At 72.0% G+C, this 55,657-nt stretch carries 55 protein-coding genes and 1 tRNA gene (2 of these 56 running past the window's edge); 17 read left to right on the top strand and 39 right to left on the bottom strand.

Annotation, left to right across the window (positions count from 1 at the left end; all coding sequences use genetic code 11):
• Positions 1-495 carry the beginning of a penicillin acylase family protein gene (locus HNR19_RS02440; RefSeq protein ID WP_179666392.1) on the bottom strand. It extends 2,190 nt beyond the left edge of the window, so the window shows 495 of its 2,685 coding nt (coding positions 1-495); it begins with the start codon at positions 493-495; its stop codon lies beyond the left edge, outside the window.
• A gap of 100 nt (positions 496-595) precedes the next feature.
• Here HNR19_RS02440 and HNR19_RS02435 point away from each other — a divergent pair, with 100 nt between their 5' ends.
• The 3 genes from HNR19_RS02435 to HNR19_RS02425 all read left to right on the top strand — a co-directional run bounded on the left by HNR19_RS02435 (position 596) and on the right by HNR19_RS02425 (position 2,205).
• A complete protein-coding gene (locus HNR19_RS02435) occupies positions 596-916 on the top strand; it encodes an FmdB family zinc ribbon protein (protein WP_179666391.1) in 321 nt (106 codons plus the stop codon).
• A gap of 233 nt (positions 917-1,149) precedes the next feature.
• Entirely contained in the window at positions 1,150-1,812 is a 663-nt protein-coding gene (locus HNR19_RS23085) for an SAF domain-containing protein (RefSeq protein WP_179666390.1), read from the top strand.
• Between the two features lie 57 nt (positions 1,813-1,869).
• Positions 1,870-2,205: a large conductance mechanosensitive channel protein MscL gene (locus HNR19_RS02425; protein ID WP_179666389.1), complete on the top strand. Its 336-nt coding sequence runs from the start codon at positions 1,870-1,872 to the stop codon at positions 2,203-2,205.
• A 44-nt stretch (positions 2,206-2,249) separates the two neighbouring features.
• Here the strand turns inward: HNR19_RS02425 and HNR19_RS02420 are convergent, their stop codons facing one another.
• The 3 genes from HNR19_RS02420 to HNR19_RS02410 all read right to left on the bottom strand — a co-directional run bounded on the left by HNR19_RS02420 (position 2,250) and on the right by HNR19_RS02410 (position 3,786).
• Positions 2,250-2,450, bottom strand: coding sequence for a hypothetical protein (locus tag HNR19_RS02420; protein WP_179666388.1), 201 nt, complete (start codon positions 2,448-2,450; stop codon positions 2,250-2,252).
• On the bottom strand, positions 2,447-3,712 hold the full coding sequence (locus HNR19_RS02415) for an LCP family protein (RefSeq protein WP_179666387.1): 1,266 nt from the start codon (positions 3,710-3,712) through the stop codon (positions 2,447-2,449). Before HNR19_RS02415 ends, HNR19_RS02420 begins: the two co-directional genes overlap by 4 nt.
• A gap of 1 nt (position 3,713) precedes the next feature.
• Positions 3,714-3,786, bottom strand: a tRNA-Arg gene (locus tag HNR19_RS02410).
• A gap of 138 nt (positions 3,787-3,924) precedes the next feature.
• Here HNR19_RS02410 and HNR19_RS02405 point away from each other — a divergent pair.
• The gene (locus tag HNR19_RS02405) at positions 3,925-4,416 is read left to right on the top strand and encodes a SigE family RNA polymerase sigma factor (protein WP_179666386.1); all 492 of its coding nucleotides are present in this window, start codon (positions 3,925-3,927) and stop codon (positions 4,414-4,416) included.
• Between the two features lies 1 nt (position 4,417).
• Entirely contained in the window at positions 4,418-5,296 is an 879-nt protein-coding gene (locus tag HNR19_RS02400; protein WP_179666385.1) for a hypothetical protein, read from the top strand.
• Positions 5,297-5,366: 70 nt separating this feature from the next.
• Here the strand turns inward: HNR19_RS02400 and HNR19_RS02395 are convergent, their stop codons facing one another.
• Both HNR19_RS02395 and HNR19_RS02390 read right to left on the bottom strand, forming a co-directional pair.
• Complete coding sequence (locus tag HNR19_RS02395) at positions 5,367-6,161, bottom strand: mechanosensitive ion channel family protein (protein WP_179666384.1); 795 nt, start codon at positions 6,159-6,161, stop codon at positions 5,367-5,369.
• Between the two features lie 105 nt (positions 6,162-6,266).
• Positions 6,267-7,448, bottom strand: a complete 1,182-nt coding sequence (locus HNR19_RS02390) for a saccharopine dehydrogenase family protein (RefSeq protein WP_179666383.1) — start codon at positions 7,446-7,448, stop codon at positions 6,267-6,269.
• Positions 7,449-7,580: 132 nt separating this feature from the next.
• Between HNR19_RS02390 and HNR19_RS02385 the strand changes: the two genes are divergently transcribed.
• From HNR19_RS02385 to HNR19_RS02370, 4 genes are all read left to right on the top strand, one after another.
• Complete coding sequence (locus tag HNR19_RS02385) at positions 7,581-8,123, top strand: sigma-70 family RNA polymerase sigma factor (protein ID WP_179666382.1); 543 nt, start codon at positions 7,581-7,583, stop codon at positions 8,121-8,123.
• On the top strand, positions 8,120-10,225 hold the full coding sequence (locus HNR19_RS02380) for a beta-propeller domain-containing protein (protein ID WP_179666381.1): 2,106 nt from the start codon (positions 8,120-8,122) through the stop codon (positions 10,223-10,225). Before HNR19_RS02385 ends, HNR19_RS02380 begins: the two co-directional genes overlap by 4 nt.
• A 127-nt stretch (positions 10,226-10,352) precedes the next feature.
• Positions 10,353-10,619 carry a DUF2277 domain-containing protein gene (locus tag HNR19_RS02375; protein ID WP_179666380.1) on the top strand — a complete coding sequence of 89 codons (267 nt, stop codon included), beginning with the start codon at positions 10,353-10,355 and terminating at the stop codon, positions 10,617-10,619.
• A 5-nt stretch (positions 10,620-10,624) separates the two neighbouring features.
• A complete protein-coding gene (locus tag HNR19_RS02370; protein ID WP_179666379.1) occupies positions 10,625-11,182 on the top strand; it encodes a protein-L-isoaspartate O-methyltransferase family protein in 558 nt (185 codons plus the stop codon).
• A 6-nt stretch (positions 11,183-11,188) separates the two neighbouring features.
• Here the strand turns inward: HNR19_RS02370 and HNR19_RS02365 are convergent, their stop codons facing one another.
• Both HNR19_RS02365 and HNR19_RS02360 read right to left on the bottom strand, forming a co-directional pair.
• Positions 11,189-11,935, bottom strand: coding sequence for a hypothetical protein (locus tag HNR19_RS02365; protein ID WP_179666378.1), 747 nt, complete (start codon positions 11,933-11,935; stop codon positions 11,189-11,191).
• Positions 11,932-12,441, bottom strand: a complete 510-nt coding sequence (locus HNR19_RS02360) for a SigE family RNA polymerase sigma factor (RefSeq protein WP_179666377.1) — start codon at positions 12,439-12,441, stop codon at positions 11,932-11,934. Before HNR19_RS02360 ends, HNR19_RS02365 begins: the two co-directional genes overlap by 4 nt.
• 164 nt (positions 12,442-12,605) lie before the next feature.
• Here HNR19_RS02360 and HNR19_RS02355 point away from each other — a divergent pair, with 164 nt between their 5' ends.
• A complete protein-coding gene (locus HNR19_RS02355) occupies positions 12,606-13,418 on the top strand; it encodes a Sir2 family NAD-dependent protein deacetylase (protein ID WP_179666376.1) in 813 nt (270 codons plus the stop codon).
• Here the strand turns inward: HNR19_RS02355 and HNR19_RS02350 are convergent.
• Positions 13,415-14,101 carry an iron-dependent transcriptional repressor DtxR gene (locus HNR19_RS02350; protein WP_179666375.1) on the bottom strand — a complete coding sequence of 229 codons (687 nt, stop codon included), beginning with the start codon at positions 14,099-14,101 and terminating at the stop codon, positions 13,415-13,417. The genes HNR19_RS02355 and HNR19_RS02350 overlap by 4 nt on opposite strands.
• A gap of 44 nt (positions 14,102-14,145) precedes the next feature.
• Between HNR19_RS02350 and HNR19_RS02345 the strand changes: the two genes are divergently transcribed.
• Entirely contained in the window at positions 14,146-15,792 is a 1,647-nt protein-coding gene (locus HNR19_RS02345) for a glycoside hydrolase family 13 protein (RefSeq protein WP_179666374.1), read from the top strand.
• A 13-nt stretch (positions 15,793-15,805) separates the two neighbouring features.
• On the opposite strand, the gene HNR19_RS02340 is transcribed toward HNR19_RS02345, so the two are convergent.
• The 10 genes from HNR19_RS02340 to HNR19_RS02295 all read right to left on the bottom strand — a co-directional run bounded on the left by HNR19_RS02340 (position 15,806) and on the right by HNR19_RS02295 (position 27,781).
• Positions 15,806-16,264 (bottom strand): MarR family winged helix-turn-helix transcriptional regulator, encoded by a 459-nt coding sequence (locus tag HNR19_RS02340; RefSeq protein WP_179666373.1) that lies wholly within the window; start codon positions 16,262-16,264, stop codon positions 15,806-15,808.
• A complete protein-coding gene (locus HNR19_RS02335; RefSeq protein WP_246303462.1) occupies positions 16,261-17,856 on the bottom strand; it encodes an MDR family MFS transporter in 1,596 nt (531 codons plus the stop codon). The genes HNR19_RS02340 and HNR19_RS02335 overlap by 4 nt, the downstream gene beginning before the upstream one ends.
• Before the next feature lie 334 nt (positions 17,857-18,190).
• Positions 18,191-19,123 carry a TauD/TfdA dioxygenase family protein gene (locus HNR19_RS02330; RefSeq protein WP_343047015.1) on the bottom strand — a complete coding sequence of 311 codons (933 nt, stop codon included), beginning with the start codon at positions 19,121-19,123 and terminating at the stop codon, positions 18,191-18,193.
• A 41-nt stretch (positions 19,124-19,164) separates the two neighbouring features.
• On the bottom strand, positions 19,165-20,082 hold the full coding sequence (locus HNR19_RS02325; protein ID WP_179666371.1) for an ABC transporter permease: 918 nt from the start codon (positions 20,080-20,082) through the stop codon (positions 19,165-19,167).
• Positions 20,075-21,292: a quaternary amine ABC transporter ATP-binding protein gene (locus HNR19_RS02320; RefSeq protein ID WP_343047014.1), complete on the bottom strand. Its 1,218-nt coding sequence runs from the start codon at positions 21,290-21,292 to the stop codon at positions 20,075-20,077. Before HNR19_RS02320 ends, HNR19_RS02325 begins: the two co-directional genes overlap by 8 nt.
• Positions 21,289-22,284: an ABC transporter substrate-binding protein gene (locus HNR19_RS02315; protein WP_179666370.1), complete on the bottom strand. Its 996-nt coding sequence runs from the start codon at positions 22,282-22,284 to the stop codon at positions 21,289-21,291. Before HNR19_RS02315 ends, HNR19_RS02320 begins: the two co-directional genes overlap by 4 nt.
• A gap of 175 nt (positions 22,285-22,459) precedes the next feature.
• Positions 22,460-23,413, bottom strand: a complete 954-nt coding sequence (locus HNR19_RS02310) for a LysR family transcriptional regulator (RefSeq protein ID WP_179666369.1) — start codon at positions 23,411-23,413, stop codon at positions 22,460-22,462.
• A 41-nt stretch (positions 23,414-23,454) separates the two neighbouring features.
• Positions 23,455-25,455: an ABC transporter ATP-binding protein gene (locus tag HNR19_RS02305; protein WP_179666368.1), complete on the bottom strand. Its 2,001-nt coding sequence runs from the start codon at positions 25,453-25,455 to the stop codon at positions 23,455-23,457.
• Positions 25,452-27,188, bottom strand: a complete 1,737-nt coding sequence (locus HNR19_RS02300) for an ABC transporter ATP-binding protein (protein ID WP_179666367.1) — start codon at positions 27,186-27,188, stop codon at positions 25,452-25,454. Before HNR19_RS02300 ends, HNR19_RS02305 begins: the two co-directional genes overlap by 4 nt.
• Positions 27,188-27,781, bottom strand: a complete 594-nt coding sequence (locus HNR19_RS02295; RefSeq protein ID WP_179666366.1) for a TetR/AcrR family transcriptional regulator — start codon at positions 27,779-27,781, stop codon at positions 27,188-27,190. Before HNR19_RS02295 ends, HNR19_RS02300 begins: the two co-directional genes overlap by 1 nt.
• Before the next feature lie 168 nt (positions 27,782-27,949).
• Between HNR19_RS02295 and HNR19_RS02290 the strand changes: the two genes are divergently transcribed.
• Entirely contained in the window at positions 27,950-28,897 is a 948-nt protein-coding gene (locus tag HNR19_RS02290) for a serine/threonine-protein kinase (protein ID WP_179666365.1), read from the top strand.
• 40 nt (positions 28,898-28,937) lie between these two features.
• Positions 28,938-29,831 carry a GNAT family N-acetyltransferase gene (locus tag HNR19_RS02285; RefSeq protein ID WP_179666364.1) on the top strand — a complete coding sequence of 298 codons (894 nt, stop codon included), beginning with the start codon at positions 28,938-28,940 and terminating at the stop codon, positions 29,829-29,831.
• Here HNR19_RS02285 and HNR19_RS02280 read toward each other — a convergent pair.
• Together HNR19_RS02280 and pdxH are read right to left on the bottom strand one after the other, a co-directional pair.
• Entirely contained in the window at positions 29,824-31,524 is a 1,701-nt protein-coding gene (locus HNR19_RS02280) for a CocE/NonD family hydrolase (protein ID WP_179666363.1), read from the bottom strand. The genes HNR19_RS02285 and HNR19_RS02280 overlap by 8 nt on opposite strands.
• 42 nt (positions 31,525-31,566) lie before the next feature.
• Positions 31,567-32,220, bottom strand: coding sequence for a pyridoxamine 5'-phosphate oxidase (gene pdxH / locus HNR19_RS02275; protein ID WP_179666362.1), 654 nt, complete (start codon positions 32,218-32,220; stop codon positions 31,567-31,569).
• Positions 32,221-32,281: 61 nt separating this feature from the next.
• Between pdxH and HNR19_RS02270 the strand changes: the two genes are divergently transcribed.
• Complete coding sequence (locus HNR19_RS02270) at positions 32,282-33,385, top strand: citrate synthase 2 (protein ID WP_179666361.1); 1,104 nt, start codon at positions 32,282-32,284, stop codon at positions 33,383-33,385.
• Between the two features lie 35 nt (positions 33,386-33,420).
• Here the strand turns inward: HNR19_RS02270 and HNR19_RS02265 are convergent, their stop codons facing one another.
• On the bottom strand, positions 33,421-33,978 hold the full coding sequence (locus HNR19_RS02265; RefSeq protein ID WP_179666360.1) for a VldE C-terminal domain-containing protein: 558 nt from the start codon (positions 33,976-33,978) through the stop codon (positions 33,421-33,423).
• Between the two features lie 38 nt (positions 33,979-34,016).
• Complete coding sequence (locus HNR19_RS02260) at positions 34,017-34,529, bottom strand: GNAT family N-acetyltransferase (protein WP_179666359.1); 513 nt, start codon at positions 34,527-34,529, stop codon at positions 34,017-34,019.
• Positions 34,530-34,641: 112 nt separating this feature from the next.
• Between HNR19_RS02260 and serC the strand changes: the two genes are divergently transcribed.
• Positions 34,642-35,763, top strand: coding sequence for a phosphoserine transaminase (gene serC, locus HNR19_RS02255; RefSeq protein WP_179666358.1), 1,122 nt, complete (start codon positions 34,642-34,644; stop codon positions 35,761-35,763).
• 176 nt (positions 35,764-35,939) lie between these two features.
• Positions 35,940-36,809, top strand: a complete 870-nt coding sequence (locus HNR19_RS02250) for an alpha/beta fold hydrolase (RefSeq protein ID WP_179666357.1) — start codon at positions 35,940-35,942, stop codon at positions 36,807-36,809.
• On the opposite strand, the gene HNR19_RS02245 is transcribed toward HNR19_RS02250, so the two are convergent.
• The 6 genes from HNR19_RS02245 to HNR19_RS02220 all read right to left on the bottom strand — a co-directional run bounded on the left by HNR19_RS02245 (position 36,806) and on the right by HNR19_RS02220 (position 41,684).
• Complete coding sequence (locus HNR19_RS02245; protein WP_218910122.1) at positions 36,806-37,384, bottom strand: hemerythrin domain-containing protein; 579 nt, start codon at positions 37,382-37,384, stop codon at positions 36,806-36,808. The two genes, HNR19_RS02250 and HNR19_RS02245, sit on opposite strands and share 4 nt — an antisense overlap.
• A 177-nt stretch (positions 37,385-37,561) precedes the next feature.
• Entirely contained in the window at positions 37,562-38,572 is a 1,011-nt protein-coding gene (locus tag HNR19_RS02240) for a DNA topoisomerase IB (RefSeq protein ID WP_179666356.1), read from the bottom strand.
• Positions 38,572-39,063: an O-acetyl-ADP-ribose deacetylase gene (locus HNR19_RS02235; protein WP_179666355.1), complete on the bottom strand. Its 492-nt coding sequence runs from the start codon at positions 39,061-39,063 to the stop codon at positions 38,572-38,574. The genes HNR19_RS02240 and HNR19_RS02235 overlap by 1 nt, the downstream gene beginning before the upstream one ends.
• Before the next feature lie 24 nt (positions 39,064-39,087).
• A complete protein-coding gene (locus HNR19_RS02230; RefSeq protein WP_179666354.1) occupies positions 39,088-39,393 on the bottom strand; it encodes a DUF1905 domain-containing protein in 306 nt (101 codons plus the stop codon).
• A 51-nt stretch (positions 39,394-39,444) separates the two neighbouring features.
• Positions 39,445-40,440, bottom strand: a complete 996-nt coding sequence (locus HNR19_RS02225; protein ID WP_179666353.1) for a hypothetical protein — start codon at positions 40,438-40,440, stop codon at positions 39,445-39,447.
• A 5-nt stretch (positions 40,441-40,445) separates the two neighbouring features.
• Complete coding sequence (locus HNR19_RS02220) at positions 40,446-41,684, bottom strand: class I SAM-dependent methyltransferase (RefSeq protein WP_343047013.1); 1,239 nt, start codon at positions 41,682-41,684, stop codon at positions 40,446-40,448.
• A 127-nt stretch (positions 41,685-41,811) separates the two neighbouring features.
• On the opposite strand from HNR19_RS02220, the gene HNR19_RS02215 reads away from it, so the two are divergent.
• The gene (locus HNR19_RS02215) at positions 41,812-42,288 is read left to right on the top strand and encodes an SRPBCC family protein (RefSeq protein WP_179666351.1); all 477 of its coding nucleotides are present in this window, start codon (positions 41,812-41,814) and stop codon (positions 42,286-42,288) included.
• A gap of 14 nt (positions 42,289-42,302) precedes the next feature.
• Here the strand turns inward: HNR19_RS02215 and HNR19_RS02210 are convergent, their stop codons facing one another.
• From HNR19_RS02210 to rpoB, 10 genes are all read right to left on the bottom strand, one after another.
• Entirely contained in the window at positions 42,303-45,119 is a 2,817-nt protein-coding gene (locus HNR19_RS02210; protein ID WP_343047012.1) for an FAD-binding and (Fe-S)-binding domain-containing protein, read from the bottom strand.
• Positions 45,120-45,140: 21 nt separating this feature from the next.
• Entirely contained in the window at positions 45,141-45,959 is an 819-nt protein-coding gene (locus HNR19_RS02205) for a hypothetical protein (protein WP_179666349.1), read from the bottom strand.
• On the bottom strand, positions 45,956-46,504 hold the full coding sequence (locus HNR19_RS02200) for an RNA polymerase sigma factor (protein WP_343047011.1): 549 nt from the start codon (positions 46,502-46,504) through the stop codon (positions 45,956-45,958). Before HNR19_RS02200 ends, HNR19_RS02205 begins: the two co-directional genes overlap by 4 nt.
• 63 nt (positions 46,505-46,567) lie before the next feature.
• Positions 46,568-47,470: an NUDIX hydrolase gene (locus tag HNR19_RS02195; RefSeq protein ID WP_179666348.1), complete on the bottom strand. Its 903-nt coding sequence runs from the start codon at positions 47,468-47,470 to the stop codon at positions 46,568-46,570.
• A gap of 56 nt (positions 47,471-47,526) precedes the next feature.
• Positions 47,527-48,789: a geranylgeranyl reductase family protein gene (locus tag HNR19_RS02190; protein WP_179666347.1), complete on the bottom strand. Its 1,263-nt coding sequence runs from the start codon at positions 48,787-48,789 to the stop codon at positions 47,527-47,529.
• A 73-nt stretch (positions 48,790-48,862) separates the two neighbouring features.
• Entirely contained in the window at positions 48,863-49,243 is a 381-nt protein-coding gene (locus HNR19_RS02185) for a hypothetical protein (protein ID WP_179666346.1), read from the bottom strand.
• Between the two features lie 60 nt (positions 49,244-49,303).
• Complete coding sequence (locus tag HNR19_RS02180) at positions 49,304-50,395, bottom strand: glycerophosphodiester phosphodiesterase family protein (RefSeq protein ID WP_179666345.1); 1,092 nt, start codon at positions 50,393-50,395, stop codon at positions 49,304-49,306.
• Between the two features lie 74 nt (positions 50,396-50,469).
• Positions 50,470-51,441: a glycerophosphodiester phosphodiesterase family protein gene (locus HNR19_RS02175; protein WP_179666344.1), complete on the bottom strand. Its 972-nt coding sequence runs from the start codon at positions 51,439-51,441 to the stop codon at positions 50,470-50,472.
• Positions 51,442-51,511: 70 nt separating this feature from the next.
• On the bottom strand, positions 51,512-55,375 hold the full coding sequence (locus tag HNR19_RS02170; protein ID WP_179666343.1) for a DNA-directed RNA polymerase subunit beta': 3,864 nt from the start codon (positions 55,373-55,375) through the stop codon (positions 51,512-51,514).
• Between the two features lie 36 nt (positions 55,376-55,411).
• Positions 55,412-55,657: the end of a DNA-directed RNA polymerase subunit beta gene (gene rpoB / locus HNR19_RS02165; RefSeq protein ID WP_179666342.1), read on the bottom strand. The gene runs 3,237 nt beyond the window's last position; only the last 246 of its 3,483 coding nucleotides appear in the window; its start codon lies beyond the right edge, outside the window; the stop codon is at positions 55,412-55,414.

The following is a 55,657-nucleotide window of genomic DNA, read 5'->3' as shown; positions in this document are numbered from 1 at the left end:
GGTGCGCGGCTCGAGCAGCGTGAGCTCCCGCTCGGCGATCCGCCGCCACCCGAGGGTGCGCACGACGAGGTCGGTCTCGAGCGCGTCCTCCCCGAACAGCTCGGCCAGCCGGCCGGAGGTGGCGTGGCGGCGCACGTCCATCTCGAAGAAGCGCTCCTGCGCGTGGACGAAGCCCTGGGCGAGCATCAGGTCGTGCATCGTGTCGGCGTAGATCTGCGGGATGCCGTGCTCGTCGCGGATCACCTCGGCCTGCGCGTTCAGGCCGGGCACCTCGATCTCGCCGTCGGTCTCGGGCCAAGAGCGGCGGACGACGACCGCGCCGAACACGACGACCGCGACCAGCACCAGCACCAGCGCGACCGCGCCGTACGTCGTGAACCGGAGCGGTCCGGGCCATCCCCGGAAGGTGCGCCACCAACGGACGGGGGCCGGCGGGCCGGCGGGCCGGGCTGCGCCGACCGGGCGAGCCGGGGCGATGTCGTCTGCGTCGACCATGGTGGGCGCCATTGTGACCGAAGCGGACTCGCGACCTGGCCGGGGGATCGCGTATCCTTGGCAGTCGTAGACCGAGAGTGCTAACCGCCCGGAGTTCCTGATGCCCACCTACCAGTACGCCTGCACCGACTGCGGCCACGCGTTCGAGCAATTCCAGAGCTTCTCCGACGACGCCCTGACCGTCTGCCCGGAGTGCGACGGCCGGCTGCGCAAGCTCTTCAACGCGGTGGGCGTGGTGTTCAAGGGATCCGGGTTCTACCGGACCGACAGCCGGTCGGGTACGTCGACCTCTGGCTCGTCGACCACGACGACCTCGTCCGACTCCTCGAGCTCTTCCGACTCGTCGTCAAGCAGCAGCAGCAGTACGTCGGGCTCGGCCTCTGGGGCGGGGACCTCTGCTGCTGCGGCGGCGTCTGCGTAGCTCTCAGTTCTTGGGGTTCGGCCTCCGCGGCGCTGCGGGCGGTCGGGGCCGGGTGGGTGTTCCCGGCTTGCTCGCTCCGCCGCGCGCGACGCTCTCCGGTACGACGCCGCTGTGGTCCGGGCGTCGGCGCGTCGTCGCGAAATCGCCGGGAACCCCCACCCGGCCCCGACCTCCTGCCCTGCCCTGTGGAGGACGAGCCCGTGGGAGGCGTTCCGGGGCTAGCGTCGCGGGCTATGGATTCTCGGGACTCGGTTGATGAACGGCCGCGCGTGCCGCTGCGGCGGCGCGTGGGTGATCGCTGGGTCGCCCTGCGGCGGGGGCTGCTGCGTCGGCGGCGGCTGATTGCCGCGTTGTGCGTGGCGGGGGCGACCGTCGTCGGGTTGCGGAGTGTGGCGCCGCCTCCTCCGGAGACGGTCGAGGTGCTCGTCGCGTCGCGTGACCTGCCGGCGGGGGCCGTGCTGACGGAAGGGGACCTGCGGGTCACGGAGGTCGGGCCGGACTCCGTGCCTGCGTCTGTGGTCGACGCCCCGGTGGGGGCGACGTTGGCGGCGCCGTTGCGGGAGGGGGAGGCGGTGACGGACGTGCGGCTGGTCGGGCCGCAGCTGGTCGAGGCGGCGCCGGGGACGACGGCGGTGCCGGTGCGGTTCTCCGACGCGGCGCAGGCGGCGCTGCTCGAGGTGGGCGACCGGGTCGACGTGCTCGCGACGGACCCGCAGGAGCGCGTCACGACGACCGTCTCGTACGGCGCGGTCGTGCTGGCGGTTCCGGCCACGGACGACGGGCACGGGGCGCTCGCCGGGCGGGTGGTGGTGCTCGGCATACCAGATGCGGACGTGCAGCAGGTGACGTCGTCCGCCGTGACGTCGTTCGTGACGTACGCGTGGCGGAACCGCTAGGTTCAGTCAGAGTCCCTACCGGGGGTGTAGGGCGTTATCTCGGCTCCAAGGAGAAACATGGAAGGCTTCAAGAACTTCATCCTGCGCGGCAATCTCATCGAGATCGCCGTCGGTCTGATCATGGCGCTTGCGTTCGCCGAGGTCGTGAACGCATTCGTCGCCTGGCTCACCAGCCTGCTCCCGGACGACCTGTACAACGACCTCTTCGGCGAGAGCCTGTTCGGGCTCTTCCTCAACGCGGTCGTCGCCTTCTTGATCATGGCCGCGGTCGTCTACTTCTTCGTGGTCGTTCCCTACACCAAGGCGAAGGAGCGGTTCTTCCCCGACGAGGCGCCTGGCCCGTCGGAGGTCGAGCTCCTCACCCAGATCCGCGACTCGCTCGCGAACCGCTGATCACCGGGGCCACGAGCCCCGCAGCAACAACGGCAGGTGCCGCCTCACCCGTGGTGGGGCGGCACTTGCGATTTCAGCCAGCGGTCGGAGGCCGACTCGTCGCCGCGGTCGCCCTTGTCGGCGTCGCGCTCGTCGCGCGTCGTCTCCGGGAGCACGTCGCCGAAGATCTCGGCCAGCCGCTTGCGCCGCTGCCAGTCGGACTCCTTCTCCGGGTCCTTCTCCGGGCCCGGGCTCTTCTCGGTCACGTGCACAGACCGGCGTACTCGCGGGCGTCGTCGGAGAGACCCTCGTCGCCGCCCTTCTTGCCGCCCTGGGCGCCCTCGTCGGTCGGCGCGTCGGTCCCCTCGGTGCCCTCGGTCGAGTCGGTGGCGTCGGTGCCCTCCGGGTCGTCGGCGGCGCTGATCGACTCCTCCGCGAACTCGGCGGTGAGCGGCTCGTCGTTGACCACGAGCTCCCACAGCCGGTCGACCTCCGGGGTCCACTCGATCCGGTTCGGGTCGGGCGGCCAGGCCTGCCACGGGGTGGTCACGAACTTCACCTCGCCGAGGCCGACGCCGCGGAAGGTGCTGCCGATGTCGGCGATCTGCGACACGTTCTCGAAGTCGGTCTGCAGGGAGCCGGTCAGCGCGTTCATGAAGCCCACGATCCGGTCGGGGCGCGCGAGCATGCCGAGGTCGACCGCCTTGTTGAGCATCGAGGCCATGAAGGCCTGCTGCCGGCGGATGCGCTGGGGGTCGCTGCCGTCGCTGATGTTGGACCGCACCCGGACGTAGCTCAGTGCCTCGTCGCCCCTGATCTCCCGCGTGCCGGGCTCGAGCGTGATGTTGTGCTCGGTGTCGACGATCTCCTCGGGGATGCAGACCTCGACGCCGTCGAGGGCGTCGACCATGTCCTTGAAGCCGCCGAAGTCGACGACGACGTAGTTGTCGATCCGTACCCCGCTGAGCTGCTCGAACTGCCGGATGGTGCACGCGGGGCCGCCGATGGAGAACGCGTCGTTCCAGATCGCGTCCTGCTCGCCGGGGATCTCGCTGCCGTCCTCGGCGAAGCAGGTGGGGCGGTCGACCATCGTGTCGCGCGGAATGCTGATGCCGTAGGCGAACTCCCGGCTTGCCGACAGGTGGATCAGGATCGTGGTGTCGGAGCGCTCGCCGGAGAGGTTCATCCCGTCGATGTTGTTGCCCTCGCCCTCGCGGGTGTCGGAGCCCATCACCAGGATGTTCATCGGCTCCTGCGGGCCTTCGACCTTCTTCTTCTTCGGCCGGTCGTTGCCCAGCTGGTCGGCGACGTCGTCGACCAGGAGGTTGCCGTTCCAGTGGTTGTAGACCAGCACGACCGAGACACCGGTGGCCATCGCCAGCGCGAGCAGGGTCGCGGTGATGACCTTGGCGACCGTGTGGTGCGGCGTGTAGGCGCGGCGCTTGCCGGCGACACCGCGGCGCTGCGAGCGCGCGACGCGGCGCGCGCGCCGGGTCACCGGCTCGCCGGAATCCTGCCGTTCTGTCATGTGCCCCCGGTAGGAGTCGAACCTACGACCTTTCGCTTAGGAGGCGGCTGCTCTATCCACTGAGCTACGGGGGCGGGCGCACATATCTTGACAGGTTGGCGGTCGAGCGCCATTTCGGCGCCGCGCCCGACGAGCGCAACATTTCGAGGGCTCTTCCCCTCTGGAATGGTGTGAACCCACCCACCGCAGCTGCCCTGGAAAGACCGGAGAGCGTGCCGACCACCGAGACGTTCGAGGAGTTCGTCCACGCGACCGGCGACCGGTTGCTGCGCACGGCGGTGCTCCTGTGCGGCGACCGGCACCAGGCGGAGGACCTCGTGCAGAGTGCCTACGCCACGGCGTACGCCCGCTGGAAGCTCGTCTCCCGCGCCGAGAACCCCGTCGCCTACACCCGCCAGATCCTGACCCGGACCTTCCTCTCCGAGAAGCGCCGCAAGCGGGTGTCCGAGCTCCCCCTCGAGTACGGCGCCGACCGCGCCTCGCCCGGCCCGGACCCGACCCGCCGCCTCGCGCTCCTCGATGCGCTGGCCGGCCTCCCGCGGATGGACCGAGCGGTCCTCGTCCTCCGCTACTGGGAGGACCTCCCCGTCGCCGAGGCGGCGGACCAGCTCGGCATCACCGAGTCGGCCTGCCGCACCCGCTCGTCACGCGCGCTCGCCCGGCTCCGCACCCTCTACCCCGACCTGTCCGACCAGGAGGACTGACATGAAGCTCCACGACCACATGGAGGACGCGGTCAGCGACGTCGCCGCCGACCTCCCCGCGCTCGCCGCCAGGGCCCGCGAGCGAGGACTCGGCGAGCGGCGCCGCCGCCGGACGTTCACCGCCCTCGGCGCCGCCGCCGCGGCGTCCGTGATCGTCGGCGGCACGCTCGCCGTACAGGGAGTCGGCGGCACCTCCGACGAGTCGTCGGTCGCTTCCGTGCCCGCACCCTCGATCGGCGAGCTGTCCGGCGAGACCGCCCCGATCACCGGCCGCGCGACCGTCGCCGCGCTGATGTCGGCCGTCGATGAGGTCGCGGACGGCGGGTTCTCCGAGCCCGGCGGCTCGGACGTGGTCGACTTCGACCCGGACACCCTGGCCGACAACGAGCTGACCGCCAGCTTCCGGTTCACCCCGGACGGCGCGCGGCCGGGCGAGGTCTTCGCGAACGTGCAGTCGTTCACCGCGACCTACGGGGAGACCGACCAGCCGAAGTGCGAGGAGTCCGATCCCGACTGCAAAGAGGCGATCGACCAGCGCAGCGGACCCTACGACGAGTGCGAGTCCTCGATGGTCGGTTGCGAGGTGACCCGGCTCGGCGACGGTGACGTGCTGCGCACCTACCGCGACCCGGCATCACAGAGCCCGGATCCGACCCGCACGGCCGTGGCGGAGCTGATCAGTCCCCGCCGCGACCTGCGCCTGGTCGTGAGCGCGACCGACGACGTGCTCGACGCGGCTGCCCTCGGCGAGGTCGTCACCCAACCCTGGTGGGACCTCGACGAGCTCCCGGTGGAATACGCCGAGGCGGGCGAGGCCCTGACGGACTACAACGCCGACCAGGGCGTGACCCGCGAGGGCATGCCCAGCCCGGCCGAGTGATGACCGCCTGACCCACGACACACGCAGCGGCCGCCCCCGCAGGAAGGGGCGGCCGCCGCGATCATGGGGGTCAGTAGCCGGCGGACGGCGGCGGCGGGGGCGGCGTCGGCGTGGCGCCGGGCCCCGTCCCGTACGACGCCGCGGCCGGGTCGACGTGCGTGCCGTTGCCGGCGGTCTCGCTCGCGAGCTGGTCGAGCCAGCGCTCCCAGCGGTCACGCATCGGGGCGATCAGGCCACCACCCACGCCGACCACGAGGATGCCGCCGACCGTGGCGAGCACGGCGATCAGCACCGGCATCGTGACCGACAGGCCGATCCCGATCTGGTTGAGCGCGGCGATCACACCGAGGGCCACGATGAAGCCGCTGGCGATCTTGGCGAGCAGCGGTCCGTAGGAGACGCCGCCGAGGACGCCGGTGAGCAGGTCCTTCACCGCGTTGGCGACGGCACCGGCGATGACCACGATGACGATCGCGACCACGGCCTGCGGCAGCCAGCGCACGATGTCGTTGACGATCTCGCTGACCGGGTTGCTCGGCCCGAACGCGCTCAGCGCGAGCTGGAGCGCGATGAGCAGGATGAAGTAGTAGGCCAGCTTGCAGATGATGTCGAGCGGGTTGACCGACGCCGAGGTCAGCGCCCGGTCGGCGCCCGCCTTCGACAACAGGGTCGTGAAGCCGACGCGCTGCAGGACGATGCCGAGGAACTTCGCGACGGCCTTCGCGATCAGCCACCCGATGAAGAGGATGACGAGGAAGACCAGCAGCTTCGGCACGAAGTCGATGACCGGGTTGAGGGAGTCCTCGAGGGTCCCCTCCCAGTCGATGGCGAGCGCCGTGCTGGGCGCAGCGGTGAGTGATGACATGTGTCGTTACCTTCCCGAGATGGACACACTTCCTCTAGGCGCAACTAGCCAACCGGAAATCCGTCACGCCGTGTCGCACATGTCTTGGGTGTCCTCGGGCTACGCTCAGCAGGTCTCGAAGGTCAGCCCTGCCCGCTGCAGGCGCGTCAGGAGCGCATCCCCCATGGCCTGGGCGGTCGTCACCTGGCCCGCCACCGCGGGCGTCTCGTCGAGGGCCAGGCACAACGCCGACTCCGCGAGCATCTTCGCGGTCTCGGTGTAGCCGGGGTCGCCGCCGCTCACGCGGGTGCGCACCGTCGTACCGGCCGACTCGGCCAGGAAGTCGACACTGAACCAGGACTTCTCGCGGCGCCGGTCCGACGGTCCCTCGCCCTGGGGCACCCGCTTCTTCAGCTGCTCGCGCAGCGGCCCGACCTGGGCGGCGAGCGCCAGCGCGGAGGCGCCGACCGCACCGCCGGCGGCGTACCGCAGCGTCTTGGTGCCGGCGTAGTGGGAGTAGGAGAACTCCGGGCCGTACGACGACAGCGCGGCGCCGCTGCGGGCGACGATGAACGGGTCGATCGTCGGGAGCGGGAGCAGCCAGTAGCCGAGCTCGGAGTCGCGCGTCGGCTTGCCGGCGACCGCCCGGGACCGCCGGCCCTCGGGTCGCGGCTCGGCCTTGCGGCGCTCGACCATCGCCTCGCGCATCTGCCTCGCCCGCGAGAAGGCGGTCATCGCCGAGTGGAACGTGCCGCCGGAGAAGGTGCCGTTGCTGCGCACCACGCCGCGCATCTTCACCGGGCCGGTGATCTCGCCGCCGAGCTTCTCGGCCAGCCGCTGGATCGTGAAGTAGGCGCCGAGGTCGTGCGGGATCGAGTCGAAGCCGCACGCGTGCACCAGGCGCGCGCCGCTGCGCTCGGCGACGGCGTTGTGCGAGACGTAGGTGCGGTCGACGAACTCCGGCTCACCGGTGAGGTCGGCATAGTCGGTGCCCGCCTCCGCGCACGCGGCGACGAGCGGACCGCCGTGCTGGAGGTAGGGGCCGACCGTGGTCGCCACGACCTTGGTCTGCGCGGCGAGGTCGCCGAGCGACGCCTGGTCGGTCGAGTCGGCGACCACCAGCGGCACGTCGACGCCGAGCCGCTCCCTGGCCTTCTCGAGCTTCTCCTTGCTGCGGCCGGCCAGCGCCCAGCGCAGCCCGTCGGGCGCGTTCCGGGCGAGGTACTCGGCGGTCAGACCGCCGGTGAAGCCGGTCGCCCCCAGCAGGACGACGTCGTAGGAGCGGGACTCGCGATCGGGAGCAGCCATGTCGGCCATCGTCGCACTCTCCCCGGTGGTCGAGTAGTCCGAGCCCGTGGGCGAGGACGTATCGAGACCCCGACGGAACCTCCCACGGTCGTAGTCCCGTCGTACGGTCAGCACACCTTGAAGGCGGGACGAGTGGACGACGAGAACGAGAAGGCGTACGCGGCGTACGTCGAGCAGGTCTGGGGGCCGCTCGTGCGGGCCGCGGTCTTCCTCGGGGCGATGCCGCACGAGGCCGAGGACCTGGCGCAGACGACGCTCGTGCGCTGCTACACCGGCTGGGACAAGGTCAGCAAGGCCGAGAACCGCGACGCCTACGTCTACCGGATGCTCCTCAACTGCCTGCGCGACACCCGCCGCACCGCCTGGTGGAAGAAGCGGTCCGACCAGGACGTCACCACCGCGCTCGACGGCAACACCGCGACCGCGGCCCAGGAGGCGTCGGTCGTGGACGCGGCGGAGGCCGTCGCGATGGCCGACGCGGTGCACCGCGCGCTCGAGTGCCTGTCCAAGCCGAACCGCGACGTCGTGGTGCTGCGCTACTTCGTCCAGCTGACCGAGCAGCAGACCGCCGAGACCCTCGGCGTGCCGGCCGGGACCGTGAAGAGCCGCCTGTCGCGCTCGCTCGCCCAGCTCGCCGCCAACGACCACCTGCTTGACCTGGGGAGCCAGCGATGACCGACCTCGAAGAGATGTGGGACGACTACCCGACCGGCAAGCCGCCCGTCGACAAGATCCTCCGCGACGCCCGCCGGATCGCGATGGCGGCCGAGGCCCGGGAGGCCGCGGCCGAGAAGAAGGAGCGGGTCGAGGCCCGGCGCCGTTTCGTGATGAAGCCGCTGCTGACCGCAGGCGTCGCCACCGGCATCGTCGGCGCGTTCCTCGCCGGCACCCTGGTCGACGGCGACGGCATCGGCGGCGCCGACGGGGACTCGGGCATCGACAACCTGCCGACGCCGGCGGCGTTCGCCGCCGACCTCGAGCCGGCGAAGTCGTGCGACGACCTGCTCGCCGCGTTCGTCGACCGGGCTCTGCCGCTGGTCGGCGAGGAGGGCTGGGGCTCCGACGACCCGGAGTACTACTACCGCGAGGGCTACGACAGTGCGGTCCCGCTCGGGGGCATCGACGAGCTCGACCTCATGATGGACCCGGACCTCATGGAGAACGGCTACGCCGCAGGTGAGCACTGGGCGCTCGACCGCGCAAGCCGCGGGCTCCTCTCGTACACCAAGGCCTCGCCTGAGACGAAACGCCAGACCAACAGCGACACCGGCACCAACGTCCAGGAGGCCGGCGTCGACGAGCCCGACAGCGTCAAGACCGACGGTGAGCTCCTGGTCCGGCTCCGCGACGACGAGCTGATCGTCTACGACGTCACCGGCGAGCAGACGCTGCGCGAGAGCTCGCTCGACCTGACCGGCCTGGAGAACGGCGAGATCCTGCTCGCCGGCGACACCGTGGTCGCGATCGGCGCCGACGACACCGCGCGCAACCGCGCCCGCAGCCGGGTGATGTCCGTGTCGATCGCCGACCCGCGCAGGCCGGAGGTCACCGACGACGTGGTCTACGACGGCTGGATCATGTCGTCGCGCCAGCACGGTGACGCCGTCCGCCTGGTGATGAGCTCCGGCCTCCCGACGCTCGACTTCGTCGAGCCCGGCGACGGCCGCTCCAGCGACGAGGCCCTGGAGGACAACCGCAAGGTCGTCCGCGAGTCCACGATCGACGACTGGCTGCCGACCGTCCGCTCGGAGGACGGCGACACCGCCGAGCCGCTGGTCGACTGCACGAACGTCGCCGTACCGTCCGACGAGCTGCCGCTCGACCGGGTGAGCATCGTCGGCTTCGACGCTTCGTCGCCGACCGAGGTCGAGGCGATCGGCCTGGCGGGGGCGACCAACATCGCCTACGAGTCGGTCGACAAGCTCTACCTGGCGGCGACGCCGTCCTACCTCGGCTGTTTCGACTGCTTCGCGCGGACCCTGCCGCACGACGACGGCAACACCTACCTCTTCGAGTTCGACCTCGACGGCACGTCGGCGACGCACGTGGCGTCCGGGGAGATCGAGGGCGCCATCGCCGACCGCTGGGCGATGGACGCCGCCGGCGGCACGCTCCGCGTCGCGGTGAGCCCGACCGCCGAGACCGGCGACTTCACCTCGATCGTGACGCTCGAGAGCCAGCGGCAGGACCTGGTCGAGGTCGGCCGCCTCGACGAGATCGGCGTCAACGAGGACATGAAGTCCGTGCGCTGGTTCGACGACCTGGCGTTCGTCGTGACCTACCGCCGCGTCGACCCGCTGTTCGCGATCGACCTGAGCGACGTCACCGCGCCGAGGAAGATCAGCGAGCTGAAGATCCCCGGGTTCTCCGAGTACCTGCACCCGCTCGGCGCCGACCGGCTCGTCGGCATCGGCGAGGGACCCGGCCCCGAGGGGAGATGGGGCGCGCAGGCCGGCCTGTTCGACGTGACCGACCTGGCGGACGTCGAGCGGATCGACGTGCAGGTCTACGGCGGCGGCAGCGAGGCGCTCGCCGCCAGCGACCCGCGGTCGTTCACCTGGCTCCCGTCGGAGCGCACCATGTTCACCGTGGTCGCCAAGCACAACGGCGCCCGCGAGGGCTGGCTGTCGATCATGCGGCTCGAGGGCAGCGAGCTCCGCAACACCTGGCAGAAGGTGGAGTACGGCGCCGACGTCGACGAGGTGCGCACCGTGCCCCTCTCCGACGGCCGCGTCGTGCTGGTGACCGGAGAGAACGTGGAGTTCCTCGACTACTAGGTCATTGGGTCTCGATACGTCCTCGCCTAGCGGCTTGGACTACTCGACCACCCTGGCCCAGGTTGGTCGAGTAGCCCGAGCGCCCTGGCACTCGGGCGTATCGAGACCGCGGGCGTAACGTGGAGACATGTGCCGCAACATCCGCACCCTCCACAACTTCGAGCCGCCCGCCACCGACGACGAGGTGCACGCGGCGGCGCTGCAGTTCGTCCGGAAGGTGAGCGGGACGACCAAGCCGTCGCAGGCCAACCAGGCGGCGTTCGACCGGGCGGTGCACGAGATCGCCCACATCACCCGCCACCTGCTCGACGATCTGGTCACCACCGCCCCGCCGAAGGACCGCGAGGTGGAGGCCGAGAAGGCGCGAGCGCGGGCCCGGCTGCGCTACGGGTGAGACCGATGGACGCCGACGTCGAGGCCGCCTTCGCCGCGGTGCCGCGCGCCGGCTTCCTGCCGCCCGAGCAGCAGCGCTTCGCCGGCAACGACGCCGCCCTCTCGATCGGGTACGGCGTCACCAACAGTCAGCCCTCGACGGTGCGGGCGATGCTCGAGCTGCTCGACGTGCGACCGGGGCACCACGTGCTCGACGTCGGCGCGGGCTCGGGCTGGACCACGGCGCTGCTCGCGCATCTCGCCACCGCGACCGGGTCGGTGGTCGCGGTCGAGCGGATCCCCGAGGTGCTCGCGATGGGCGAGGCCAACCTGGCGGCCGCCCGTCCCGCCGCACCGGTCGAGACACACCTCGCGCGACCCGGGGTGCTCGGCTGGCCGCGCGCGGCGCCGTACGACCGGATCCTGGTGTCGGCCGGAGCCGAGGACGTGCCGCACGACCTGCTCACGCAGCTCGCCCCCGACGGGATCATGGTGATCCCGGTCGGGGGCGAGATGCTCCGGGTCCGGCGTGACGGCGATCCGACGCGGCACGGCCGCTACGTGTTCGTCCCGCTCGTGCCCTGACGCCGGTCAGCCGACGCTGCCCTGCGCCTCCTCGGTGACGGTGATGCCGGCGCCGAAGTCGACCAGCTGCGCATCGGTGAGGCCGACGGTCTTCCACATCTGGACGACGACCTTGCCGCGCTCGGTCATGAACTCCAGCGTCGTCGACAGGCTGTCCGGCGACCGCCGGATCACGCCGGGCTGGCCGTCGACGTCGACCGGGTCGCCGTCGCTCAGGGTCGGCGGCGCGTCGCTGCCTCCCTGCCCGTCCGAGGGGCCGAGCTCGTAGGCGAGCGAGCCGTCCTTGAGCCGGGTGACCTTCTCCCCCACGTCGCCCGGTGGCGGCTGGTTGGAGACCGTCTCGAGCGTCACGACGAGCTTGTCCTCGAACGCCGCCGGGTGCGTGGTGTCACCCTCGGGAGCGACCGTGAAGAGCCACGGGTCCGAGCCCTGCACGAAGAAGCCGTCGGGGACCTGGTCGACGATGAAGCCGACGGGCTGGTCGCCCTCCCACGCCACGAGCGCGACGCCGGGTGCGGTCGACGACGGCCCGGCCGACGGTGGGGTGGCGTCGTCGTCGGGTTGGACGACGACGGCGATCCCGAGGCCGACGCCGAGGGCGAGGGTGAGTCCGACGCCCGCACCGGCGGCGCGGGTACGGCGGCGGCGCGCCAGTGCGGCGCTGCCCCGGGCGAGGTCGGCGCTCACGGTTTCCTCCGTGGGGCCGGCAGCCGAGGTGTCGAGACCGGCGAGCCGGTCGGTGAGGTCGTTCATGCGTTCTCTCCTGGGGTGGTGGCGGGAGTGAGCGTGGCGCGCAGCTTGTCGAGCCCCCGGGCGGTCTGGCTCTTCACGTTGCCGGTGCTGCACCCGAGCAGCCCCGCGACCTCGTCGACGGACAGGTCGTGGACGTGCCGCAGCACGACGGCCGCCCGCATCCGCGGAGGCAGCTCCGCGAGCGCCGCGACGAGCGTGGGATCGAGACCCTCGTCGTTCGCGGCGACCGGGCTGTCGGGCGGCTCGTCGGTCGCGCTCTCCCTCCGGACGAACGGCCGTCGCTTGTGGTCGATGAAGCTGTTGACCAGGACCTTGCGTGCGTAGGCCGAGCGGTCGGTCCGGACCTTGCTCCACGCCAGGTAGACGCGGGTCAGGGCCGTCTGGACGAGGTCCTCGGCGAGGTGCACGTCGCCGGCCGTCAACAGCCGGCCGGTGGCGACCAGACGGCCGCGCTCGGCCCTGACGAAGTCGGCGAACGCGGTGTCCTGGTCACGTCGGCTGCGCATGCTCACACCCCGTTGACGGATCCCATGATCGCCAGGGTTGCACGTACTCTCGTGAGGTGAGTGCGCCCGCATCGGAGGTTTCGAGCCCTTCGAGGCTCGCATGCTCGCACCTCAGGACGAGCCACGTCGCTAGCGCTCCTCGCACCTCAGCCACCGACGCAGGCGTGTCGCAGTCGGCGCTGGAGCTGCTCGCGTCCCGCCCGCTCGTCGTGCTCACCGGCGCAGGAGTCTCGACCGACTCCGGCATCCCCGACTACCGCGGCCCGCAGGCACCGGCGCGGATGCCGATGACCTACCAGGAGTTCGTGTCCGGCCCGGAGGCCCGGCAGCGCTACTGGGCGCGCTCGCACGTGGGTTGGTCGCGGATGAAGGGCGCCGAGCCCAACGCCGGCCACCGGGCGGTCGCAACCCTCGGTGCCGAGCTGGTGATCACCCAGAACGTCGACGGCCTGCACGAGGCCGTCGGCACCCCGCGGCTGGTCGCGCTGCACGGCCGGATCGCCGAGGTCGTGTGCCTGTCGTGCCGCAGCACGACGACGCGCTCCTCCCTCCAGGCCCGGCTCGACGCCGCGAACCCCGGGTGGGTCCAGCGGCACGCCGCCGTCGACGTGCGCCCCGACGGCGACGTCGCTCTCGAGGACACGGCCGGGTTCGTCGTACCTCCCTGCGCCTGCGGCGGGATCCTCAAGCCCGACGTGGTGTTCTTCGGCGAGAACGTGCCGGCGCCGCGGGTGCAGCGCTGCTACGACGCGGTCGAGGCGCTCGCGGGCTGCGACGGCGCGCTGCTGGTCGCCGGGTCCAGCCTGACCGTGATGAGCGGCCTGCGGTTCGTGCGCCGGGCCGCCAAGCTCGGCATCCCGGTCGTGGTCGTCAACCGCGGCGAGACGCGCGGCGACCCGCTGGCGACGTACAAGATCGAGGCCGGCACCAGCGAGTGGCTCGCTGAGCTCGCCGCTCTCAGACAGCCGGCGGGCTAGAGCCGCTTGACGAAGATATGGTCGGCGGCCTCGGGGAAGATCTCCGCGGTCTCGCCGCCGGCGCCGACGAGCACGCCGTCGGGGGTGGCCTGGATGGTGATCGTCTTGTCGGGGAGGGCCCCGACGCGGCGCATCGCGCTCATCAGCGCCTCGTCCTTCTGCATCTCCTCGGAGATGCGGCGCACCAGGGCGCGGCTCCGGTCGAAGCCGGCGGCCTTCGAGAGCGGCTCGACGTCGGTCATGAACTCCTCGCCCAGCTGGTCCTCGCCGAGCTCGCCGAGGCCCGGGATGGGGTTGCCGTACGGCGACTCGGTCGGGTGGTCGAGGAGCTCGATGAGGCGCCGCTCGACGGTCTCGGAGATGACGTGCTCCCACCGGCACGCCTCCTCGTGCACGAGCTCCCAGTCGAGGCCGATGATGTCGGTGAGCAGCCGCTCGGCGAGGCGGTGCTTGCGCATCACCCGGGTCGCAAGCCGGCGGCCCTCCTCCGTCAGCTCGAGGTGGCGGTCCCCCTCGACCGTGAGCAGGCCGTCGCGCTCCATCCGCGCGACCGTCTGGGACACCGTCGGGCCGCTCTGGTGCAGGCGCTCGGCGATGCGCGCGCGCAGCGGCACGATGCCTTCCTCGACCAGCTCGTAGATGGTCCGGAGGTACATCTCAGTGGTGTCGATGAGGTCGCTCACGCGCCCATTCTGTCCCATTGAACGCCGGTGAGAGGCTGGTGCCCATGAGCCAACCGCAGGAGCGCGCACCGTGGTGGCGCGACGCAGTCGTCTACCAGGTCTACGTCCGCAGCTTCGCCGACGCCGATGGTGACGGGGTCGGCGACCTCCCGGGCATCACCTCACGGCTCCCCTACCTGCGCGATCTCGGCGTCGACGCCCTGTGGATCACGCCGTTCTACACCTCGCCGCAGCGCGACCACGGCTACGACGTGTCGGACTACTGCGACGTCGACCCGCTGTTCGGGTCGCTCGCCGACGCCGACGAGCTGATGCGTACGGCGCACGACCTCGGCCTGCGCGTCATCGTCGACCTGGTCCCCAACCACACCTCGAGCGACCACCCGTGGTTCCGGGCGGCCGTCGCGGCCGGACCGGGCGCGCCCGAGCGCGCCCGTTACCTCTTCCGCGAGGGCACCGGCCCCGACGGCAGCCAGCCGCCCAACAACTGGCTCTCGGTCTTCGGCGGGCCCGCATGGACCCGGCTCGACGACGGCTGGTGGTACCTCCACCTGTTCGACTCCACCCAGCCCGACCTCGACTGGCGCAACCCCGAGGTCGGCGACATGTTCGAGGGCGTGCTGCGGTTCTGGCTCGACCGCGGGGTCGACGGCTTCCGGGTCGACGTCGCCCACGGCATGTACAAGGAGGAGAGCCTCCGCGACCAGGTGCGCCCCGAGACCGCCGACGAGCCGGAGCCGCACACGATCCCGCGCCCGGAGGAGCAGGCGGCGCCGGCCGCCCGGTCCGAGGAGGCCGAGCGATCGATGGTCGAACGGGTCCTCGCCGACGAGCCGATGTGGGACCAGCCCGAGGTGCACGAGGTCTACCGTCGCTGGCGCAAGGTGCTGGACTCCTACGACGGCGAGCGGATGGCCGTCGCGGAGGCCTGGACCCAGACCGCGGAGTCGATGGCGATGTTCGTGCGCCCCGACGAGCTGCACCAGACCTTCAACTTCGCCTGGCTCGGCGCCGACTGGGCCGCCGACGACTTCGCCGAGGTCATCACCAGCTCGCTCGAGGCGCTCGAGAAGACCGATGCGGCCCCGACCTGGGTGATGTCCAACCACGACGTCATCCGCCACACCACCCGGTACGGCGGCGGCGAGGTCGGGGTGGCGCGCGGCCGCGCCGCGACCCTGGTGATGCTCGCGCTCCCCGGCTCGGCGTACGTCTACCAGGGCGAGGAGCTCGGCCTGGAGCAGGTCGACGTGCCGCCCGAGGCGCGCACCGACCCGTCGTGGTTCCGCACCGGCAAGCCCGGGCGCGACGGCTGCCGGGTGCCGATGCCGTGGAGCGGCGCGCGGCCGCCCTACGGCTTCGGTCCGGGCGGTGGCCAGCCGTGGATCCCGCAGCCTGACGACTGGGCGCCGCTCACCGTCGAGGCACAGCTCGCCAGCGAGGACTCGACGCTCGCGTTCTACCGCCGCGCCCTCGCGGCGCGGAGCGAGTGGGTGCGCGGCCTCGACGAGGAGACCACGGCAGAGGTCGACGGCGACCTGCTGGTCGTACGCCGCGGCGGGCTCACCGCGCTGCTCAACGCGGGTGCGGAGCCGGTGCCGCTGCCGGCTGGCGAGGTGCTGATGAGCAGCGGCCCGCTCGGGAAGGGCGGCACGGTGCTGCCGCCGGACACGTCGGTCTGGCTGCGCTGAGCCGAGGCGTGGCTCAGCCGCCGAGCGCCTCGTTGTAGCGGCCGAGCGTCGCGGCGAATCCCTCGAGCTCGTCGGCCGACCAGTCGCCGAGCCGGTCGGCGAGCCAGGCGCGCCGCTGCGTCGTGACCTCGCCGAGCCGGCGGACGCCGTCGTCGCTGATGGACACGAGCGTCGCGCGGCCGTCGTCCGGGTCGGCGGCGCGCTCGACCAGGCCGAGGTCGAGCAGGTGCTGCACCTGGCGGCTGACCGCGCCCTTGTCGATGTCGAAGACCTCGCACATCGTCGACGCCCGCAGCGGGCCGTTGTCGCGGATGTAGGCGAGCATCAGGTAGGCCGCGGGCTGGAGGTCGGGGTGCACCGCGTGCGCACGCTGCCGGATGACCCGGCGAGCCCGACGGATCAGGACGCCCAGCTCCTGCTCGAGGTGCTGCAACGCCGCGCCCTGGCCGGTCGTCGAGCCGGACACGGTCATGCCGACGCCCCGGTCGCGGTCTCGGCAGCGTCGTGCATCGTGTCTTCGACGTCGAGGGTGGTGCGCAACGGGACCTCCTTGATCAGCAGCACGCAGGCGAGCGCGAGCAGGGCAAACGGTACGGCGATCAGGAAGATGTGGCCCGTCGCGTGTCCGAAGGCGCCCTCGTACAGGCCGCGCAGGGCGGGCGACAACGCATCGAGGTCGGGGATGCTGCCGGTGGAGTGCCGCAACGCGGCGAGCTCCTCGCGCGACACCTGGCCGCTGGCGACGAGCCCGGCGAGGCCGTCCTTGAACGCGCCGGTCACCTGGTGCGCGAGCACGGCCCCGAGCGCCGAGACGCCGATCGAGCCGCCGATCGAGCGGAACATGGCCACGACCGAGCTGGCCGCGCCGAGGTCGGCCTGCGCGACGTTGTTCTGCACGGCGAGCACCAGGTTCTGCATGGTGGCGCCGAGGCCGAGACCGACCACGAGCATGTAACCGCCCACCGCGGCCAGCGGCGTGGCGGCGTCGATCGTGCCCAGCAGGGCGAGTCCCACGATGACGAGGACCATCCCGCCCACCAGCCACTTCTTCCAATAGCCGGTGCGGGAGATGATCCGGCCGGTCACGATGCTCGAGACGAGCAGGCCACCGACCATGGCGATCGACATCAGGCCGGCGCGGGTCGGCGTCATCCCGCGTGCGAGCTGGAAGTACTGGCTCAGGTAGACCGTCGCGCCGAACATCGAGACGCCGATCATCACCGACGCGGCCGTGGCCAGCGCCGTCGTACGGTCGCGGAACAGGCGGAGCGGGACCACCGGCTCGACCGCGACCCGCGCCTCGACCCAGATCGCGATCGCGATCGTCACCAGGCTCGCGACCACGATGGCCACCGAGGTCGGCGAGACCCACGCGAAGCTCGTGCCCGCCAGCGACACCCACACCAGCAGGCCGCTGATGCCGGCCATGATCAGGGTGGCGCCGGCGTAGTCGATGGAGACCGCGCGCTTGATCGTCGGCAGGTGCAGCGTCTTCTGGAGCACCACGAACGCGAGCGCGGCGATCGGCAGGCCGACGAAGAAGCAGCCGCGCCAGCCGAGCGGGCTGTCGACGATGAGACCGCCGAGCAGCGGACCGCTCACGGTCGCAGCGGCGAAGACCGCGCCGATGTAGCCGCTGTAGCGCCCCCGCTCGCGGGGCGGGACCATCGACGCGATCACGACCTGCACGAGCGCGGTGAGACCGCCGACACCGAGGCCCTGGAAGGCGCGAGCGGCGATGAGCGTGCCCATGTCGGGCGCGAACGCCGCGACGAGCGACCCGGCCGAGTAGATGACCAGCGCGGCCTGGACCAGCAGCTTCTTGCTGAACAGGTCGGCGAGCTTGCCCCAGATCGGCGTGGTGGCCGTCATCGTGAGCAGCGTGGCGACGACGACCCACGTGTAGCCCGTCTGGCTGCCGTGCAGGTCGGTCACGATCGCGGGCAGCGCGTTGCTCACGACGGTGCTCGAGAGCATCGCGACGAACATCGCGAGGAGCAGCCCGGTCAGGGCCTCGAGCACCTCGCGGTGGGTCATCTGGCCGTCGGCCTCGACGGTCGCCATCTTCTTACCTCCGGAAGTTTGGTTGACGTTGTCAACCATACGCCGGAAGGTTGCCGACCACAACTTTCCGCGGCCCGACCCGGGCGCGCGCCAAAAATGGAGCGACCCGCAGGCGTGGTCGAGCGACCACGGCCGGGGGACGAGCCCGGTTGCGCCTGCGGGTCGGGTGGCTGCCGGGAATTGCCGGCACCCCGTCCGAATCGGGGGGCTGCTAGCGAGCAGCCACCTCACGCGTCCTTGAAGAAATCATTCCTCGGACCACCTCCTTTCCCGTGTGCGGCAACAGTAGGTCGCAGGACCAACCCGCACAACGGGATTTATCGTGCCGCCCCGATCAGGAGATCAGCTCGTCGATGCGGGTGTAGGCCCGCGCGTCCCCGCTGATCATCCGGCCCGCCTCGCCGTCGATCGAGACCGGGACTTCCCCCTGGACGGTGATCCGGCGCATCTCCCGGAACTCGTGGTCGAAGTCGGCGACCGCGTAGTGCTGGGTCGCGCGGTTGTCCCACATCGCCACGTCGCCCGGCGCCCAGGTCCACCGGATGGTGTTCTCGAGGCGGCTGATCCGCGTCTGCAGCAGGTTGAAGAGCGTGCTGGACTCGGAGTGGTTGAACCCCTCGAACTGCTTGACGAAGTTGCCGAGGAGAAGGGCCCGCTCCCCTGTCTCGGGGTGGACGTGCACCACCGGGTGCCGGGTCTCGAACAGCTGCGCGGTGAAGTCCGCCCGGGTGTAGTTGGCGTCGGGCTCCTCGTTCTCCTCGTCGCGCTGGGCGTAGTCGTAGGAGTTCGTGTGCACCGCCCACAGCCGGTCGACGATAGCCCGCAGGGGCTCGGGCAGCGCCTCGTAGGCGGCTGCCGTGTTCGCCCACACGGTGTTGCCGCCGTACGCCGGCAGCGCGACCGCGCGCAGCACGCTGATCGCCGGGACCCGGTCGACGAACGACACGTCGGTGTGCCAGCTGTTGGCGGCCATGCCCCGGTTGGCGGTGACCCGCAGCACCCGTGCGCTGCCGGTGTTGACGGTGGGGTGGGCGGTCGTCAGGTCGCCGAACAGCTCGGCGAAGTCGGCGTGCAGGTCGTCGTCGACGTGGTCCTGGCCGCGGAAGAACACCACCTTGTGGCGAAGCAGCGCCTCGCGGATCGCGGCGACGGCCTCGCGGTCGAGGTCACCACCGAGCCGGACGCCGGAGATCTCCGCGCCGATCCGGCCGCCGAGCTGGCGGACGGCCACGGTGGACGGGGACGAAGGGAAGCTGACGAGGTTCACGGTGCACTCTTTCGTTGTCGGTCCGTTGTCGGTCGCGGCGTTCATGCCGCGACGGGCTGAGGGGTGTCGGCAGGCTCGGGGAGGGCGCTGCTGGCAGGGCGCCGTCGCGCATGGGGCCACCAGGACGGGTTGCCCCGGCCCTGTCCCCCGAGCGCTCCGGAGACCCGGTCGAGGTAGATCGCGATCACGACGACCGACAGGCCGCCCTCGATCGAGGCGCCGATCTGCAGGCCCTGCACGGCGTTGACGACGACGCCGCCCAGGCCGGCCCCGCCGACGAGCCCGGCCACGACCACCATCGAGAGCGCCAGCATGATGACCTGGTTGACGCCGGCCATGATCGAGGCGCGTGCGAGCGGCAGCTGCACCTCGGTCAGCACCTCCCAGCGGGACGCCCCGAACGCCTGGGCGGCCTCGACCGTCTCGGCGTCGACCTGGTTGATGCCGAGCTGGGTGAGCCGGACCGCGGGCGGCACGGAGAAGACGATCGTCGCGACCAGGCCGGGAGCGTCCCCTACCCCGAAGAAGAGGATCGTGGGCAGCAGGTAGACGAAGACCGGCAGCGTCTGCATCAGGTCGAGCACCGGCCGGACGACGGCGCGGACCGTCGGGCTGAACGCGCTCCAGATGCCGAGCGGGATGCCGACCAGGAGCGCGATCGCCGTCGCGACGACGACCGATGTCATCGACTGCATCGTCTCCTGCCACAGGTCCATGGACTCGATGAGGAGCAGGCCCGCCGTCAGCAGCAGCGTCAGCACGAGCCGGCGGGTGGCGAGCAGGGCGAGGACACCGAGCACGACGATCATCGCCGTGGGCGTGAGCACGGTCAGCAGGTCGTAGACGGTGCGGAGCAGCAGGTTGAGCAGCTCCTTGACCGCGTCGAAGAAGCCGCCGAGGTGGTCGCTGAGGAAGTCGATCACGTCCTCGCCGCGCTCACCGATGCGCAGGTCAGGCATGGGCCACCTCCCGGGAGCTCGAGAGGGCGGAGAGGATCACGGCCCGCGGCACGACACCGACGAGGCGGCCGTCGTCGTCCACGACGGTGAGGGGTACGACGTGCCGGCCGGCGAGGTGCATGAAGTCGCCGACGACGGCGCCCGCCGCGACGGTGCGGTAGTCGGCGCCGACGGCGTCCCGCGCCGCCGCGTCGCCGCGGCGGCCGACCTCGGCGAGCCGGTCAGCGGTGGCGACGCCGAGCAGGCGCTGGTGGTCGTCGACGACGAACGCGCCGGTGACCTCGTTCTGGCCCAGCCGGAGGAGCGCGTCCGCCGGCCGGTCGTCGTGACGCAGCACCAGGCGAGCGGGCCGGAGCAGGTCGGTCGCCGACAGGACCCGCGCACGATCGACGTCGGAGACGAACTCGCTGACGTAGTCGTCGGCCGGGTGGGCCACGATCTCCGGACCGGGGGCGACCTGCACGACGCGGCCGTCGCGCATGACCATCACCCGGTCGCCGATGCGCATGGCCTCGTTGAGGTCGTGCGTGACGAAAACGATCGTGCGCCGGTCGGCGGCCTGGAGGTCCACCAGCAGGTCCTGCATGTCCCGGCGGATCAGGGGGTCGAGCGCCGAGAACGGCTCGTCCATCAGCAGGATCGGCGGATCGACCGCCAGGGCGCGGGCGAGGCCCACGCGTTGCCGCATGCCGCCGGAGAGCTCGTGCGGGAACCGGTCCCCGCGACCTTCCAGCCCGACCCTGGCCAACGCGACGTCCGCGCGCTCGCGGCGCTCGGCCTTCGCCACGCCGCGGACCTTCAGGCCGTAGGCGGCGTTGTCACGGATCGTGCGGTGTGGGAACAGCGAGAAGTGCTGGAAGACCATGCCGATCTTCTCGTTCCGGAGAGCGCGCAGGCGCGCCGGCGAGACCTGGGTGGCGTCCTCGCCGTCGATCAGGAGCCGGCCCGCGGTGGGCCGGTTGAGCAGGTTGATCATCCGCAGCACGGTCGACTTGCCCGATCCGGACAGACCCATGACGACGAACATCTCGCCGCGGTCGACGCTGAAGCTCACGTCGTGGGCGCCGAGGTGGCCCCGCGCGGCCGCGGCCGCTGCGGCGGGGTCCTCGCTGGCGAGCACCCGGGCCGCCGTACGCGCGTTGAGGCCGTAGACCTTCGCGAGGTCGCGCCCGACGATGGCCGGTCCGTCGGCGCGGTGAGCGGCGGTCACGGCGCCACCGCCTCGGCCGCGGCGGCGCCGTCGGGGGTCTCCACGCCGTCGAGGAACTCGGCAACCCGGTCCGGGTTGGCCTCGATCCAGGCCGCCGCGATGTCGGCGACCGACTCGCCCTCCTTGTCGTGGGCGTAGTAGAACTCGCCGGCTTCGTCGGTCGTGAACTCGAGGTTGCCGAGGAACTCGGCGATCTCCGGGTTGTCGTCGGCGAAACCGGCGCGGGTGATCGTGCGGATCTCGCCCGCGCCGCCCCAGACGCCCTCGGGATCCTCGAGGAAGACGGTGTCGAACTCGACGGTCATCCAGTGCGGGCTCCACGCGAGGAAGACCACCGGGTCGCCGGCCTGGTGCGACTTCTCGACCTGCGCGAGCATCGCGGGCGTGCCGCTCGCCACCAGCTCCCAGTCGCCGAGCCCGTAGGCATCCGCGTCGATCGCCTTCTGGATCGTCTCGTTGCCGGGCGTGCCCGCCTCGATGCCGTAGATCTTGTGGCCGAACGCGTCCGCGTGCTCGTCGAGGTCCGCCAGCGAGCTGATCCCGAGCTCCTCGGCGATGTCCCCCGGCACCGCCGGGGCGAACTCGGTGCCCGTGACGATCGTCGACACCACCTCGACGTCGCCGCTGTCGATGGCCTCACCGAACGTCGGCTCCTGCGAGGGCCACCAGTTGCCAAGATAGGCGTCGATCTCACTGCTGGTCAGCGCCGCGGCCGCGGTCTCGACGGAGAGGTTCTTCTTGATGGACGCGTCGTAGCCGGCCTCGGTGAGGATCTGGACGGCGATCTCGTTCTCGACCTGCAGGTCGACCCAGGGCTGCTCGGCGAGCACCACCGAGTCCGTTCCACCGCCGGCGGAGTCGGCGGCGAAGCCGTCGTCGTCGCCCTCGCTGCTGGCACAGCCCGTGGTGACGAGCGCGGTGGCGAGGGCGCAGGCGGCGAGCCGCGCCCCGCGCAGGCGGACGGGTCGACGGGCGGAGGGAATGGCGTTCATGGACGGCTCCTCGGGTCGCCGCGCGCGAAGGGCGCCAGCGGCGGTTCGGTCGAATCGATCAATACTCGATTAAGACAGTAGAGATTAACGACTCACGGTTTCAAGGCGGCGCCCGTCCCCAGCGAGACGAGTTGTTGACCGGTCCGATAGACGCTCTCTATGGCGCGGCCCCGCCCTAAGCCGGCGTGGTCGCGGTGCTGCCGTCCGCGGGATGGAGCTCCTGGGCGATCGCGACGAACTGCGCCGCGACCGGGTCGAGATCGCCCGCCCGCCAGACCAGCCAGGTGCGCGCGCGGGAGGGTGGAGCCAGCTGAACCGCCACGGCACCCTCGGCGACCGCTGCCCGCGCCATCCCCGACGGCAACAGCGCCACGCCACCCCCGGCGAGGACGAGCGGTACGACGGCGGCGACGTGGTCGGTCTCGATCGCCACGTCGCCGGCGCGGCCGACCTCCTCGAGCCGCCGCGAGAGCAGCTCGCGGAGCGCCGTGCCTCCCGGCGTGGCGATCAGGCCGCGGTCGGCGAGCTCCTCGATGCCGATGGCCGCGGCGTCGTACTCCGTGCCGGGCGGGAGGACCGCGACCAGCTCGTGCTCGACGAGGAAGTGGCTCTCGAACGGCCCGGTCGGCGGCGGGCCGTCGACCAGGCCGAAGTGGGCACTGCCGGCGCGCAGCTGGTCGAGCACGTCGGCTCGGTGTCGCGGATCGATGACGACCACCTGGACGCCGGGGAGCACCCGACGGAACGCCCCGATGATCGGCGCGAGCGGCGCCACGGCCCACAGCGTGCTGGCGAGGAAGCGCAGCTCGCCGTAGCCCTCACCGCCCAGGGATCGGACGGCTCCCGCGGCGAGCTCGAAGGAGCGGACCGTGCGCGCCGCGGGCCCCCGGAGGGCCTCACCGGCGGGAGTCAGCCGGACTCCCCGCCCGAGTCGCTCGAACAGCTCGACCCCGAGCTCCTTCTCCAGCTGGCGGACGGCATACGACAGCGACGGCTGGGCCACCCGCAGTCGCGCCGCCGCTCGCGTGAAGCTGCCCGCGTCGGCGATGGTGAGGAAGACCTCGAGCTGACGCCTCTCCACCTGCACCCCTGCAACCGGGCGGTGGCGCCCGGCGGCCACCGTCGACATATCCCGATTATGTGACCGAGGTTAGTCGACTTTGACGGACGTCAGGCCTCGGCCGCCGCGAACTGGGCCGCGTTCAGCCGCGCGAACGCCCCACCGGCTGCGAGCAGCTCGTCGTGCGAGCCCTGCTCGACGATCCGGCCGTGCTCCATCACCAGGATCAGGTCGGCGTCGCGGATGGTCGAGAGCCGGTGCGCGATCACGAACGAGGTGCGGTCGGTGCGCAGCGCCGCCATCGCCTGCTGGAGCAGCAGCTCGGTGCGGGTGTCGACCGACGACGTCGCCTCGTCGAGGATCAGCAGGTCGGGCTGCGCCAGGAAGGCGCGAGCGATCGTGATCAGCTGCCGCTCGCCGGCCGAGAGGTTGGAGCCCTCGTCGTCGACCCGGGTGTCGTAGCCGTCGGGCAGCGAGTGGACGAACCGGTCGACGTACGTCGCCCGCGCGGCCGCGAGCAGCTCCTCCTCCGTCGCCTCGGGCCGGCCGTAGGCGATGTTGTCGCGGATCGTGCCCTCGAACAGCCAGGTGTCCTGGAGCACCATCCCGATCCGCCCACGGAGCTCGGCGCGCGGCATCTCGGTGATGTCCACGCCGTCGAGGGTGATCCGGCCGTCGCGGAGCTCGTAGTAGCGCATGATCAGGTTGACCAGTGTCGTCTTGCCGGCGCCCGTCGGCCCGACGATCGCGACCGTGCGACCGGGGCGGGCGACGAGCGAGAGGTCCTCGATCAGCGGCTCGTCGCCGTACGAGAAGGAGACGTGCTCGAAGCGGACCTCACCGCCGTGGACCGCTGGTGGTCGAGGAGGCGCCGCGGCGCCGTCACGAGACCCCTCGACCACCGAGGGCACCTCCTCCTCGGCGTCGAGCAGCTCGAAGACCCGCTCGGCGGAGGCGACGCCGGACTGCAGCAGGTTGGCCATGGAGGCGATCTGGGTGATCGGCTGGGTGAACATCCGCGTGTACTGGATGAACGCCTGGACCTCGCCGAGGGTGATGGCGCCGCTGGTGACGCGGAGACCGCCGACCACCGCGATGACGACGTAGTTGAGGTTGCCGATCAGCATCATCATCGGCATGACCAGGCCGCTGATGAACTGCGCCCGGTACGACGACTCGTAGAGCTCCTCGTTGGCCTCGTCGAACTCGGCCTCGACCGCGCCCCGGCGGCCGAACACGGTCACCAGCGCGTGGCCGGAGATCGACTCCTCGATCTGCGCGTTGAGCCGGCCGGTCTGGCGCCACTGGCTGATGAACTGCTTCTGCGAGCGCTTCATGATCCGGCCGGTCGTGAACATCGCGAGCGGCACGGAGACCAGCGCGATCACCGCCAGCAGCGGCGAGACCCAGAACATCATGCCGAGCACGCCGACCACCATCAGCAGCGACGTGAGCAGCTGGCTCATCGTCTGCTGGAGGTTCTGCGCGACGTTGTCGATGTCGTTGGTCGCTCGGCTGAGCAGCTCGCCGCGCGGCTGGCGGTCGAAGTAGGCCAGCGGCAGCCGGTGGATCTTCTCCTCCACGTCGGTCCGCATCCGGCGGACGGTGTCCTGGACGATGTCGTTGACGAGCCAGCCCTGGAGCCAGCCGAGGAGCTGACCGCCGATGTAGATCGCGAGGGTCAGCATGAGGACCTGGCCGACGGCGTCGAAGTCGACGCCCTGGCCCGGCACGATGTCGAGCCCACTGAGGAAGTCGGCGTACTGCTCGTCGCCGCGCGCCTCGGCCGCGGCCACCACCTCGTCCTTGGTCGTGCCCGCGGACAGCCGGCCGCCGATGAACCCGTTGAAGACCAGGTCGGTCGCCTTGCCGAGCAGCCACGGCCCGACGGCGACGGAGGCGACGCTGCCGATGCCGAGCAGGAGTACGGCGACCGCACGCCCGCGAGCCGGGCGCAGCATGCCGAGCAGCCGGCGGGCCGAGGTGCCGAAGTCGTCGGCCTTCTGACCGACCATGCCGCCGCCCATCGGGCCGCGACCGGGGCCGGGGCCCTGGACGATGCGCTCGGTGGTCTTCAGGGTTCCCTTCCGGTCACTCGTCTGCTCGCTCATGCCACCACCTCCTCGCCGAGGCCCTGCGAGGCCGCGATCTCCTGGTAGGTCTCGTTGTCGCGGAGCAGCTCCTCGTGGGTGCCGCGACCGACGACCCGGCCGTCCTCGAGCACGAGGATCAGGTCGGCGTCGCGGATCGTCGCGATCCGCTGGGCGACGATCACGACGGTCGCCTCCCGGGTGACCGGCTCGAGCGCGGCCCGCAGCCTGGCGTCGGTCGCGACGTCGAGCGCCGAGAACGCGTCGTCGAACAGGTAGACCTCGGGCCGCCGGACCAGTGCGCGCGCGATGGCGAGCCGCTGGCGCTGGCCGCCCGAGACCGTCGTACCACCCTGGGCGACGGGCGCGTCGAGCTGCTGCGGCATCTCCCGCACGAAGTCGGCGGCCTGGGCGATTTCGAGCGCCTCCCAGAGCTCGTCGTCGGTGGCGTCGGGCCGGCCGTAGCGCAGGTTCGTCGCGATGGTGCCGGAGAAGAGGAACGCCCGCTGCGGCACCAGGCCGATGCGCGACCAGAGCAGCTCGGGGGCGAGGTCGCGGACGTCGACGCCGTCGACCCGCACCACGCCCTCGGTAGCGTCGAGCAGCCGCGGCACCAGGTTGACCAGGGTCGTCTTGCCGGCGCCGGTGGAGCCGATGACCGCGATCGTCTGACCGGGCCGGGCGGAGAACGAGACGTCAGTCAGCACCGGCGCCTCGGCGCCCGGATAGGTGAGCCCGACGGCCTCGAGATCGAGGTGGCCGGCGACGTCCACCGACGTGACGGGGCGTGCGGGCGGCACGACCGTCGAGTCGGTGGCGAGCACCTCGGAGATGCGGTCGGCGCTGACGGCTGCCCGCGGCACCATCATCAGCATGAACGTCCCCATCATCACCGACATCAGGATCTGCATCAGGTAGGCGAGGAACGCCGTGAGCGCGCCGACCTCCATCTGGCCGTTGTCGACGCGGTGCCCGCCGAACCAGATCACGCCGACGCTCGCGACGTTGGCGACGCCCATCACGAGCGGGAACATCGCCGCCATCCAGCGGCCCGCGCGCAGCGACACCTCGGTCAGGTCGTCGTTGGCGCGGGCGAAGCGCCGGGTCTCGTGCGGCTCGCGCACGAACGCGCGGACCACCCGGATGCCGGTGATCTGCTCCCGGAGGATCCGGTTCACGTCGTCGAGCCGCTGCTGCACGGTGCGGAACGCCGGCACCATCTGGGAGACGACGATGCCGATGCAGACGAAGAGCACGGGCACGACCGCGACGACGATCCAGGACAGGCCGAGGTCCTCGCGCATCGCCATCACGACACCGCCGACCATCATGATCGGGATGGTCACCGCCATCAGGCAGGTCATCATCGCCAGCATCTGCACCTGCTGCACGTCGTTGGTGGCGCGGGTGATCAGCGACGGAGCGCCGAAGTGCGACACCTCGCGCGCGGAGAACGAGCCGACCCGGGCGAACAGCGCCTTGCGCACGTCGCGGCCGAACGCCATCGCTGCCCGGCCGCCGAACCAGGCCGACGCCATCGAGCACGCGGCCTGCACGAGAGCGACGCCGAGCATCACGGCGCCGACCCTCACGACGTAGCCGTTGTCGCCGCGGGCGACGCCCTTGTCGATGATGTCGGCGTTGAGGCTCGGCAGGTAGAGCATCGCGACGGTCGCCAGGAACTGCAGCACGACGATCGTCGTCAGCCAGGACCGGTAGGGCGCGAGGTGCTCACGCAGGAGCTTGACCAGCATCAGGGGGACTCCTCGTCGTCGCGGCGGACGGCGCCGTACAGCACGGTGTCGACGATCAGGTCGGGGGTGAGCACGCCGCCGCCGGTGAACTTCGGGTGGCTGCCCGAGAACGTCAGCAGCCGGAGCAGCAGCACCACGTCGGCCGCCGGGATCCGCAGGTCGTCCCGGAACGGCTCGAAGAGGTCGACCGAGGCATCCACCAGCCGCTGCATCGCCCGCGCCCGGCCCGGGTCGCCCGGGATCTCGGGAGGGCCGTCGAGGCCGAGCTTGCGGATCAGCAGGATCCCACCGGTCATCCGCTCCTGCATGAGGCGCACCAGCACGAGTGCGATGTCGCGCAGCGGGAGGTCGCGGTCGATCGCGGCGATGTCCTCGACCAGGCGACCCGGCTCGAACACCTTCGCCACCACGGCGTCGACTAGCTCGTCCTTGGAGCTGAACACGCGGAAGATCGTGCCCTCGGCGACACCGGCCGCCTCGGCGATGAGGCGCGTCGTCACGTTGCGCCCGTGCTCGTAGAGCAGGGGCAGGGTTGCCTCCATCAGGGCCGCGCGCCGCTCCTCCGGCGACATCGCCGCTGCTCTCGGTGCCATGCGTCGATCATAAGTGAGTGAGCGCTCACTCACAAACGGATTGTGGGCAGCGCGCGACCGCCGGGGTGCCTACCCCCCGCGGTCCGCGGAGATGTTCGCAATCTGCTGCGCGGCCCCGCGGGCGGACCTAGCCTTTTCGGTGGGGAGGGAAGGCGCGAGAGGGAACCGATGCGCAGTCTCGACATCACGACATACGGAGCACGGCCCCTCGCGGGCCCACTGCCGGCCGCGGTCGCCCTCGACGAGCTCCGCGACGTGGCCGAGCGGCTGTGCGCCGCGTGGGAGGGCGACGACCCGGCGACCAGGGCCACCCGCCGCGACGACGCCTACGCGTTCGCCGTGCTGGCGTGCGAGCTGCTCACGGGCACCCGCCCCATCGACCACGCCGACGCGCTCTGCCTGATGGGGCGGACGCCGGGTCTCCCGGAGGCGGCGCAGCAGGCGGTGCTCAGCGGCCTGAACCCGCGGCCCCAGTGCCGGCGGTTCCCGCGGGGCCTGGTCGCAGCGCTCGAGGCGGTGCCGGGCGCGGCGTGGCAGGGCGCGCCCGCGGTGCCCGAGGCCGAGGCCGAGGCTGAGGGCGAGACCGTGGCGGCGGAGGGAGGCACTCCCGCCCCCGTCGTCGTGGCTCACCCGATGACCCGGCCCACCATCGAGGAGGTGGAGGAGCCGACCTACCGGCGCGGCTTCCTGCGGCGCCTGGGTCCCTACGTGGCGGCGCTGTGCATGCTGGCCGTGCCGGCATCGGCGGGCACCGGGGCCTGGATGCTCGGCCTGCTGCCCGTCACGAGCGCGGAGGGAGCCGCCTCCGCGTCCGTCGCGGTCGAGTCCGCCTCGCTGACCGTGACCCCGCCGACGACGCACTGCCCGCAGGCCACGGTGCAGCTCGACACCGAGGTCGTGACCGACGGGTCCGCGGGCACCCTGCGCCTGGTGTTCTGGCTGCCCGGCGGCAACCGGCTGCACGAGCGCGTGGTGCACGTCGACGAGGGGCAGACCGTGGCCCGCGCGGTCGCGCAGATCACGGTCGCCGGCGACGTGAAGCTCAAGGGCGCCGCCTCGGTCACCATCCATCCCGGCGGCGAGCGGGCGTGGGCGCCGTTCCGCTTCGACTGCTAATCCGGTGGCCGCGACGCCGGGGCGCCGCGACAATCACGGGATGGAGATCCGCGCCGCCGACGCCTCGCCGTACGACCACCTCGTCGACCTCGAGCTCGCGCGCATCCCCCGCGAGCCGCGCGCGGCCGCGGAGTGGATCTTCGTCAACGCCGCCGCCATGCCCTACTTCCACCTGCGGACGGCGCACCGCGACGGCGGGCTCGTCGGGTTCGCGCGCATCAGCCGCGGCCCGTCGGCGCCCACCGACACGGCGTTCATCCACGTCGTCGTCGCCCGCGAGGCAGCGCACTCCGGCGTCGGCAGCGCGCTGTACGACGCGCTGCTGACCCTGCTGCCCGAGGGCGTCACCCGGCTCGTCTCCTGGATCGACGACGCCGACGAGGAGTCCCTCGCGATCGCGCGGGCCCACGGGTTCGAGCCCTTCCAGCACGGCATCGAGTCCGAGCTCCCGCTCGTCGACCTGCCCGAGCCGCTCGCGATCGACGGCGTCACCTACGAGGACGTGTCGTCCCTGGAGTTCGCCGACGAGGACGCGGTCGACGCCATGGTGGTCGACAGCCAGACCAACCCCGAGGCCGTGGAGTCCGGCATCATCAGCCGGCTCGAGCACTTCCGGCTCTTCGCGAAGGGAGACGGCAGCGACATCGCTGTGCTCGCCCGCGTCGACGGCGCGCCGGCTGCGGTCATCATCGGCGACATCAACCCCGACGACCGGGCGCTCCACATCCACTACACCGGCGTCGGGCAGTCGTTCCGGGGACGGAACCTCGCGTTCGCACTGAAGCAGTACGCGCACCGCCTGGCGGCCGACCGCGGCGCCGTGATCAGCTCCACGATGAACGAGGAGCGCAACGCCGGGATCCGGCACGTCAACGCCGCACTCGGCTATCGCGTCAAGGGCGGGATCTACCGGGTGCGCAAGCAGCTCACCTGAACTGCAGCGCGCCGCCCGGCAGCACCGGCGCCAGGAGCCGGGCGCCGTCGGCGCCACCCAGGCGGACCGAGTGCAGCGCCGGCAGGGTGAGCGGCGAGGCGAGCGAGGAGCCCACGAGCGTGAGCCGGATCCGGTGGCCGGCCTCGAACCGGTTGCCCACCGGCCAGAGCTCGACCCGGTAGTCGCGCCACTGCAGCGGCCGGGCGGGCGACGGGCGCGCGTAGTCGCCGTACGGCTGGACGACTGCGCCCGAGCCGTCGACCAGCGACCGCTCGGCGACGATCCCGGGGTACGACGTCGACAGCCGGCCCACGGTCAGCGGATGCGACCTGCCGTCGGGCGCGACGTCGGACAGCACCGCCCAGATCGCGCTGCCGGGGGTGGTCGTCGACAGCGGGAGCTCCAGCGACAACGGGCCCGCGAGGTCGACGCCCTGCACGAGCGGGGGCGTGGTGAACGTCAGCCCGGTGAGGCCGGCGAGGTTCTCCTGCGACAGCAGCGGCAGCGCACCGGTGAGCCCGTCGAGGCCGGCGCTGCCGACGATCGCCGCGTTCGGGACGTCGGTCATCGTGGGGATCGACGGCACCGTAAGGTAGGACTGCGTCCGCGCCGCGGCTGGCTCGGTCGTGAGCGACCTCGGCCCGAGGTGCAGCGGCACCCACTCGGTGCCGGGCAGCGGCCAGTCGGCACCGGCGCGGCGTACGACGTCGCCCGCGAGGTAGCCGGCCCGGTCGCCGCGGGACATCAGCAGCTGCACCCGCGGGTGCTCGTCGACGCCGTTGTCGACGCCGCGCACGTGGTGGTCGAGCCACGCCCGTGCCTCGGCGGCACCGCCGTCGGTGCCGGCCGGCGTGCCGTCGTGGCCGCCCGCCATGAGCAGGTGGGCGCCGTCCTCCCGCAGCGCCCGGTAGGCCTCGAACGCGCCCCGCGACTCGACGTCGAAGAACCCGTTGACGAGCAGCACCGGGATGTCGTTGGCGTCGCCGCGCCATCCGCGCTCCTGCCACCAGGCGTCGAGCGAGGGGTGCGCCAGGCCGGCGTTGACGCCGGTCGTGAACATGCCTGCGAGCGCGTCGACAGCGGACCCGGGATCGGTCACCCGGTCGCCGCCCTGGAGCAGCAGCGGCGCGCCGATCAGCGCGAGCACGCCGGCGCCGGGCAGCAGGTTCTGAACGCCGCCGGGCACGAGCAGGTCGCGGTAGAGCTCGTGCGTGCCCGACCGGGTCACCGCCGCCTCGACGCACGGCAGGTGCTGGTGCCAGGAGTTGAAGAGCATGATCGCGCTCGCCGAGAACCCGGCGACCGCCAGCCGCCCGTCGCTGAACGGCTGCGTGCAGGCCCACTCGAGCACCTCGACGACGTCGCGCTGCGTGCGCGGGCCGAGCGCGTCGAACGATCCCGTGCTGGAGCCGGTGCCGCGGATCTGCACGAGCAGGTAGTTGTAGTCGGGCCCGAACGAGAACGACTCGCTGCCGTTGCCGTACGGCGAGAACTCGACGACCGTCGGCCGGGCGACGACCGGGCCCGGGCTGGTCAGGGTCGTGCGCAGGGTGACGCCGTCGGAGGTGGTGAATCCGTCGTGGACCACCGGTGCCGGGTCGTCCGCACGCGCCGACGGCGGGGCGACCAGGGCCAGTACCGCCACAGTCAGGCCGGCGGCGAGGGCGCCGACGAAGATGCGTCGTCCGGACATGGGAGACCTCCTGGGAGCAGGCCTCACCCTAGGCGATCCCCGCTAGGGCGCCAGCGTCTCTTTCAGCCAGCCGTCGCCGTCACGGCGGTAGCGCACCCGGTCGTGCATCCGGCCCGGCCGGCCCTGCCAGAACTCCACGGTCTCCGGGCGCACCCGGTAGCCACCCCAGGTCGGGGGCACGGGGATCTCGCTGCCCTCGAACCGCTCCTCCGCCGCGGCGTACGACGCCGTCAGCTCGTCGCGTCCGGTGACCACCCTCGACTGCGGCGAGGCCCAGGCGCCGAGCTGGCTGCCGCGCGGACGGGTGGCGAAGTAGGCGGCGACCTCGGCGTCCGGGAGCCGGGTCGCGACGCCCTCGACCCGCACCTGCCGCTCCAGCGGGTGCCACGGGAAGAGCAGCGCGCACCGTGGCTCGGCCGCGAGGTCCTCGCCCTTGCGCGAGGCGGTGTTGGTGAAGAACGCGAAGCCGGCCTCGGTGAGCCCCTTGAGGAGGACGGTGCGCGCCGACGGCTGCCCGTCGGGCGACACGGTCGCCACGATCATCGCGTTCGGCTCGTGCAGCTGCGCATGCTCGGCGTCGGCGTACCACTGGCGCCACTGCACGAGCGGGTCGTCGGCGGCGTCGCCGGCCGCGAGCCCCGCGACGCCGTACTCCCTGCGCAGCGCCGCCAGATCGGGTTCGCGGGGGTCAGCCATGCCCCCAAGTTATTGCGTGGGGCAGAATGCCGCTGATCTACCGAGACGAAGGAGTCGAGCGATGACCGAGGTTCACCACGGACTGGAGGGCGTCGTCGCCTTCGAGACTCAGATCGCGGAGCCGGACAAGGAAGGCTCGGCCCTTCGCTACCGCGGTGTCGACATCGAGGACCTCGTCGGCCGGGTGCCGTTCGAGAACGTCTGGGGCCTGCTCATCGACGGGAGCTACACGCCGGGCCTGCCGCCGGCCGAGCCGTTCTCGCTGCCGGTGCACACCGGCGACGTACGCGTCGACCTCCAGGCCGCGATCGCGATGCTCGCCCCGGCCTTCGGCATCCGCTACACCTACGACTCCACCCCCGAGAAGGTGCGCGAGGACCTCGCGCGCGCCGCGGTCATGGTGCTGGCGTACGCCGGCCAGTCCGCCCGCGACATCCACCAGCCCGTCGTCCCGCAGCGGCTGGTCGACGAGGGCAAGACGCTCGCGGAGAAGTTCCTGATCCGCTGGCGCGGTGAGGCCGACCCCAAGCACGCGCACGCGATCGACGCCTACTGGTCGTCGGCCGCCGAGCACGGCATGAACGCCTCGACGTTCACCGCCCGCGTGATCACCTCGACCGGCGCCGACGTCGCCGCCGCGCTGTCGGGCGCGATCGGCGCGATGAGCGGCCCGCTCCACGGCGGCGCCCCGTCGCGCGTGCTCGGCATGATCGAGGACGTCGAGAAGTCCGGCGACGCCTCCGCCTACGTGAAGGGCCTGCTCGACAAGGGCGAGCGGCTGATGGGCTTCGGCCACCGCGTCTACCGCGCCGAGGACCCCCGCGCGCGGGTGCTGCGCCGTACGGCGAAGGAGCTCGGCGCGCCGCGCTACGAGGTCGCCGAGGCGCTGGAGAAGGCCGCGCTCGAGGAGCTGCGCGCCCGCCGCCCCGACCGCGTGCTCGAGACCAACGTGGAGTTCTGGGCGGCCATCGTCCTCGACTTCGCCGACGTGCCGGCCCACATGTTCACGTCGATGTTCACCTGTGCCCGCACCGGTGGCTGGTCGGCCCACATCCTCGAGCAGGTCCGCACCGGCCGCCTGATCCGGCCGTCGGCGGTCTACGCCGGCCCCGCCTCGCGCCCGGCCGACTCGGTCGAGGGCTGGGACGCCGCCTGGGCGGGCTGAGCTCGACTGGCTGAGCTCGTCTCAGGTCGGAAGGGTCAACGCCCGGCGTACCAGGACGTGCGGCCGCGCGCGGCGCGCCGGGTGATCGAGATGTGCACGTGGTCGCGGTGCCGGAGCGTCGGCGAGCAGGTGCGGATCCGCCTGCACCCGGAGCTCTTGTAGCGCTCGGGGCTGAACGCGCGCCAGGCAGAGTAGATCCGGTCGTCCCAGATCACGTACATGACGCCCATCCGGCGGGCGCGGGCGTCGGCGTTGCCGGCCTCGTCCTCGGCGAACAGCCCGCGGAGGAACCGGTCGACCCGCTGCCTGTCCTTGCGGTTGGTCGCGCTGACCGTCCAGTCGAACGCCCGGCCCTCGTAGTGCTCCGACGTGCTGCCCTTGCTGCACGGGCGGCGCGAGATGCCCCCGAAGTCGCCGCCGTAGCGGCGCACGATCCAGCGCCCGAGCACCACCGTGCCCGGCTTGGGCTTCGGCGAGCAGCGGGTCGCCGGCTGGTAGGGGGCGTAGTCCTCGACCGGCTGCGCGTGGGCGGGCACGGCGACGAGCGCCGTCAGCAGCAGGGGGACGGCGACGATCAGCAGCAGGCGACGCATGGGCCGCCGATCGGCGGCCGGGCGCGGTTCCTGAGGACTCAGCCGCCGATGCGCTTGCCGAAGGTCCGGGACAGCTCGCTGCCGCAGTAGTGGCCGAACGCCGGGACCGGCACGTAGCCGGACGACTCGTAGAGCGCGATCGCCTCGGGCTGCTTGAGCCCCGTCTCGAGCACGAGGAGGTCGTGGCCGGCCGCGGCCGCCGTACGCTCCAGCTCGGCGAGGACCACGCGGGAGAGGCCCCGGCCGCGCTGCTCCGGCACGACGTACATGCGCTTGATCTCGGCTCCGGACGCACCGCCGAGCGCCCGCACGGGGGACTGCTTCCAGGCGCCGGTGGCGACCGGCACGCCGTCGACGTACCCGACGAGGAAAAGGCCGCTCGGCGGGTCGAAGTACGACTCCTCGATCGGGGACTCGTCGGGGCTGCCGTAGCGCTCGACGTACTCCCCCTGGACGCGCGCGACCAGGGCCACCGCGTCGGGGTGGGAGTAGCGGACCGGGCAGAGGGTGAGCCCGGGCGTGCTGGCGAGCGGGGTGCGGGTGGTGTCCATGGCTGATGCCGATTCAACATCGCCGTCACGCGGCTGTCACACTGGTTTCCGTATCGCACAGGCCCTGACAGCGTCGTCAGCCTCAGTTCCCCTCCTCTGAGAAGGTTGAACCATGACCGACGCGCTCCAGATCCCCGCCGACCTCAAGCCCGCCGACGGCCGCTTCGGCGCCGGTCCGTCGAAGATCCAGACCAGCCACCTCGACGCGCTGGCCGCGACCGGCTCGTCGCTGATGGGCACCTCGCACCGCCAGGCCCCGGTGAAGAACACCGTGGGCCGCGTGCGCGAGGGCCTCGCGGCGCTGTTCGACCTGCCCGAGGGCTACGAGGTCGTGCTCGGCAACGGCGGCGCCACCGCGTTCTGGGACATCGCGACGTTCGGCCTGATCGAGAAGAAGTCGCAGCACCTGTCGTTCGGCGAGTTCTCGTCGAAGTTCGCCAAGGCCGCCGAGCAGGCGCCGTGGCTGGAGGCTCCGTCGGTCATCAAGTCCGACCCGGGCTCGCGCCCGGACGCGGTCGGCGAGGCCGGCGTCGACGTCTACGCGTGGGCGCACAACGAGACCTCGACCGCCGTGATGGCGCCCGTCGTGCGGCCCGAGGGCGCCGACGAGGGCTCGCTGGTGATGGTCGACGCGACCTCGGGCGCCGGCGGCCTGCCGGTCGACCTCGCCCAGGTCGACGCCTACTACTTCGCGCCGCAGAAGTGCTTCGCCTCCGACGGCGGCCTCTGGATCGCGATCATGTCGCCCGCCGCGCTCGAGCGCGCCGCGCGGATCGCCGCGTCCGACCGCCACATCCCGGCGTTCTTCGACCTGCCGACCGCGATCGACAACTCCGCGAAGAACCAGACCTACAACACCCCGTCGGTGGCCACCCTCTTCCTGATGGCCGAGCAGCTGGACTGGATGAACAGCCAAGGCGGCATCAAGGGCATGGTCGAGCGCACCACCGAGTCGTCGAACGCCCTCTACGGCTGGGCCGAGCGCACGTCCTACACCACGCCGTACGTCGCGGACCCGTCGCACCGCTCACTCGTCATCGGCACGATCGACTTCAGCGACGAGATCGACGCCGCCGCGATCGCGAAGACGCTGCGCGCCAACGGCATCGTCGACACCGAGCCCTACCGCAAGCTGGGCCGCAACCAGCTGCGGATCGCGATGTACCCGGCCGTCGACCCGGCCGACGTCGAGGCGCTCACGAAGTGCATCGACTTCGTCGTCGAGAACGGCTGAGTCGACAACAGCAGACTGTGCCGAGCAGCGCGGGCCGCCTCTCATCGAGACGGCCCGCGCTGTCGTTCTGGACCGCTTGCCGTCCACGGCCTTACCTCGTCGACGCCACCGGCACCGGCGCCTCGACGCCGCAAGCTGACCGATGATTTCCGAGGCTCCGATCCGTCGAACTCCTCGTGGACCCCGAACGCGTCATCCCGGTCAACGGCGTCGAGCTCTGCGTGCAGGCCGCCGGCGACCCCGCCGATCCCGCTGTGCTCCTGATCGGGGGCATGTCGAGCTCGATGGACTGGTGGGAGGAGGGCTTCTGCGAGCGCCTCGCCTCCGGTGGCAGGTACGTCGTCCGCTACGACCTGCGGGACACCGGCCGCTCGACGACGTACCCGCCGGGGCGGCCGGGCTACACCGGCTCCGACCTGCGCGACGACGCCATCGCCCTGCTCGACGCGCTCGAGATCGGCGGCGCCCACGTCGTCGGCATCTCGATGGGCGCAGCGATCGGGCAGTGCCTCGCGATCGAGCACCCCGGTCGGGTCCGCACCCTGACCATGATGTCGACGACCGCGGCGCTCCCAGGGCTTCCCGACGGCCTGCCCGGGCCGGAGCCCGAGCTCGCCGCGTTCTTCGGGGCGGCCGCCGACCGGCCCGCACCGGACTGGACGGATCGCAGAGCAGTCGTCGACATGCTCGTCGAGGACCAGCGCGCGTTCATGCGCGGTGGCTTCGACGAGAGCCGCGTGCGGGCGATCGCCCAGCGCATCGTCGACCGCAGCACCGACGTCGCCGCCATGGTCAACCACGGCCTGCTCCACGAAGGTCGCGACGTGGCCGGCTCGGTCGCCGACATCGCCATCCCGACCCTGGTGGTGCACGGCACCGCTGACCCGATGTTCCCGCTCGCGCACGGCGAGGCGCTGGCGGAGGTGATTCCTTGCGCCGAGCTGCTGGCGCTCCCGGGCGTCGGGCACGAGCCGCCTCCGCCGGCGGACTGGGACCGCGTCGTGGCGTCCCTGCTCCAGCACACCGCGACCGTCAGCGGACGCTAGCGACTCGTAGGAGGCTCCTCACCGCGACGCATCACACCGACGCGCTCGACTCGACTGGCTGCGGCGGCGAGCCCGCCACTGGCGCGGGAGGCAGGTCCGCGAAGACGCGATGAGCCGCGGGCCAGCGCGTCAAGCCCGTCGCGGCCGCGATCCAGGATCGTGAGCGGCAGGGCTGCGAGTGCGTTGCCCGGCGGCCGGCGCGACACCACCGGATGCGGGCGGGTCGGGGCCGTCCGGCGTACCGCCTCCCACGCGGCACCGAGCGCTTGGAGGCGGCGCCCACCGACCGCCCCCTGAAGCCTTGGCAGAAGCATGTCCTCCTCGTCGCGAACGTCCTCCCGGAGCACTGCCGTCAGACGGTCGATCAGGACGGGCCGCTCCGGGCTGGCGGCGGGCAGCTGCTCGAGCGTGGTCCAGAGCTCGTTGACCTCCTGGTGCTCCTGCTCCACTCGGAGCGTGAGGACCTCACCGTCGGGCAGCGCCCGCCGGAGCACCGGCCACAGGACCGACTCCTCTGCGAAGGCGTGGGGGAAGACCAGTCGAGCGATGCGGTGGAGGATGCGCTCCTGCTCCACGCTCCTTCGCTCCGCTCCAGGCTGCACAGCAGGTGCTCGAGGCGCACGTGGTCGCGCTTCTGGCGGGTGAGGATGCTCAGCCGACCACCCATCTGGCGGGTGTCCTGCTGGGAGAGTGGTTGCATCCCGACTCGATACCCCCCGCGGATCGCGGCAGCCTCCCGTCGACCACCGGAGTCAAGCGGTCTTGATCAGCCGCATCGTCGCCCGCTCCAGCGCGAGCTGGCGCGCGTCGGTGTCGTCCTTGGGCGCGCGCCGCACGGCCGCCGCGATGGTGCGCCCCTCCTCGTAGGCGTCGATCACCCGCGGATCGACGTACGACGAGCGCGCCAAGGTGGGGGTGTTGCCGAGGTACTCGGCGACCTCGCGCATCGCTGCGGTCACCGCGCGCTTGCGCTTGGTCTTGCTCGCCTCCGGACCGGGCGCGTCGGCAAGGGCGGCGGCGGCGAGGACCGTCGCGTGCCAGGTGCGGAAGTCCTTGGCGGTGACGTCCATCCCGCTGGCCGCGCGCAGGTACTCGTTGACGTGGTCGGGCGTCAGCGAACGCCACCCGCGGCCCTCCCGGAAGGCGAGCAGCCTCCGGTCGGACGGCGTACGGCGCCGGCGCATCCGCTCCAGGGTCTCGACGGCGAGCTCGTCGTCGATCTCGATCCGGTGCTCGATGCCCGACTTGCCGGTGAACTCGAACACCATGGTGTCCCCGCTGCGCCGTACGTGCTGCCGCTCCAGGGTCGTCAGCCCGAACGAGCCGTGCTCCTCGGTGTAGACGTCGTTGCCGATCCGGAAGTAGCCCACGTCGAGCAGCCGTACGGCGAGCGCGCAGGCATGCGGGAGCGAGAGTCCCTCCTCGCGCAGGTCGGCGAGCACGTGCTCACGCACCCGCGGCAGTCGCTTCCCGAAGCGCAGCACCCGGTCGTACTTCAGCTCGGACCGCTTCTCGGTCCAGGCCGGGTGGTAGAGGTACTGCCGGCGTCCGGCATCGTCGGTGCCGACCGCCTGGAGGTGGCCGTTGGCGTGCGGACAGATCCACACCTCCTCCCACGCCGGCGGGATCACCAGCTTCACGCAGCGCTCGGTGTCCTCGGGGGCGAGCCGCTGGCCGGCCTGGTCGAGGTAGACGAACCCTCGCCCGGCGCGACGCCGGGTCCAGCCGGGCTGGTCCGGGGAGGTACGGCGCAGGCGCGGCATCAGAGCCGGGACACGATCAGGTCGTGGGCCGCGCGCCCGAAGGCCACCATCCGTGCGAGCTCGACGTCGGTCTCGGTGCCACGGAGGGTCTCGAGAGCGGCGTCGACGGCGTCCTCCTTCGGCCAGCCGTAGATGCCCGCGCTGACGAGCGGGAACGCCATCGTGCGGGCGCCGATCTCGTCGGCCACCTCGAGCGCGCGCCGGTAGCACGACGTCAGCAGCGTCCGATCGCGCTCCCCCGCCCTGTAGTTGGGCCCGACGACGTGGATGACCCACCGGGCCGGCATCTCCCCCGCTGTCGTCCAGCCGGCGTCGCCGGTGGCGAGGCCGTCGGGGAAGCGGCGCTTGCAGTCCTCGAGGACGGCCGGCCCACCGGCGCGGTGGATCGCGCCGTCGACACCACCGCCGCCGCGCATGCCGCGGTTGGCCGCGTTGACGACGGCGTCGACGTGTTGCTCGGTGATGTCGCCCTCGACGACCTCGATCTCCATGGCCTCAAGGTGCCCCACGGAGGGTCAGATCAGACGGAGACTCACCCGGCAGGTGTCGCCCTCGTCGAGCCCCTCGGCCGCGCGCACCGGCTTCTTGACCGGCAGCACGTAGGTCTCCTCCTCGCCGCTGGGGAAGAGCGAGGTGCGCCAGGTCTGCGAGCCGACCGTCACCTCGACCCGGACGCTGCCGAAGCCCTTGCCCGGGCCCGCGATCGCCTCGATCTCGTCGGCCATCTCGAACGGCAGCGAGACGAAGAACCACGAGCCGGGCTGTGCGTCGCGCGCCCGCCACTGCCACAGGGGCGCCTCGAAGTCGTAGGTCTCGCTCACCCGGTCATCGTGGCACCGGGCGCCGACACCACCAGGAGGTCACCCGGGAGGTCACCGTGGCCGCAGCGCCCGGACCAGCACGACCAGGATGACCACGAAGAACGCGCCGCCCAGCCACCACGGGTCGACGCCGATGCCCGGCTCGTCGTCCCGCGCCTCTCCCTCCGAGGCGGCGGCCGCGTCGGGCTCCTCGTCGCCCTCGGGCTCTTCTCCGCCCTCGCGCGACTCCGGCTCCTCACCCTCGAGCGCGTCCTCCAGCCCGTCGGGCAGCTCCACCTCGATGACGTCGGCGTGCTCGCCCTCGGAGCTCACGTACACCTTGCCGTCCTCGTCGACCGCGATCCCCTCGCCCTGCGGCTGGTCGGGCAGCTCGATCTCGCGGACCAGGTCCAGGCCCGGCCAGGTGTAGAACGCGGCCGACCCGTAGTCGCGCAGCACCACGTGGCGGCCGTCGGGGAAGAACGCCCCGTCGGTCGCGATGCTCATGACCTCACCGACGGGCTCCAGCCGGTTGCGCCCCTCCGACAGCTGCCGCGGGGCGGCGTACAAGGTGCCGATGAACTCCTTGGCCGCGACGAACACCTGCCCGGTGCGCGGGTGGACGAGCAGCGTCTCCGCGTCGTGGGCGCCGTCGGGGTAGACCAGCTCGTACGACGCCAGCGCGCCGCTGCGGTCGCCCTCGCCGGCCGGGACGCGGGTGATCGTGATCGACGACCGCTGCCCGAGGTTGTCGCCGATGTCGCCGACCCACACGTCGGTGCTCCGGGCGGCCGGCGCGAGCGCCTCGGTGTCGGCGGGATCGGCGTCCCAGGTGGTGTGGCCGACGGTCTCACCGTCGTCGTCGACGGTGAAGATCCGGGCGCCGTCGCCGGAGTCGTTGACCGTGACGAACTGGTCGTCGCGCACGACGAGCCCGCTCGACTCGATGATCTCCGGGTCGGCGAACGAGAACACCTTGTCGCCCTGGCGGTCGCGGTCGCCGTTGACGCCGACGACGGCGCCCACCACGAACGGCGCGACCAGCACGCTCCCGAGGACCGCGTGCACCACCCTCACTCCTCCCCCGTCTTCGGGGCGTCCAGCAGCTCGGCCAGGCGCGGGCGGATCCGCCAGCCCGCGACCAGCTCGTCGTACTCCCGCTGCGCGTCGCCGCTCCTGCCCCGTGCGCCCTGCCCACCGCGCACGGCCCGCAGCAGCGTGTTGCGCGGCGTGTGCTTGCTCTCGACGAACTCCACGACGTCGACACGGTAACCGCGGCCCCTGAGCAGCAGCGCGCGCAGGGCGTCGGTCAGGGTGTCGGCGAAACGCTCGCGGAGGATGCCGTCCTTCGTCAGGGAGGCGTACGGCGCCGGCGGCTCACCGGAGCGCAGCTGCGCGGCGATGTCGTGGTGGCAGCACGGCGCGGCGAGGACCAGCGGCGCGTCCCACGCGACGGCGCGGGCGAGCGCCTCGTCGGTCGCGGTGTCGCAGGCGTGCAGGGCGAGCACGACGTCGGGCGGCTGCGCGAGGTCCGCGCCGGCGATGGTGCCGACGACGAAGTCCGCATCCAGCCCGAGCTCGGCCGCCACCCGGGAGTTGTGCTCCCGCGACTGCTCCTTGACGTCGACGCCGGTGACCCGCACCGGCAGCCCGCGCTGCTCGCCGAGGTAGCGGGCGGCGCTGAACGTCAGGTAGCCGTTGCCGCAGCCCAGGTCGACGATGCGCAGCGGGTCGTCCGCGGTGGCCTTCCGCAACCGGCCGCCCTGCATCGCGTCGGTGATCGCGGCGTCCAGGATGCGCAGGAACTCCTCCACCTGGCGGTACTTCGCCTGCCGGGTCGGCTTGATCCGACCCTGCGCGTCGGTCATCCCGAGGGCGGCGAAGACCGGGTCGTCGGCCGGCAGCAGCCGCTCCTTCTCCCGGTCGTGCCCGCGGTCGGCGGCCACCGGCTCGGAGCGCTGCCGGGTGTGGGTGATCGCATCGAGCTTCTTCGTCACCCGCATCTGGTGCACCGCGGTCGTCGTCTCGACGTGCCAGTTGCCGAACGGCTCCGCCAGCACCGCGTCGGCCGCAGCGGCGGCGGCATCACCCTCGACGTGGTTGGCGACGTGGGCCTGCGTGGCGTCGTACGACGTCACCTGGAGGTGGCGTCCCGCCTTGAGGTCGACCCAGCGCATCTCCACCCGGCGCCACGCGGGCTGCATGCCCTTCCGGCGGCCGCCCGCGACCGCCCGCACCAGGCCGTCGGGGTCGAGCAGCAGCGACCGGACCCGGGCCAGGCCCTCGGACAGCGACTCGGTGGTGGAGCTCACTTCAGCACCGCCGCCACGACCACGATCAACAGCAGCGTCACCAGTGCCACCGGGATCACGAGTCGACGGTGGCGCGGGTTCACCCCGCCAACCTATCGGCCGCCAAGCTGCTCCGTAGAGTTGCCGCATGGTCCTCCGGCGCGAGTGGCAGGTCACCCAGCGTTCGTTGATCGACGCCTCGCCCGCGGCGGTCTGGGCCCGGGTCGTGACGCCGGAGGGCATCAACGACGAGATGCGGCCGGTGATGACGATGTCGATGCCTCGCGGGGCCGGTCACCTGACCATCGACGCGATCGTCGTCGGCGAGCCGATCGGGCGCGCCTGGCTCCGGCTGCTGGGCGTGCTCCCGTTCGACTACGACCGGCTCACCCTCACCCGCGTCGAGCCCGGCCGGCACTTCCGCGAGGAGTCGACGATGCTGAGCATGCGCCGCTGGGTCCATGAGCGCACGGTGACGCTCGCCGCCGACGGCACCGAGGTCGTCGACAACGTCACCCTCGGCCCACGGCTGCCGCTCCTGCTGGCCGGTCCCCTGCTCCGCCGGCTGGTCGGCGCGTTCTTCGCCCACCGCCACCGGCGCCTCGCCCGCCACTTCGCCGGCTGACGACGGGGCCGACCTCAACCGGCGGTGTCTGCCCCCGCCAGGAGCTCGGCGAGGTGGAGCGCCCGCACCCCGGCGAGGTCGTCGAGCTGCAACGCGCACGAGAACCCGTCCGCCAGCACCACCGCGCCCGGATCCGCCCCGAGCGCCGCCCGCACCGCCGGCAGCAAGTGGGCCTCCGCCACCGCCACCGACGCCTCGTAGTGCCCCTTCTCCACGCCCCAGTTCCCCGCCAGCCCGCAGCACCCGGCCACCGCCGTCACGGTCGCCCCGGCCCGCTCCAGCAGCTCCCGGTCGGCCGCCCACCCGATCACCGCATGGTGATGACAGTGCGGCTGCGCCACCACGGTCACCCCCGTCAGGTCAGGCACCGGCAGGTCGAGCGCAGCCACCACCTCGGCAATGGTCCGTACGTCGATCCCGGCCTCCCGCAGCGCGGCGGTGCACGACGGCTCCACGCCGAGCACCGGCGCCCCCGACTCCAGGTACGGCGCCAACACGTCCCGCGTCCGGCCAACGATCCTCCGGGCCGCATCCAGCTGCCCCGTCGAGTGCCAGGTCAGCCCGCAGCAAGCCGCCTCGTCAACCACTCCGACCTCGAGTCCGCACGACTCCAAGTAGCGGACAACGGCCACCCCCGGCCCGGTCCGGAAGTAGTCGGTAAAGGTGTCCGCCCACACCCACACGCGGCGACCGGAGGCGACCGCTGGGGCCGGCACGGTGCCGTCCGGGCGATTTCGCGACGACGCGCCGGCGCCCCGACCCGAGCGGCGAGCGAGCACCGAGCGCCGTCGCGCGGCGGAGCGAGCAAGCCCGGACGGTGCCGGGCCGGACCCAGCGGTCGCACCCGCCTCCCGCAACAGCCGCCGAAATCTGACGCCGGCCAGCTCAGGCAATGACCGCCGGGAATCGACTCCTGCCAAGGTCTTCACCAACGCCGCAAAGGGACGAATCCGCAGCGCACGATTGCCGAAGCCAGCGAGCGGAGCGCCCAGCCGAGCCCACCGCGGCAGCCACCCCAACGCATAGTGCGACCGCGGCCGCCGCCCCCGCCGATAGCGACGGTCGAGCACCTCCGCCTTGTAGGCCGCCATGTCCACACCCGTCGGGCAGTCCGACAGGCACCCCTTGCACGAGAGGCACAGGTCGAGCGCCTCGTCGACCGCCGGATCGGCAAGCCCACCCGCCAGTCCCCCGGTCACGGCCTCCTGCAGCACCCGCGCCCGCCCCCGCGTGGAGTCCTTCTCCGCCCCGGTCGCCAGGAAGGAAGGGCACATGACCCCACCCGTGGCAGGCGCCACGCACTTCCCGACGCCCGTGCACCGGTGCACCCCGGCCGACAGCGTCGCGAGCTCGCCGTGGGGCGCCCGCTCCGGCCGCAGGTCCGCGTCCAGCGGCGCCGGATCGACGAGGACACCCGGGTTGAGCAGCCCGTCCGGGTCGCAGGCGTGCTTGACCGCCCGGAACAGCGCGAGCGACGCATCGTCGTACATCAAGGGCAGCAGCTCCGACCGCGCCCGGCCGTCCCCGTGCTCGCCCGACAGCGAGCCGCCGTGCACCCGCAGGCGCGTCGCGCACGCGACGAGGAACTCCCGGAACCGCCCGCGCTCGGCGAAGTCGAAGTCGATCCGCACGTGCACGCAGCCGTCGCCGAAGTGCCCGTAGGGGACGCCGTCGAGACCGAACTCCCGCAGCAGTGCGTCGAAGTCCCGCAGCCAGGCTCCCAGCCGGTCCGGAGGGACCGCCGCGTCCTCCCAGCCGGAGTACGCCGGTCGGCCCAGGCTCCGCGCCGCCAGGCCGGCGCCGTCCTCGCGGATCCGCCACAGCGCCGCCGCCTCCGCCGCATGCGGCACCACACGTGAGTCGATCGCGCCCGAGGCTGCCACGAGACCGGCCACCCGGTCCCCGGCGACGGACGCCGGGACCTCGACGAACAGCCAGCCCGCGCCCCGCGGCAGCTCCGGCACGCCAGCGCCGCGCGCCCGCACCAGGTCGACGATGCGCGAGTCCAGGCCCTCGCACGCGACGAGCGGCCCGGTCGCGAGCAGCGCGGGCACCGCGTCTGCGGCCTCCACCATCGACGGGTAGCCGAGCACGAGCAGTGTGCGCGGCTCCTCCGGCGCCAGGCTGACGGTGAGCTCGCGCACCAGGCCGAGGGTGCCCTCCGAGCCCGCCAGGAACCGCGGCACCGACAGCCGCTCGGGCAGCAGGTGCTCGAGGGAGTAGCCGCTCACCTGCCGCGAGAACCGGCCGAACGTCGTCCGCACGTGACCGAGGTCCTGCGCCACCACGGCCGCCAGCCGCGCCTCGACCTCCCCCGACGCCGCCGCGCGGTCGCCCCACAGGACGTCCGCCGACAACACGGTGTCGGCGGTGCGGCCGTAGCCGAGCGCCCGCGACCCGCACGCGTTGTTGCCGAGCATCCCACCGATCGTGCACCGGGTGTGGGTCGAGGGGTCCGGCCCGTAGCGGAGGCCGTACGGCGCCGCCGCCCGCTGCAGCGAAGCGTGCACGACGCCGGGCTCGACCCGCGCCCAACGCTCCTCCGACGAGATCTCGAGCACCCGGTCGAGCCCACGCAGGTCGACGACGATGCCGGGCCCCACCGCGTTGCCCGCGATCGACGTACCCGCGCCACGGGGGGTGACCGTGGTCCCCGCCGAGGCGGCGACGTCGAGCACCGCCTCCAGGTCGTCCCGGTGCCGCGGCCGGGCGACGACGGCGGGCAGCACCCGGTAGAGCGACGCGTCCGAGGAGTACAGCGCGCGGTCGAGGTCGGACGCCGACGCGGGCACGCCGACCCGCTCGAGCGCCGCGACCACCTCCCTGCTCACGCGGCCCAACCTAGTGGTGGGTCACTCAGGCTGCGTGCGGCAGTCCTGCGGTTCCTCGGGCGCGTCGATGTCGATCAGGCAGATCTCGGTCGGGGCCGGCGTCAGCCCGTTCTCCGGCAGCCAGTGGGTCAGCTCGACGAGGAAGGCGTCGGCGTCCTCCTTGTCGCCCTTGCTGGACACCCACGACCAGAGGCCGTCCTGGTCGAGCCACCAGTGGTGCTGGAACCCCTTCGCGCCGATGCCGCGCGAGATCTTGCCGCCGTTGTGGAGCACCGCGAGCAGGTCGCTGCCCTCCGAGGCAGCGAGCACGACCAGCGAGCGGGGGTCGGTGCCCACCTGGACGAGCACCTCGGGAACGCCGTCGAGGTCGACATCGGCCGCATCGGCCAGCCCGACCGGGCGCGAACCGACCGGCACACCCCACACCGGCTGACCGCCGGATGCGAGCGTGACTTCCACCCGTACCTCGCCGGCCTCGGACGTCGGGTCCGCCGCCAGCAGCTTGGCGACGTCCTCGGCGCCGTCGCCGTCGAAGTCGGCGACCCGGCTCTCGATCTCGGTCCATTCCCGGCCGTCGGCTGACGTGGTGGTCTCGGGCCGGTCGCCCTCGGTCGGTCCCGACGCCACCGGCGCCTGGTCACCGCCGCGAAGCAGGACGAACGCGGCGACCGGGATCACGAGCACGATCACGGCGACGGCCGCGAGCAGCCCGTAGGAGCCCGGCGCGCGCCACCACGGACGCGCGGCGGGCTCCGGAGGGTCCTGTCGCAAGGTCTCGGGTCGCACCTGGTGGGCCCGGGCGGCGAGCGCGGCGCGGAGCCGCTCCTCCATGTCGCTCATGAGTCCCCCAGCTTCTTCTCCAACGCGGCGAGCGCGCGGCTCGCGGTCGACTTCACGGTGCCGCGCGAGATCCCGAGGGTATCGGCGATGTCGGCCTCGGACAGATCGCTCCAGTAGCGCAGCACCAGCACCTCCCGCTGCCGCGGGGCGAGCTCCTGGAGCGCCGCCAGCACTGCCCGGTGCTCCTCCCCCAGCACCGCGATGTCGTCGGGCCCGGGCGGCGACGCGTCGTCCGGCGGCGAGTAGGCACGCGCCGTACGGCGCCGCCGCAGCATCGAGCGCGCGCGGTTGACCACCGCGCGGCGCAGGTAGCCGACCGCCGCGTCGGGGTCGCGGATCTGCTTGCCGCCCGTGAGCAGCCCGGCGAAGACGTCGTGCACCACGTCCTCGGCCGACGCCACGTCGTCGACGAGCAGCACCGCGAGGCGCACCAGGCTCAGCCGGTGCTCGGCGTAGAGCTGGGACGCCAGTGTCGCGCTGTCGACCCCCGTGACGGGGACGGCCCACGGCATGGCCATACCTCGCTGCTCGATCACGTACGACACGTTGGAGGACGCCTCAGCGGCCTCCAGGTTGCGTCGACCGCGGAATTTTCCGCGGCCGAGCCATCATGCACGAGGAACGGGCGTCGCGCCGGACGTCCGCGCAGCTTCCACCGCGGCGTGCACCAGCTCGGTCGCCGGCCACTCGGTCGTGCCGAGGGCCTCGACCGGCACCCACGCGACCGCGTCGGTGGTGCCGTCGACCTCGACGACCCGGGGCTCCACGCCGTCGGGCACCGTGGCGCGGTGCACGAGGTGGATGCCGTGGAAGTCCTCGTGCCGGCCGCTCGGCGCCGTACCGGAGAAGTGCACGTCGTGGACCGTCAGCAGCGAGCCGACCTCGCCGTCGAGCCCGCACTCCTCCCGCAGCTCGCGGCGCACCGTGTCGACCGGGTTCTCGCCGTGGTCGACGCCGCCGCCGGGCAGCGTCCAGCGTCCGGCGCCGGCGCCGCGCGCGGAGATCCGGGTGAGCAGGAGGGCGCCGTCGCGCTCGACGTACGCATACGAGGCCACCCGCTGGTGGCGGTGGGGGTGGTACGCCGCGAGCGCCGCACCGACCAGGGTGACGGTCGGCAGGGTGCCGTCGAGCACCGCGTCGAGCGGCTGCCACCGGGCCTCCGCCGTCGAGCCGTCGACCTCGACCACATGGGGCTCGGGCGCGTCGACCGGCACCCAGCCCTGGTAGACGATCCGGACCGAGTGCGCGTCGACGCGGCGGCCGCGCCGCCAGGTGTCGGGCAGGTGCAGCGAGAAGACGTGCGCGGTCTCGCCGACCTCGGCGTGGAGGCCGGTCTCCTCGTGGACCTCGCGCACCACCGCGTCGCGCGGGTCCTCGCCGTGGTCGACGCCGCCGCCGGGCAGCGACCACAGCTCGTTCTGGGTGACCCGCTCGGACAGCCGGCTGAGGAGGATCTGGTCGCCGCGCACGATCACGGCGTAGGCCGCCAGCCGCTGCACGCGCTGCGCCATCTCCTCACCTCCTGCTCGTCGGTTCGTCCCGTGGGTCCTTCCACCCTACGGAGCAGCTAGGCGAACGGAGGGCGCGCGTCGCGGGCGAGGGAGCGCCTCCCTGCCCAGCGCCACACGCGCGCGGCGCGGTCGCGGTCCTCGTCGGTCACGAGGTTGCCCATCCAACGCAGCGCCAGGGTCATCAGGAGGTCCGACCGCATGCCGACCGGCCCGAGGGCGGGCAGCAGCCGCGGCACCGTCACCAGGCCGGCGAGCCGCCGCGCGATGGAGAACGACTCGCCGTAGTGGGCGCGCAGCAGCGCGGGCCAGACCCGGGAGAGGTCGGCGCCGCGGCTCTCGGTCAGCAGCTCGGCGAGCAGCCGCCCGGTCTCCAGGCCGTAGTCGATGCCCTCGCCGTTGAGCGGGTTGACGCAGGCGGCGGCGTCGCCGATCAGCGCCCAGTTCTCGCCGGCGACGTGGGAGACCGCCCCGCCCATCGGCAGCAGCGCCGAGGTCGGCATCCGCAGCTCGGTGCCGAGGCCGAACTCCTCGCGCCGCTCGTCGGCGTAGTAGGTCATCAGCGGCTTGATCGCCACGTCGGCCGGCCGCTTAGCGGTGGCGAGCGTGCCGACGCCTAGGTTCATCTCGCCCGCGCCGTTGCCGAGCGGGAACAGCCAGCCGTAGCCGGAGAGGATCTCGCCACCCTCGCCGCGGAGCTCGAGGTGGGAGCTGATCCACGGGTCGTCGGCCATCGTCGAGCTCACGTAGGACCGCCCCGCCACGCCGTAGACCGTGTCGCGGTGCCACTCCCGGCCGAGCATCTTGCCCAGCGGCGACCGCACGCCGTCGGCCACCACCAGCCGGTCGCAGGCGATCTCGAAGCGCTCACCCCCGCGCTGCCCCCGCTCGAACACCACGGCCGCCACGCGGGCGCCGTCGCGCCGTACGTCGACTGCGCGGGCGCCGTCGATCGCGGTCGCCCCTGCCTTGACCGCGGTGGTGCGGAGGTGGTCGTCGAGCTCGGTGCGCGGGATCGCGCTGCCCCAGTCGGGGAGGTTGCCGCCGGGCCACGGCAGGTGGAGCGTCTGGCCGAAGCCGTGCGCCCGCAGGCCCTGGTTGACCGTGTGGGCGCGGACCCAGTCCCTGAGCCCGAGCCGCTCGAGCTCGTCGATCGCCCGGGGCGTCAGGCCGTCGCCGCAGGTCTTGTCGCGGGGGAACACCGCCGCGTCGGCCAGCACCACGTCGGCGCCGAGCCGCGCCGCCCAGGCGGCCGCACCGGAGCCCGCCGGACCGGCACCGACGACGAGCACGTCGGTGCGCTGGGGCGTGGTGGACTGCACCCCTCGATTGTGTCAGTCGCCACTCACGGCCAGCGGACCGGGCAGGCCACCTGGACCCGGCAGGCCAGGCTGATCAGGTGAACTCGCCCGGCGGCGGGAACTTCTTCGGCGCGTCCTCGTAGCCCGGCTCGTCGGTGAACATGCCCTTCTCCTCGTCGAACTCGCGATGAGAGTTGTCGACCTCGGAGTTCTCGGGCCGGTTCTCCGGCGCCAGCCGCTCCGCCCGCTCCTTCTGGATCTGCTCCACGGGTGTGCCGTCGTAGCCGACGCCGTCGGGCGGCGGGTCCTCCGACCTCCCGCGGACCATCGGGTCGGGCGCGCTGCCCACCCGAGCCTCCGGCTGGCCGCCCGACGACGAGTCGCCGAACGGCATCACCTCGGCGTTCGCGTCGTGGTCGGGGTCGCCTGCCTCGCTCGAGACAGCCTCCACGGGCTCCTCTGCCCTGTGCGTCATGAGTACCTCCGTCGATGGGTCTCTCAAGCCGGTACCCCGGGCCCTCGCGACCAGACGCGGTCAGCCGCGCGGCGCGTCGTACGAGCGCGGCAGCTCGAGGCCGTTGTCGGCCATCACCTGGCGCAGCAGGTCGGGGCGGTCGGTGATGAGGCCGTCGATCCCGAGCCCGATCAGGTGGTCCATCGTCGCGGCGTCGTTGACCGTCCACGGCACGACCCGCATGCCGGCCTCGTGCGCGGCGTCGACGAGCGCCTGGGTCGTGAACGGCACGTAGCCCGGGTCGGTCACCTTGCCGCCCTGCGGGTCACCGTGGACCGGCGAGACCGCGTCGGCGCCGAACGATGCCGTCGCGGCGACGTACTTCTCCTGGAGGGTCCCGGGGAAGTCGTCGATGTCGATGCCGCCGAGCCACGGCGAGGCGCCGGCCTGGCCCGCCTGGAGGAACTGCTGGCCGTTCGTCAGCGCCACGATCGGCAGCCGCGGCTCGAGCTCGCGCACGCGCATCAGGGCGCCCCAGTCGAAGCTCTGGATGGTGACCTGGGGGCGGATGTGCGCGGCGCGGACCTCCGCGAGCACGGTCCGCACGAACGCCTCCCGAGGCGCGGTCTGCGTCGGTGCGCCGGCCTCGACCTTCGTCTCCACGTTCAGGGTCACGTGCTCGGCGTGGTAGTCGTTGACGAGGTCGAAGACCTCCGACAGCAGCGGCATCGGCTCGCCCGGGTGCAGCTCCTGGGCGGGGTACTGCGGCTGGCGCAGCGACCCGCAGTCGATCGTCCGGACCTGCGCCAGGGTGAGGTCCTTGATGTAGGTCCGGTTCGGGACGTAGGGGTACTCCGGGTCTCCGGGGAACGCCGGGGCGGTGTCGCGGCAGTTGCGCGGGCTGGGGTCGCGGTCGTGGGTGACGACGGCATGGCCGTCCTCGGTGATCTGGACGTCGAGCTCGAGGGTGCTGACGCCGAGCTCGATCGCGTTGGCGAACGCCGGGAGGGTGTTCTCGACGGTGAGCGCGATGCCGCCGCGGTGGGCCTGGAGGTCGAAGTGCTTCTCCTGGCCGCCGCCGTTCTCGGGTCCGGACGGAGTCGCGGAGGCGGCGGGCGCGAGGGCGAGGGCGGCCACGGCGGCGAGCGCGGCGACGGGGATCGTGGGGGTCATGGGGCGAACCTGGCGGGAGGACGTCACCACCGCGTGGCGCGCACCCGACGCGAGGGTGAAGATCAAGGGGCCGCTCAGCCGTAGGCCCGCGGCAGCTTCAGCCCCTCCTCGGCCATGACCTCGCGGGCGAGGTCCGGTCGGTTGGTGATCACGCCGTCGACGCCCATCGCGATCAGGTGCCGCAACGTGGCGGCGTCGTCGACCGTCCACGGGACCACCTGCATCCCGGCGGCGTGCGCGGCCTCGACGAGCGCGGGAGTCGTGAACGGGAGGTAGTCCGCGTCGGCCACCGAGCCCTGCTGGGGGTCGCCGTGCACCGGCGAGACAACGTCGGCGCCGAACGTCGCGGCCGCGGCGACGTACTTCTCCTGGAGGGTGCCCGCGAAGTCGTCGATGTCGAGCCCGCCGAGCCACGGCGAGGCGCCGGCGGTGTCGGGCTCGAGGAAGTGCGCACCGTTGGTCAGCGCAGCGATCCGCAGCCGTGGTTCCGCCTCGCGGACCCGCATCAAGGTGCCCCAGTCGAAGCTCTCGATCGTCACCCGCTCGACCATCCCGGCCGCGCGGACCTCGCCGACCACGCCCTCGACGAACGCCTCCCGCGGCGCCGTTCGCGACGGCTCCGCCGCCTCGACCTTCGTCTCGATGCACAGCCGTACGTCGTCGGCGCGCGCCTGCCGGACGAGGTCGAACACCTCGGAGAGCAGCGGCATCCGGGCTCCGGGCGCCAGCCGCTGCTCGGGGAAGGCCGGATGCCGGAGCGACCCGACGTCGATCGTGCGCACCTGCGCCAGGGTGAGGTCGCAGACGTAGGTCTCGTCGCGGACGTACGGGAACGCGGGATCGCCGGGGTACGCCGGGCCGGTGTCGAGGCACTTCTGCGGCATCGGGTCGCGGTCGTGAGCGACGACGACGTACCCGTCCTTGGTGACCTGGACGTCGAGCTCCAGCGTGGTCACGCCGACCTCCAACGCTCGCGCGAACGCGGCGAGCGTGTTCTCCACCGTCAGCGCGATCCCGCCGCGGTGGGCCTGGAGGTCGAACCCCATGCTCCGACCCTGCCACGCACAAACGCCCCGCCCGGGGAAGCCCGGGCGGGGCGTTTGCTACTCGTTCGCGTCAGTTCTGATAGGAACCGAAGTCGAAGTCGTCGAGGGCGACGGCCTGGCCGGCGCCGTTGCCGAACTCGTAGTCGTAGGACTCGTAGCCGGTCACGGCGTAGGCCGCCTGGCGCGCCTCCTCGGTGGGCTCCACCCGGATGTTGCGGTAGCGCTCGAGGCCGGTGCCCGCCGGGATCAGCTTTCCGATGATCACGTTCTCCTTCAGGCCGCGGAGGCTGTCGGAGCGGCCGTTGATCGCGGCGTCCGTGAGCACCCGGGTGGTCTCCTGGAAGGAGGCCGCCGAGAGCCACGACTCGGTCGCGAGCGAGGCCTTCGTGATGCCCATGAGCTCCGGACGACCCGAGGCCGGCTTGCCGCCCTCGGAGACCACGCGCCGGTTCTCCTCCTCGAACTTCACCCGGTCGACGAGGTCGGACGGCAGCAGGTTGGTGTCACCCGACTCGAGCACCGTGATCCGGCGCAGCATCTGCCGCACGATGATCTCGATGTGCTTGTCGTGGATCGACACGCCCTGGCTGCGGTAGACCTCCTGGACCTGGTCGACGAGGTGCCGCTGGGTGGTCCGCACACCCAGGATGCGCAGGACCTCCTTCGGGTCCTCGGTGCCGGCGGTCAGGCGCTGACCGACCTCGATGTGGTCGCCGTCGGCGACGAGCAGCCGCGAGCGGCGGCTCACGACGTACTCCTGGACCTCCGAGCCGTCGTCGGGAGTGACGAGGACCTTGCGGGCCTTGTCGGTCTCCTCGATCTCGATCCGGCCGGCGACCTCCGAGATCGGAGCGACACCCTTCGGCGTGCGCGCCTCGAAGAGCTCGACGACGCGGGGCAGACCCTGCGTGATGTCGTCGGCCGACGCCACACCACCGGTGTGGAAGGTACGCATCGTCAGCTGCGTGCCGGGCTCACCGATCGACTGGGCGGCGATGATGCCGACCGCCTCGCCGATGTCGACGAGCTGGCCCGTGGCCAGCGACCGGCCGTAGCACTTCGCGCAGGTGCCGGTGCGGGCGTCGCACGTCAGCACGGAGCGGACCACGACCTCCTCGATGCCGGCCTCGATCAGCTCGGCGATCTTGACGTCACCGAGGTCGTCGCCCGCGGCGGCGAGGACCTCGCCGGTCGTCGGGTGCGCGATGTCGACCGCGGCGGTGCGGGCGTAGGCCGCCGTCTCCGCGTTCTCGTGCTTGACGACGGTGCCGTCCTCGAGGCGCTCACCGATGGTCTTCGGCAGGCCACGCTCGGTGCCACAGTCGTCCTCACGGATGATGACGTCCTGCGACACGTCGACCAGACGACGGGTCAGGTAGCCCGAGTCCGCCGTACGGAGCGCGGTGTCGGCGAGACCCTTGCGGGCACCGTGGGTGGAGATGAAGTACTCCAGCACGGAGAGACCCTCGCGGAAGTTGGCCTTGATCGGCCGCGGGATGATCTCGCCCTTCGGGTTGGCCACCAGACCACGCATCGCACCGACCTGGCGGATCTGGTTGAAGTTACCGGAGGCGCCCGAGTAGACCTGCATGTAGATCGGGTTGCTCGGCTGCTGCTTGAACGCCTCTTCCATGGCGTCCCCGACCTTCTTGCCGGCCTCGGTCCAGATCTCGATGAGCTCCTGGCGGCGCTCCTCGTCGGTGACCAGACCGCGCTCGAACTGCTTCTGGATCTTCGCGGCCTTCTCCTCGAAGCCACCGAGGATCGCGGCCTTGTCGTCAGGGGTGACGACGTCGTCGATCGAGACGGTGACGCCCGAGCGGGTGGCCCAGTAGAAGCCGGTGTCCTTCAGCGCGTCGAGCGACGCCGCGACCTCGACCTTGCCGTAGCGCTCGGCGAGGTCGTTGACGATCGCGCCCAGCTGCTTCTTGCCCACCTCGTAGTTCACGAAGGGGTAGTCGGCCGGCAGGGTGTCGTTGAACAGCGCGCGGCCCAGCGTGGTGTCGAGCGTGATCGGCTCGCCCGGCTCGACGCCCTCGACGAGCGCGTCGGTGAACCGGATCTTGATCTTGCTCTGGAGCGTGAGCTCACGACGGTCGAACGCCATGATCGCCTCGGCCGGGCTCGAGAAGACGCGGCCCTCGCCGGGCTCGCCCTCGCGCTCGGTCGTCAGGAAGAACAGGCCGATGATCATGTCCTGGGTGGGCATGGTCACCGGACGGCCGTCCGACGGCTTGAGGATGTTGTTGGTCGACAGCATCAGGATCCGCGCCTCGGCCTGCGCCTCGGCGGACAGCGGCAGGTGCACCGCCATCTGGTCACCGTCGAAGTCGGCGTTGAACGCCGTGCAGACGAGCGGGTGGATCTGGATCGCCTTGCCCTCGATCAGCTGGGGCTCGAACGCCTGGATGCCGAGCCGGTGCAGCGTGGGCGCACGGTTGAGCAGCACCGGGTGCTCGGTGATGACCTCTTCGAGGACGTCCCACACGACCGGGCGCGCGCGCTCCACCATCCGCTTGGCGGACTTGATGTTCTGCGCGTGCGACAGGTCGACGAGGCGCTTCATCACGAACGGCTTGAACAGCTCCAGCGCCATCTGCTTGGGCAGACCGCACTGGTGCAGCTTCAGCTGCGGACCCGACACGATGACCGAGCGACCCGAGTAGTCGACGCGCTTGCCGAGCAGGTTCTGACGGAAGCGACCCTGCTTGCCCTTGAGCATGTCGGACAGCGACTTCAGCGGCCGGTTGCCTGGGCCGGTGACCGGACGACCGCGGCGGCCGTTGTCGAACAGCGAGTCGACGGCCTCCTGGAGCATCCGCTTCTCGTTGTTGACGATGATCTCGGGCGCGCCGAGGTCGAGCAGCCGCTTGAGGCGGTTGTTGCGGTTGATCACCCGGCGGTAGAGGTCGTTGAGGTCCGACGTCGCGAACCGGCCACCGTCGAGCTGCACCATCGGGCGCAGGTCCGGCGGGATGACCGGGACGGCGTCGAGCACCATGCCCTGCGGCTTGTTGCCCGTCTTGCGGAACGCGTCGACGACCTTGAGCCGCTTGAGGGCACGGACCTTGCGCTGGCCCTTGCCGGTGGCGATGGTCTCGCGGAGGTTCTCGACCTCGGCCTCGATATCGAAGCTCTCGAGGCGCTTCTGGATCGCCGTGGCGCCCATGTGGCCCTCGAAGTACTTGCCGAACCAGTTCTTCATCTCGCGGTAGAGGACCTCGTCACCCATGAGGTCCTGCACCTTGAGGTTCTTGAACGTGTCCCAGACCTCGTCGAGGCGGTCGAGCTCGCGCTGGGCGCGGTCGCGCAGCTGCTTGAGCTCGCGCTCGGCACCGTCGCGGACCTTGCGCCGCTGGTCGGCCTTGGCACCCTCGGCCTCGAGGGCCGCGAGGTCCTCCTCCAGCTTCTTGGTGCGGTCTTCCAGTGAGGTGTCGCGGCGCTTCTCGATCGACTCGCGCTGCAGCTGGATCTTGGCCTCGAGGCTCGACAGGTCGCGGTGACGCGCGTCCTCGTCGACGGAGGTGATCATGTAGGCAGCGAAGTAGATGACCTTCTCCAGGTCCTTCGGGGCGAGGTCGAGCAGGTAGCCCAGCCGCGACGGAACGCCCTTGAAGTACCAGATGTGGGTCACCGGGGCGGCGAGCTCGATGTGTCCCATCCGCTCACGGCGGACCTTCGAGCGGGTCACCTCGACGCCGCAGCGCTCGCAGATGATGCCCTTGAAGCGCACCCGCTTGTACTTGCCGCAGTAGCACTCCCAGTCCCGGGTGGGACCGAAGATCTTCTCGCAGAAGAGGCCGTCACGCTCGGGCTTGAGCGTGCGGTAGTTGATGGTTTCCGGCTTCTTGACCTCGCCGTGGCTCCACGTGCGGATGTCGTCCGCGGTGGCCAGGCCGATCTGAAGCTGGTCGAAGAAGTTGACGTCCAGCACTGTTATCTAATCCCTATTTCTCTCGGCCGGTCTCTCTCAGACCTCTTCGACGGACGACGGCTCGCGGCGGGACAGGTCGATGCCCAGCTCCTCGGCCGCACGGAACACGTCCTCTTCGGCGTCGCGCATCTCGATGGCCGTGCCGTCCTGCGACAGCACCTCCACGTTGAGGCAGAGCGACTGCATCTCCTTGACGAGAACCTTGAACGACTCGGGGATGCCGGAGTCGGGGATGTTCTCGCCCTTCACGATGGCCTCGTAGACCTTGACCCGGCCCGGCAC

Source organism: Nocardioides thalensis, from assembly GCF_013410655.1.
Classification (GTDB): Bacteria; Actinomycetota; Actinomycetes; order Propionibacteriales; family Nocardioidaceae; genus Nocardioides; species Nocardioides thalensis.
Note: the sequence above shows the minus strand (reverse complement) of the source record. Positions and strands in the feature narration are given on the sequence as shown.

What these genes read in the sequence shown, in the direction of transcription:
- HNR19_RS02415 (WP_179666387.1), bottom strand. Translation starts at nt 3,712, where the DNA reads ATGACAGAACGGCAGGATTCCGGCGAGCCGGTGACCCGGCGCGCGCGC.
- HNR19_RS02280 (WP_179666363.1), bottom strand. Translation starts at nt 31,524, where the DNA reads ATGTCCGGACGACGCATCTTCGTCGGCGCCCTCGCCGCCGGCCTGACT.
- HNR19_RS02340 (WP_179666373.1), bottom strand. Translation starts at nt 16,264, where the DNA reads ATGACCGTGTCCGGCTCGACGACCGGCCAGGGCGCGGCGTTGCAGCAC.
- HNR19_RS02285 (WP_179666364.1), top strand. Translation starts at nt 28,938, where the DNA reads ATGGAGATCCGCGCCGCCGACGCCTCGCCGTACGACCACCTCGTCGAC.
- HNR19_RS02235 (WP_179666355.1), bottom strand. Translation starts at nt 39,063, where the DNA reads ATGGAGATCGAGGTCGTCGAGGGCGACATCACCGAGCAACACGTCGAC.
- HNR19_RS02305 (WP_179666368.1), bottom strand. Translation starts at nt 25,455, where the DNA reads ATGAGCGAGCAGACGAGTGACCGGAAGGGAACCCTGAAGACCACCGAG.
- HNR19_RS02315 (WP_179666370.1), bottom strand. Translation starts at nt 22,284, where the DNA reads ATGAACGCCATTCCCTCCGCCCGTCGACCCGTCCGCCTGCGCGGGGCG.
- HNR19_RS02240 (WP_179666356.1), bottom strand. Translation starts at nt 38,572, where the DNA reads ATGCCGCGCCTGCGCCGTACCTCCCCGGACCAGCCCGGCTGGACCCGG.
- HNR19_RS02400 (WP_179666385.1), top strand. Translation starts at nt 4,418, where the DNA reads ATGAAGCTCCACGACCACATGGAGGACGCGGTCAGCGACGTCGCCGCC.
- HNR19_RS02290 (WP_179666365.1), top strand. Translation starts at nt 27,950, where the DNA reads ATGCGCAGTCTCGACATCACGACATACGGAGCACGGCCCCTCGCGGGC.
- HNR19_RS02380 (WP_179666381.1), top strand. Translation starts at nt 8,120, where the DNA reads ATGACCGACCTCGAAGAGATGTGGGACGACTACCCGACCGGCAAGCCG.
- HNR19_RS02175 (WP_179666344.1), bottom strand. Translation starts at nt 51,441, where the DNA reads ATGGGGTTCGACCTCCAGGCCCACCGCGGCGGGATCGCGCTGACGGTG.
- HNR19_RS02325 (WP_179666371.1), bottom strand. Translation starts at nt 20,082, where the DNA reads ATGCCTGACCTGCGCATCGGTGAGCGCGGCGAGGACGTGATCGACTTC.
- HNR19_RS02185 (WP_179666346.1), bottom strand. Translation starts at nt 49,243, where the DNA reads ATGACGCACAGGGCAGAGGAGCCCGTGGAGGCTGTCTCGAGCGAGGCA.
- HNR19_RS02260 (WP_179666359.1), bottom strand. Translation starts at nt 34,529, where the DNA reads ATGGACACCACCCGCACCCCGCTCGCCAGCACGCCCGGGCTCACCCTC.
- HNR19_RS02395 (WP_179666384.1), bottom strand. Translation starts at nt 6,161, where the DNA reads ATGTCATCACTCACCGCTGCGCCCAGCACGGCGCTCGCCATCGACTGG.
- HNR19_RS02310 (WP_179666369.1), bottom strand. Translation starts at nt 23,413, where the DNA reads ATGTCGACGGTGGCCGCCGGGCGCCACCGCCCGGTTGCAGGGGTGCAG.
- HNR19_RS02375 (WP_179666380.1), top strand. Translation starts at nt 10,353, where the DNA reads ATGTGCCGCAACATCCGCACCCTCCACAACTTCGAGCCGCCCGCCACC.
- HNR19_RS02360 (WP_179666377.1), bottom strand. Translation starts at nt 12,441, where the DNA reads ATGCGCAGCCGACGTGACCAGGACACCGCGTTCGCCGACTTCGTCAGG.
- pdxH (WP_179666362.1), bottom strand. Translation starts at nt 32,220, where the DNA reads ATGGCTGACCCCCGCGAACCCGATCTGGCGGCGCTGCGCAGGGAGTAC.
- HNR19_RS02270 (WP_179666361.1), top strand. Translation starts at nt 32,282, where the DNA reads ATGACCGAGGTTCACCACGGACTGGAGGGCGTCGTCGCCTTCGAGACT.
- HNR19_RS02390 (WP_179666383.1), bottom strand. Translation starts at nt 7,448, where the DNA reads ATGGCTGCTCCCGATCGCGAGTCCCGCTCCTACGACGTCGTCCTGCTG.
- HNR19_RS02370 (WP_179666379.1), top strand. Translation starts at nt 10,625, where the DNA reads ATGGACGCCGACGTCGAGGCCGCCTTCGCCGCGGTGCCGCGCGCCGGC.
- HNR19_RS02295 (WP_179666366.1), bottom strand. Translation starts at nt 27,781, where the DNA reads ATGGCACCGAGAGCAGCGGCGATGTCGCCGGAGGAGCGGCGCGCGGCC.
- HNR19_RS02180 (WP_179666345.1), bottom strand. Translation starts at nt 50,395, where the DNA reads ATGACCCCCACGATCCCCGTCGCCGCGCTCGCCGCCGTGGCCGCCCTC.
- HNR19_RS02300 (WP_179666367.1), bottom strand. Translation starts at nt 27,188, where the DNA reads ATGCTGGTCAAGCTCCTGCGTGAGCACCTCGCGCCCTACCGGTCCTGG.
- HNR19_RS02365 (WP_179666378.1), bottom strand. Translation starts at nt 11,935, where the DNA reads ATGAACGACCTCACCGACCGGCTCGCCGGTCTCGACACCTCGGCTGCC.
- HNR19_RS02435 (WP_179666391.1), top strand. Translation starts at nt 596, where the DNA reads ATGCCCACCTACCAGTACGCCTGCACCGACTGCGGCCACGCGTTCGAG.
- HNR19_RS02215 (WP_179666351.1), top strand. Translation starts at nt 41,812, where the DNA reads ATGGTCCTCCGGCGCGAGTGGCAGGTCACCCAGCGTTCGTTGATCGAC.
- HNR19_RS02195 (WP_179666348.1), bottom strand. Translation starts at nt 47,470, where the DNA reads ATGGCGCAGCGCGTGCAGCGGCTGGCGGCCTACGCCGTGATCGTGCGC.
- HNR19_RS02345 (WP_179666374.1), top strand. Translation starts at nt 14,146, where the DNA reads ATGAGCCAACCGCAGGAGCGCGCACCGTGGTGGCGCGACGCAGTCGTC.
- HNR19_RS02205 (WP_179666349.1), bottom strand. Translation starts at nt 45,959, where the DNA reads ATGAGCGACATGGAGGAGCGGCTCCGCGCCGCGCTCGCCGCCCGGGCC.
- HNR19_RS02335 (WP_246303462.1), bottom strand. Translation starts at nt 17,856, where the DNA reads ATGGCGACCGTCGAGGCCGACGGCCAGATGACCCACCGCGAGGTGCTC.
- HNR19_RS02425 (WP_179666389.1), top strand. Translation starts at nt 1,870, where the DNA reads ATGGAAGGCTTCAAGAACTTCATCCTGCGCGGCAATCTCATCGAGATC.
- HNR19_RS23085 (WP_179666390.1), top strand. Translation starts at nt 1,150, where the DNA reads ATGGATTCTCGGGACTCGGTTGATGAACGGCCGCGCGTGCCGCTGCGG.
- serC (WP_179666358.1), top strand. Translation starts at nt 34,642, where the DNA reads ATGACCGACGCGCTCCAGATCCCCGCCGACCTCAAGCCCGCCGACGGC.
- HNR19_RS02265 (WP_179666360.1), bottom strand. Translation starts at nt 33,978, where the DNA reads ATGCGTCGCCTGCTGCTGATCGTCGCCGTCCCCCTGCTGCTGACGGCG.